The 54646-nt window shown below is 60.9% G+C and carries 57 protein-coding genes (1 of these 57 running past the window's edge); 39 read left to right on the forward strand and 18 right to left on the reverse strand.

The window, feature by feature from the left end; translation table 11 throughout:
* On the reverse strand, positions 1-988 hold the 5' portion of the coding sequence (gene rapA, locus ACLD1X_RS10185) for an RNA polymerase-associated protein RapA (protein WP_429367240.1). The gene continues 1859 nt to the left of window position 1, outside the view; only the first 988 of its 2847 coding nucleotides appear in the window; its start codon is at positions 986-988; its stop codon lies off the left edge, out of view.
* Positions 989-1205: 217 nt separating this feature from the next.
* Here rapA and ACLD1X_RS10190 point away from each other — a divergent pair, with 217 nt between their 5' ends.
* From ACLD1X_RS10190 to ccoM, 3 genes are all read left to right on the forward strand, one after another.
* Positions 1206-1547, forward strand: a complete 342-nt coding sequence (locus ACLD1X_RS10190) for an aspartate-semialdehyde dehydrogenase (RefSeq protein ID WP_429367242.1) — start codon at positions 1206-1208, stop codon at positions 1545-1547.
* A 99-nt stretch (positions 1548-1646) separates the two neighbouring features.
* On the forward strand, positions 1647-1808 hold the full coding sequence (locus ACLD1X_RS10195) for a hypothetical protein (protein WP_008016476.1): 162 nt from the start codon (positions 1647-1649) through the stop codon (positions 1806-1808).
* Between the two features lie 144 nt (positions 1809-1952).
* On the forward strand, positions 1953-2063 hold the full coding sequence (gene ccoM / locus ACLD1X_RS10200; protein WP_008016477.1) for a cytochrome c oxidase subunit CcoM: 111 nt from the start codon (positions 1953-1955) through the stop codon (positions 2061-2063).
* Between the two features lie 278 nt (positions 2064-2341).
* Here the strand turns inward: ccoM and ACLD1X_RS10205 are convergent, their stop codons facing one another.
* Together ACLD1X_RS10205 and ACLD1X_RS10210 are read right to left on the reverse strand one after the other, a co-directional pair.
* Positions 2342-3817 carry an inorganic phosphate transporter gene (locus ACLD1X_RS10205; protein ID WP_429367244.1) on the reverse strand — a complete coding sequence of 492 codons (1476 nt, stop codon included), beginning with the start codon at positions 3815-3817 and terminating at the stop codon, positions 2342-2344.
* A gap of 374 nt (positions 3818-4191) precedes the next feature.
* Positions 4192-4392 carry a hypothetical protein gene (locus tag ACLD1X_RS10210; protein WP_007986337.1) on the reverse strand — a complete coding sequence of 67 codons (201 nt, stop codon included), beginning with the start codon at positions 4390-4392 and terminating at the stop codon, positions 4192-4194.
* Positions 4393-5080: 688 nt separating this feature from the next.
* On the opposite strand from ACLD1X_RS10210, the gene pcaR reads away from it, so the two are divergent.
* The 11 genes from pcaR (at position 5081) to pcaC (ending at position 15934) form a co-directional block, all read left to right on the forward strand.
* Positions 5081-5923, forward strand: coding sequence for a pca regulon transcriptional regulator PcaR (gene pcaR / locus ACLD1X_RS10215; protein WP_008016479.1), 843 nt, complete (start codon positions 5081-5083; stop codon positions 5921-5923).
* Positions 5924-6047: 124 nt separating this feature from the next.
* The gene (locus ACLD1X_RS10220) at positions 6048-7394 is read left to right on the forward strand and encodes an MFS transporter (protein WP_429367247.1); all 1347 of its coding nucleotides are present in this window, start codon (positions 6048-6050) and stop codon (positions 7392-7394) included.
* 269 nt (positions 7395-7663) lie between these two features.
* Positions 7664-8521: a CoA transferase subunit A gene (locus tag ACLD1X_RS10225; RefSeq protein ID WP_008016482.1), complete on the forward strand. Its 858-nt coding sequence runs from the start codon at positions 7664-7666 to the stop codon at positions 8519-8521.
* Positions 8521-9300 carry a CoA-transferase subunit beta gene (locus ACLD1X_RS10230; RefSeq protein WP_429367249.1) on the forward strand — a complete coding sequence of 260 codons (780 nt, stop codon included), beginning with the start codon at positions 8521-8523 and terminating at the stop codon, positions 9298-9300. The genes ACLD1X_RS10225 and ACLD1X_RS10230 overlap by 1 nt, the downstream gene beginning before the upstream one ends.
* Positions 9297-10502, forward strand: a complete 1206-nt coding sequence (gene pcaF, locus ACLD1X_RS10235; RefSeq protein WP_429367251.1) for a 3-oxoadipyl-CoA thiolase — start codon at positions 9297-9299, stop codon at positions 10500-10502. Before ACLD1X_RS10230 ends, pcaF begins: the two co-directional genes overlap by 4 nt.
* A 37-nt stretch (positions 10503-10539) precedes the next feature.
* Positions 10540-11244, forward strand: coding sequence for a protocatechuate 3,4-dioxygenase subunit beta (pcaH, locus tag ACLD1X_RS10240; protein ID WP_429367253.1), 705 nt, complete (start codon positions 10540-10542; stop codon positions 11242-11244).
* A gap of 1 nt (position 11245) precedes the next feature.
* Complete coding sequence (pcaG, locus tag ACLD1X_RS10245) at positions 11246-11812, forward strand: protocatechuate 3,4-dioxygenase subunit alpha (protein WP_429367255.1); 567 nt, start codon at positions 11246-11248, stop codon at positions 11810-11812.
* A 201-nt stretch (positions 11813-12013) separates the two neighbouring features.
* Positions 12014-13318 carry an MFS family transporter gene (locus tag ACLD1X_RS10250; protein WP_429367257.1) on the forward strand — a complete coding sequence of 435 codons (1305 nt, stop codon included), beginning with the start codon at positions 12014-12016 and terminating at the stop codon, positions 13316-13318.
* Positions 13319-13363: 45 nt separating this feature from the next.
* A complete protein-coding gene (locus tag ACLD1X_RS10255) occupies positions 13364-14728 on the forward strand; it encodes a 3-carboxy-cis,cis-muconate cycloisomerase (RefSeq protein WP_429367259.1) in 1365 nt (454 codons plus the stop codon).
* A gap of 11 nt (positions 14729-14739) precedes the next feature.
* The gene (pcaD, locus tag ACLD1X_RS10260) at positions 14740-15531 is read left to right on the forward strand and encodes a 3-oxoadipate enol-lactonase (RefSeq protein WP_429367261.1); all 792 of its coding nucleotides are present in this window, start codon (positions 14740-14742) and stop codon (positions 15529-15531) included.
* 10 nt (positions 15532-15541) lie between these two features.
* Positions 15542-15934, forward strand: coding sequence for a 4-carboxymuconolactone decarboxylase (gene pcaC / locus ACLD1X_RS10265; protein WP_429367263.1), 393 nt, complete (start codon positions 15542-15544; stop codon positions 15932-15934).
* A gap of 137 nt (positions 15935-16071) precedes the next feature.
* Here the strand turns inward: pcaC and ACLD1X_RS10270 are convergent, their stop codons facing one another.
* From ACLD1X_RS10270 to ACLD1X_RS10285, 4 genes are all read right to left on the reverse strand, one after another.
* Positions 16072-17331: an OprD family porin gene (locus ACLD1X_RS10270; RefSeq protein ID WP_429367265.1), complete on the reverse strand. Its 1260-nt coding sequence runs from the start codon at positions 17329-17331 to the stop codon at positions 16072-16074.
* Between the two features lie 428 nt (positions 17332-17759).
* Positions 17760-19220, reverse strand: a complete 1461-nt coding sequence (gene emhC, locus ACLD1X_RS10275; RefSeq protein ID WP_429367267.1) for an efflux RND transporter outer membrane subunit EmhC — start codon at positions 19218-19220, stop codon at positions 17760-17762.
* A complete protein-coding gene (emhB, locus tag ACLD1X_RS10280; protein WP_429367269.1) occupies positions 19220-22381 on the reverse strand; it encodes an efflux RND transporter permease subunit EmhB in 3162 nt (1053 codons plus the stop codon). The genes emhC and emhB overlap by 1 nt, the downstream gene beginning before the upstream one ends.
* Before the next feature lie 3 nt (positions 22382-22384).
* Positions 22385-23542 carry an efflux RND transporter periplasmic adaptor subunit gene (locus ACLD1X_RS10285; protein ID WP_429367271.1) on the reverse strand — a complete coding sequence of 386 codons (1158 nt, stop codon included), beginning with the start codon at positions 23540-23542 and terminating at the stop codon, positions 22385-22387.
* Positions 23543-23807: 265 nt separating this feature from the next.
* Between ACLD1X_RS10285 and emhR the strand changes: the two genes are divergently transcribed.
* Positions 23808-24440 carry an efflux system transcriptional repressor EmhR gene (emhR, locus tag ACLD1X_RS10290; protein WP_429367273.1) on the forward strand — a complete coding sequence of 211 codons (633 nt, stop codon included), beginning with the start codon at positions 23808-23810 and terminating at the stop codon, positions 24438-24440.
* A 240-nt stretch (positions 24441-24680) separates the two neighbouring features.
* On the opposite strand, the gene ACLD1X_RS10295 is transcribed toward emhR, so the two are convergent.
* From ACLD1X_RS10295 to ACLD1X_RS10310, 4 genes are all read right to left on the reverse strand, one after another.
* Entirely contained in the window at positions 24681-25334 is a 654-nt protein-coding gene (locus tag ACLD1X_RS10295; protein ID WP_429367275.1) for a hypothetical protein, read from the reverse strand.
* A 246-nt stretch (positions 25335-25580) separates the two neighbouring features.
* Positions 25581-26630 (reverse strand): alkene reductase, encoded by a 1050-nt coding sequence (locus tag ACLD1X_RS10300; RefSeq protein WP_429367277.1) that lies wholly within the window; start codon positions 26628-26630, stop codon positions 25581-25583.
* 30 nt (positions 26631-26660) lie between these two features.
* Positions 26661-27827, reverse strand: coding sequence for an MFS transporter (locus tag ACLD1X_RS10305; protein WP_429367279.1), 1167 nt, complete (start codon positions 27825-27827; stop codon positions 26661-26663).
* Between the two features lie 95 nt (positions 27828-27922).
* Positions 27923-28225: an ArsR/SmtB family transcription factor gene (locus tag ACLD1X_RS10310; RefSeq protein WP_007983055.1), complete on the reverse strand. Its 303-nt coding sequence runs from the start codon at positions 28223-28225 to the stop codon at positions 27923-27925.
* Between the two features lie 170 nt (positions 28226-28395).
* Here ACLD1X_RS10310 and ACLD1X_RS10315 point away from each other — a divergent pair, with 170 nt between their 5' ends.
* Positions 28396-28974 (forward strand): ACP phosphodiesterase, encoded by a 579-nt coding sequence (locus ACLD1X_RS10315; protein ID WP_429367281.1) that lies wholly within the window; start codon positions 28396-28398, stop codon positions 28972-28974.
* A gap of 108 nt (positions 28975-29082) precedes the next feature.
* Here the strand turns inward: ACLD1X_RS10315 and ACLD1X_RS10320 are convergent, their stop codons facing one another.
* Positions 29083-29874, reverse strand: a complete 792-nt coding sequence (locus ACLD1X_RS10320; RefSeq protein WP_429367283.1) for a lysophospholipid acyltransferase family protein — start codon at positions 29872-29874, stop codon at positions 29083-29085.
* The gene (gene olsB / locus ACLD1X_RS10325; RefSeq protein ID WP_429367285.1) at positions 29874-30629 is read right to left on the reverse strand and encodes an L-ornithine N(alpha)-acyltransferase; all 756 of its coding nucleotides are present in this window, start codon (positions 30627-30629) and stop codon (positions 29874-29876) included. The genes ACLD1X_RS10320 and olsB overlap by 1 nt, the downstream gene beginning before the upstream one ends.
* A gap of 155 nt (positions 30630-30784) precedes the next feature.
* Between olsB and ACLD1X_RS10330 the strand changes: the two genes are divergently transcribed.
* The 5 genes from ACLD1X_RS10330 to ACLD1X_RS10350 all read left to right on the forward strand — a co-directional run bounded on the left by ACLD1X_RS10330 (position 30785) and on the right by ACLD1X_RS10350 (position 35121).
* Positions 30785-31672 carry an acyl-CoA dehydrogenase family protein gene (locus ACLD1X_RS10330; RefSeq protein WP_429367287.1) on the forward strand — a complete coding sequence of 296 codons (888 nt, stop codon included), beginning with the start codon at positions 30785-30787 and terminating at the stop codon, positions 31670-31672.
* A gap of 155 nt (positions 31673-31827) precedes the next feature.
* The gene (locus tag ACLD1X_RS10335) at positions 31828-32922 is read left to right on the forward strand and encodes a serine hydrolase domain-containing protein (protein ID WP_429367289.1); all 1095 of its coding nucleotides are present in this window, start codon (positions 31828-31830) and stop codon (positions 32920-32922) included.
* Positions 32919-33242, forward strand: coding sequence for an amidase (locus ACLD1X_RS10340; protein ID WP_429367291.1), 324 nt, complete (start codon positions 32919-32921; stop codon positions 33240-33242). The genes ACLD1X_RS10335 and ACLD1X_RS10340 overlap by 4 nt, the downstream gene beginning before the upstream one ends.
* 129 nt (positions 33243-33371) lie before the next feature.
* Positions 33372-33962 (forward strand): YceI family protein, encoded by a 591-nt coding sequence (locus ACLD1X_RS10345; protein ID WP_429367293.1) that lies wholly within the window; start codon positions 33372-33374, stop codon positions 33960-33962.
* Between the two features lies 1 nt (position 33963).
* Positions 33964-35121, forward strand: a complete 1158-nt coding sequence (locus ACLD1X_RS10350) for a phospholipase D-like domain-containing protein (protein WP_429367295.1) — start codon at positions 33964-33966, stop codon at positions 35119-35121.
* A 143-nt stretch (positions 35122-35264) separates the two neighbouring features.
* Here ACLD1X_RS10350 and bglX read toward each other — a convergent pair whose 3' ends face one another.
* On the reverse strand, positions 35265-37556 hold the full coding sequence (gene bglX, locus ACLD1X_RS10355; protein WP_429367297.1) for a beta-glucosidase BglX: 2292 nt from the start codon (positions 37554-37556) through the stop codon (positions 35265-35267).
* 262 nt (positions 37557-37818) lie between these two features.
* On the opposite strand from bglX, the gene ACLD1X_RS10360 reads away from it, so the two are divergent.
* The 6 genes from ACLD1X_RS10360 (at position 37819) to ACLD1X_RS10385 (ending at position 40916) form a co-directional block, all read left to right on the forward strand.
* Positions 37819-38424 carry a LemA family protein gene (locus ACLD1X_RS10360; RefSeq protein WP_429367299.1) on the forward strand — a complete coding sequence of 202 codons (606 nt, stop codon included), beginning with the start codon at positions 37819-37821 and terminating at the stop codon, positions 38422-38424.
* A 37-nt stretch (positions 38425-38461) separates the two neighbouring features.
* A complete protein-coding gene (locus tag ACLD1X_RS10365; protein ID WP_429367301.1) occupies positions 38462-39214 on the forward strand; it encodes a TPM domain-containing protein in 753 nt (250 codons plus the stop codon).
* 28 nt (positions 39215-39242) lie between these two features.
* Positions 39243-39860 (forward strand): TPM domain-containing protein, encoded by a 618-nt coding sequence (locus tag ACLD1X_RS10370; RefSeq protein WP_429367303.1) that lies wholly within the window; start codon positions 39243-39245, stop codon positions 39858-39860.
* Between the two features lie 132 nt (positions 39861-39992).
* Positions 39993-40295, forward strand: coding sequence for a helix-turn-helix transcriptional regulator (locus ACLD1X_RS10375; RefSeq protein WP_429367305.1), 303 nt, complete (start codon positions 39993-39995; stop codon positions 40293-40295).
* Positions 40282-40638, forward strand: coding sequence for a putative holin (locus ACLD1X_RS10380; RefSeq protein ID WP_429367307.1), 357 nt, complete (start codon positions 40282-40284; stop codon positions 40636-40638). The genes ACLD1X_RS10375 and ACLD1X_RS10380 overlap by 14 nt, the downstream gene beginning before the upstream one ends.
* Positions 40638-40916 carry a phage holin family protein gene (locus tag ACLD1X_RS10385; RefSeq protein WP_429367309.1) on the forward strand — a complete coding sequence of 93 codons (279 nt, stop codon included), beginning with the start codon at positions 40638-40640 and terminating at the stop codon, positions 40914-40916. The genes ACLD1X_RS10380 and ACLD1X_RS10385 overlap by 1 nt, the downstream gene beginning before the upstream one ends.
* Before the next feature lie 24 nt (positions 40917-40940).
* Here ACLD1X_RS10385 and ACLD1X_RS10390 read toward each other — a convergent pair whose 3' ends face one another.
* Positions 40941-41366, reverse strand: coding sequence for a helix-turn-helix domain-containing protein (locus ACLD1X_RS10390; protein ID WP_429367311.1), 426 nt, complete (start codon positions 41364-41366; stop codon positions 40941-40943).
* A gap of 300 nt (positions 41367-41666) precedes the next feature.
* Here ACLD1X_RS10390 and ACLD1X_RS10395 point away from each other — a divergent pair, with 300 nt between their 5' ends.
* From ACLD1X_RS10395 to ACLD1X_RS10405, 3 genes are all read left to right on the forward strand, one after another.
* Positions 41667-41945 (forward strand): ogr/Delta-like zinc finger family protein, encoded by a 279-nt coding sequence (locus ACLD1X_RS10395; RefSeq protein ID WP_429367313.1) that lies wholly within the window; start codon positions 41667-41669, stop codon positions 41943-41945.
* Between the two features lie 2 nt (positions 41946-41947).
* Positions 41948-42310, forward strand: coding sequence for a hypothetical protein (locus tag ACLD1X_RS10400; protein ID WP_429367315.1), 363 nt, complete (start codon positions 41948-41950; stop codon positions 42308-42310).
* A 132-nt stretch (positions 42311-42442) separates the two neighbouring features.
* Positions 42443-43669, forward strand: a complete 1227-nt coding sequence (locus ACLD1X_RS10405; protein WP_429367317.1) for a class I SAM-dependent methyltransferase — start codon at positions 42443-42445, stop codon at positions 43667-43669.
* Here ACLD1X_RS10405 and ACLD1X_RS10410 read toward each other — a convergent pair.
* Positions 43659-44573, reverse strand: coding sequence for a DMT family transporter (locus ACLD1X_RS10410; protein WP_429367319.1), 915 nt, complete (start codon positions 44571-44573; stop codon positions 43659-43661). The genes ACLD1X_RS10405 and ACLD1X_RS10410 overlap by 11 nt on opposite strands.
* 294 nt (positions 44574-44867) lie before the next feature.
* Here ACLD1X_RS10410 and ACLD1X_RS10415 point away from each other — a divergent pair, with 294 nt between their 5' ends.
* From ACLD1X_RS10415 to ACLD1X_RS10425, 3 genes are all read left to right on the forward strand, one after another.
* Positions 44868-45449 (forward strand): DJ-1/PfpI family protein, encoded by a 582-nt coding sequence (locus tag ACLD1X_RS10415; RefSeq protein WP_429367321.1) that lies wholly within the window; start codon positions 44868-44870, stop codon positions 45447-45449.
* Positions 45450-45463: 14 nt separating this feature from the next.
* A complete protein-coding gene (locus ACLD1X_RS10420) occupies positions 45464-45769 on the forward strand; it encodes a ribbon-helix-helix domain-containing protein (RefSeq protein WP_429367323.1) in 306 nt (101 codons plus the stop codon).
* Positions 45770-45948: 179 nt separating this feature from the next.
* The gene (locus ACLD1X_RS10425; protein WP_429367325.1) at positions 45949-46293 is read left to right on the forward strand and encodes a YegP family protein; all 345 of its coding nucleotides are present in this window, start codon (positions 45949-45951) and stop codon (positions 46291-46293) included.
* Between the two features lie 98 nt (positions 46294-46391).
* Here the strand turns inward: ACLD1X_RS10425 and ACLD1X_RS10430 are convergent, their stop codons facing one another.
* Complete coding sequence (locus ACLD1X_RS10430; RefSeq protein ID WP_429367327.1) at positions 46392-47411, reverse strand: DUF4917 family protein; 1020 nt, start codon at positions 47409-47411, stop codon at positions 46392-46394.
* Positions 47412-47543: 132 nt separating this feature from the next.
* On the opposite strand from ACLD1X_RS10430, the gene ACLD1X_RS10435 reads away from it, so the two are divergent.
* The 4 genes from ACLD1X_RS10435 (at position 47544) to ACLD1X_RS10450 (ending at position 52319) form a co-directional block, all read left to right on the forward strand.
* Positions 47544-48452, forward strand: coding sequence for a LysR family transcriptional regulator (locus ACLD1X_RS10435; RefSeq protein WP_429367329.1), 909 nt, complete (start codon positions 47544-47546; stop codon positions 48450-48452).
* Positions 48453-48688: 236 nt separating this feature from the next.
* The gene (locus tag ACLD1X_RS10440) at positions 48689-49882 is read left to right on the forward strand and encodes a CaiB/BaiF CoA transferase family protein (RefSeq protein ID WP_429367331.1); all 1194 of its coding nucleotides are present in this window, start codon (positions 48689-48691) and stop codon (positions 49880-49882) included.
* Complete coding sequence (locus ACLD1X_RS10445) at positions 49879-50805, forward strand: hydroxymethylglutaryl-CoA lyase (RefSeq protein ID WP_429367333.1); 927 nt, start codon at positions 49879-49881, stop codon at positions 50803-50805. The genes ACLD1X_RS10440 and ACLD1X_RS10445 overlap by 4 nt, the downstream gene beginning before the upstream one ends.
* A gap of 182 nt (positions 50806-50987) precedes the next feature.
* The gene (locus tag ACLD1X_RS10450) at positions 50988-52319 is read left to right on the forward strand and encodes an MFS transporter (RefSeq protein WP_429367335.1); all 1332 of its coding nucleotides are present in this window, start codon (positions 50988-50990) and stop codon (positions 52317-52319) included.
* Between the two features lie 118 nt (positions 52320-52437).
* Here ACLD1X_RS10450 and ACLD1X_RS10455 read toward each other — a convergent pair whose 3' ends face one another.
* Entirely contained in the window at positions 52438-52926 is a 489-nt protein-coding gene (locus ACLD1X_RS10455) for a DMT family transporter (RefSeq protein ID WP_429367337.1), read from the reverse strand.
* A gap of 86 nt (positions 52927-53012) precedes the next feature.
* On the opposite strand from ACLD1X_RS10455, the gene ACLD1X_RS10460 reads away from it, so the two are divergent.
* Together ACLD1X_RS10460 and ACLD1X_RS10465 are read left to right on the forward strand one after the other, a co-directional pair.
* Entirely contained in the window at positions 53013-53912 is a 900-nt protein-coding gene (locus ACLD1X_RS10460) for a LysR family transcriptional regulator (RefSeq protein WP_429367339.1), read from the forward strand.
* An 87-nt stretch (positions 53913-53999) separates the two neighbouring features.
* On the forward strand, positions 54000-54638 hold the full coding sequence (locus ACLD1X_RS10465; protein ID WP_429367341.1) for a LysE family translocator: 639 nt from the start codon (positions 54000-54002) through the stop codon (positions 54636-54638).
* Positions 54639-54646 lie beyond the last annotated feature (8 nt).

Consider the following 54646-nt stretch of genomic DNA (forward strand, 5'->3'; position numbering starts at 1 on the left):
CAAGCAGGCGCAGACGCGCGAAGTGGCTGTCCTGGCCCAGTTGTTCCGGGGTGGCGGTCAACAGCAGTACGCCGGGAATGGTTTCGGCGAGTTGCTCGACCAGCGAGTATTCAGGGCTGACCTGATCTTCATGCCACACCAGGTGGTGAGCCTCGTCGACCACCAGCAAGTCCCAGCCTGCCGCGAACAGCGCGTCCTGGGCTTTCTCGTCGTCCACCAGCCACTCAAGGGCGACCAGTGCGAGCTGGGTGTCTTCGAACGGGTTGCTGGCATCGCTTTCGATGAAGCGCTCTTCGTCGAACAGCGCCACCTGCAGATTGAAGCGGCGGCGCATCTCTACCAGCCACTGGTGTTGCAGGTTCTCCGGAACCAGGATCAGCACACGGCTGGCGCGGCCCGAGAGCAATTGGCGATGGATCACCAGGCCGGCTTCGATGGTCTTGCCCAGGCCCACTTCGTCGGCGAGCAGAACCCGTGGCGCGATACGGTCGGCGACTTCACGGGCAATGTGCAACTGATGCGCGATCGGTTGTGCACGCACGCCGCCCAGGCCCCAAAGGGAGGACTGCAACTGGCGGCTGGTATGTTCCAGGGTGTGATAACGCAGGGAGAACCAGGCCAGCGGGTCGATCTGGCCGGCGAACAGACGGTCGCTGGCCAGGCGGAACTGGATGAAGTTCGACAGCTGGGTTTCCGGCAGGGTGACCACGTCGTTCTGCCCGTTGAGGCCGTGGTAAACCAGCAGGCCATCAATGTCGTCGACTTCGCGGACGATCAGTTTCCAGCCTTCGAAGTGCGTGATGGTGTCACCCGGCGAAAACCGCACGCGGGTCAGAGGCGCATTCCGTAGCGCGTACTGGCGAGTGTCGCCAGTGGCCGGGTAGAGCACGGTCAACAAGCGGCCGTCCTGTGCCAGAACGGTGCCTAAACCCAGCTCGGCTTCGCTGTCACTGATCCAGCGTTGCCCCGGTTGATACTGCTGCGCCATGCTGCCTGACTCCCACCTGAAAAAGCGGGCTATCTTAACGGAATGAGGGCTTCAGGGCCAAAGGACTCTCAGAAAAACTCACAGTCATACGTTAGCCCACGTATGCATGACGCGCCGCCCGGTGCGCCAATGAGTGCCAATTGGGTCACAGTTTGCGACCGATGGCTCAAGTCGCCATCCCCGCAGCCGACAGCCTGCTGACAGGAGACCGAAAACCATGCTGCCACCGATGCTCCCCCTGAGTGCCGTGCCGATCACTTCACAGACCGACCCGATCCGCCAGCGCCCGGATATTCCGCCGGTGGTGCCGGTGCAGGAAAGCTCCAGTGAAAGCACGATTGACCTGCAAAAGCGCAATCCTGAAGAGGACGGCCTGGTGCTGCGCGAGGAGCAGCGCCGCAGGCAGGAGCAGGAACGGCGTCGTCGTGAAGCCGATCATGACCCCGAGGCTCACCTGGCGATTCCCGGCGATGAACTCAATGCCGACAACACCGTACCGGTGGCGCCGTTGATGGACGATCAGCCGCGGCAGGGACTGTGGGTCGATATCGAGATTTGAGCGCAAGCTGGTCAGCGCGGCTGTCAGGCCGCATTATTGGCGCAGGGTTGCCGAACGCTACGGCGGCTGACACTCATTTCAAGCGATGCACAGACCGCCATGAGCCAAGACGACAAGCTGATTGACCTCAATGCTGAACGCGCCAAGCGTGTTCATGACCTCAATGACAAACGCCTCAATGAAGTTCGCCAGGCGTTCGAACAAGCCATGCCATTGGGCAAGGCCAAGAAAAAGCCGAAAAACAAACCGAAAAAACGCTGACCTCCACCCTCATTCATTGATGCGGGTCAAGCTTTCCCCTCCCTCTTGCCCGGTCTCGGGCGACATTGATCCTGGTCAATATTCTGTCCTGCCCGTTTGGTTAACTTAGCCCTATCGCAACAGGGCAAGTGCAGGAGACGCGTCATGTTTTTCGACAACGTGGTGATCGCCGGGGTGCTGACTGTCAGCCTCATGCTGGTTTTCTTTGCCGGATTCGGATTTTTTATCTGGAAGGATTCGCACAAGCGCAAATAAGCGCAGGTCTTTCTGGATGCAATGAGCACGCAAGGCATTTTGGGCAACTTCGGTTGCCCTTTTTTTTGCCTGCAAAAAACTATCGGTAAACGCGTAACCCTGTAGGAGCGAGCTCTGCTCGCGATGACCGCAAGGACAACGCGTACATTCAGGCACCCCGCGTCATCGTTGGCGTCCATCGCGAGCAGAGCTCGCTCCTACAGTGAATTGTGGTGTTTGGAAGAGGCAATAAAAAAGGCGCGGTCCTTGCGGAGCGCGCCTTTTTCGATGCAGCTATATCAGCTACCCAGTGCCTTCGAAGCCAGCCAGAACAACCCGGCCGACAGGGCCACGGTGGCTGGCAGGGTCAATACCCAGGCCAGCAGGATGGTTTTGACGGTGCCGCCTTGCAGGCCGCTTTTGTTGGCGACCATGGTGCCTGCCACGCCGGAGGACAGCACGTGGGTGGTGGAAACCGGCAGGCTGAAGATGTTCGCCATGCCGATCAGGCTGGCGGTGGTGATCTGCGCCGACATGCCTTGGGAGTAAGTCATGCCTTGCTTGCCGATCTTCTCGCCAATGGTCAGTACCACGCGTTTCCAGCCGACCATGGTGCCCAGGCCCAGGGCCAGTGCTACCGCCAGAATCACCCAGAATGGGGCGTATTCGGTGGTGGTGGTCAGGTCTTTGCGCAGTTTGTCCAGGTCAGCCTTTTCACGCGCCCCGAGCGTTGGCAGCTTGCTGACTTTCTTCGCGGTGTCGTCCAGGCAGAGCAGGTAGCGACGCACTTCGATACGGCTTTCCGCCGACAGCGAGTGGTAGTCGGCTACACCCGTGAGGGTGCCGAGCAGGGCGGCAATGGTCGGTTCGGTCTGTTGCGGGTTGCAACGGAACTTCTCCGGCAGATCGCCTTCCACACTCTTGCCCAGGGCCAGGAACTCGCCCAGGGTTTCGGAGTTGCGCTGGTAGAACTGGCTCAGGTGCAGGGTCGCGTCGCGAGTCCGCTCGATCTGATAGGTCGTGCTGTTCAGGTCGAGGACGAACTGGGCCGGCACGATACCGATCAGCACCAGCATGATCAGGCCGATACCTTTCTGGCCATCGTTGGAACCGTGCACGAAACTCACGGCCATGGCCGAGATCACCAGTACCAGGCGATTCCAGAACGGCGGGTGTTTCTTGTCGTCGATCTTGCGGCGCTGTTCCGGGGTCTTGTGCATCTTCGACAGCGGACGCCACCATTTAAGACCGATCAGGATCAGCGCGGCGATCAGGAAGCCGGCCATTGGCGAGAACACCAGCGACATGCCGATATCGATCGCCTTTTGCCAGTTCACACCGTCGGCCAACGGAATTTCGTTGATCAGGGAGTTGGCCAGGCCCACGCCGAGGATCGAACCGATCAGCGTGTGGGAGCTGGAGGCGGGGATACCGAAGTACCAGGTGCCCAGGTTCCAGGTGATGGCTGCGGCGAGCAACGAGAACACCATCGCCAGGCCATGGCCGGTGTTCACATTGATCAGCAGTTCTACCGGCAGCAGGTGGACGATGGCATACGCCACGCCGACCCCGCCCAGCAGCACGCCGAGGAAGTTGAACACACCGGAGAAGAACACCGCCAGATGAGGCGGCATGGCTTTGGTGTAGATAACGGTGGCCACCGCGTTAGCGGTGTCATGAAAGCCGTTGATGAACTCGAAGGCGAGGACAAAGGCCAGGGCGAGCAAGAGGCTCACAAGCACCCAAGCATCCAGTCCGCTGAATAAATCGATCATGAAGGTTTTCTGACCCGGTCATAAGGGGGCGCGATTATGCCAGAAAAGACTGCTAATCAATGCACTAGCTGCTCATCGGTAACATTCTTCAACGAATTTTTTTGCCCCAGCCCCTAAAACCACAGGGTTTTACTGTGTTTTTTAAGTCATTGATTTTATTTGGAAAACTGCCGCAGCGGCGCGTTCGCAGCCCGGTAGGAGGGGCTGAAACGGTTGTGCGAAAAATCTGAGAAATAGGTCAGATATCAGAGATTCGCCTGATTCTACGACAGTGATGGCCGCTGCCCGCTCGTAGCGGGCACGCAAGGCAAGAACGATACATCCCGCTTATAACGGGTGCAGAGGCAGGCCTTTCAGGGATCAGGTCGAGGCCGTCAAGGCTCTTCGGCTTTGAGTTCCTTTTCCATTTTTTGAAGTTCTTGCTGGAAAACCTGATCCTGAACGGTGGCGCGTTTACGCCAGGGTTTGCGTTCCGGTTCGGGTTGAGCGGCGTAAGTGGTGACTTCTCCGCCGTAAACTTCCTTGTAACGTTGTTCCTGGCGCTCTAGTTCCGCGCGCAGTTCGTCTTTCGTCACAGTGCTACCTGATAGAGTTGGGATAAATTCTGGTGAAAACGCGCTGTATCAAATCGACTGATCACGTTCGTCGAATGGACAATGCCCGACAAGGCACCGTTTTGGCAACGGCGTGATCAATACTTCCATGTCACAGGCGGCTACGACACCAGAGATAAATAGCTGACGTAGCTTCAGTTTCCTGTTTCAGCAAACGCAGTGGCATGGCTGTGCAATGCGGATCTGGCGCTTGCTACGGGCAACGGCGATGGAACATCGCATTGCCGGGTAGCGGGTTCGGCAAGTAAAAAACCGAAGCGCTACTGAGTTGTATTATAGCGGCCGATTTGAAGAACACTATCTCCAAAGTGTTAAAAGTGAATCCTGGCATGTGAACGTTTTGTTGCTCGAAACTTTGCGATTAACCAGGGCGTCTACTGATGCGACATTGCAGCGATGCCTTTCTGACGTCATTAAGTCGAACAAGTTTCAATATTTGTATGCCCCATAAAGTCCTGTGCCGAGTCGATGTAAACAGTGGTCCGCAAGTCAGCGAAAAGCCGGACACCAGCGGATCGGTGATTGATACGGTGAATTGCGATTATCGGGCGAGCGTTCGATAATCGCCCGAAGATGGCAGGCCGGGCTTGAGCGTCAGGCAGTAGCCCTTTGTAATAGTCGCTGATCCGAGTGGGTAAAAGGACCTTGTATGAACGATCAAATGCGCAATTCCTTCGCTTCAGTGGCTCCCCCCATCGTTGCCTCGCCGGCCAAACGGATCCAGGCACTGACCGGCGACCCTGATTTCATGACGTCCCTGGCCCGTGGCCTGGCCGTGGTGCAGGCGTTTCAGGAGCGCAAGCGGCACCTGACCATCGCCCAGATCAGTCACCGCACGGAAATTCCCCGCGCTGCCGTGCGGCGTTGCCTGCACACCCTGATCAAGCTCGGTTACGCCACCACCGACGGCCGCACCTATTCGCTGCTGCCCAAAGTGCTGACCCTCGGCCATGCCTATGTGTCATCGACGCCGCTGGCGGTTTCCGCCCAGCCTTACCTGGACCGCATGAGCGAGCAACTGCACGAGGCCTGCAACATGGCCACGCTCGAAGGCGATGACATCCTCTACATCGCCCGCTCCGCGACCACCCAGCGCCTGATTTCGGTGGACCTGTCGGTGGGCGGGCGCCTGCCGGCCTATTGCACCTCGATGGGGCGGATTCTTCTGGCCGCGCTGGATGACACTTCGCTGGGCGAATACCTCGACCACGCCGAATTGCAGGCCAAGACCAGCCGTACGATTCACACCCCCGAGGCGCTGCTCGAATGCCTGCAAGAAGTGCGACAGCAAGGCTGGTGCATCGTCGACCAGGAACTCGAGCAAGGGCTGCGTTCGATTGCCGTCCCGGTGTATGACGCCTCCGGCCAGGTGGTCGCGGCCCTCAATGTCAGCACTCACGCCGGGCGAGTCAGCCGCAATGAACTGGAACAGCGTTTTCTGCCTGGCCTGCTGAGTGCCAGCCGCGACCTGAGTACCCAGTTGTTCTCCTAAGCTGTTCGATAAACGCACAGAGTCGCGTTCAGCGAATTGACGCTGTTTCCTGTGGATCATTACTGTCGCGACTGCGTCAGCCCCGGCTGGCCCCTTTTCGACTGTGATCCACGGAATAAAAATAATGAACCAGCCTCAGTCTGCTGTAGGAAACTGCCTCGATGTGCAGTCCTTCATCAACGCCCAACCCATTTCGCGCTACCAGTGGCGGGTGGTGATCCTGTGTTTCCTGATTGTCTTTCTCGACGGCCTCGATACCGCGGCCATGGGCTTCATTGCGCCGGCGCTGTCTCAGGATTGGGGGATCGATCGTGCCAGCCTTGGCCCGGTAATGAGCGCAGCCTTGATCGGCATGGTCTTCGGTGCACTGGGCTCCGGTCCTTTGGCCGACCGCTTCGGGCGCAAGGTCGTGCTGGTCGGGGCAGTGCTTTTGTTTGGCGCCTTCAGCCTGGCCTCGGCCTACAGCAGCAATGTCGATCAGTTGCTGGTGTTGCGCTTCCTGACCGGCCTGGGTTTGGGCGCCGGCATGCCGAATGCGACGACCCTGCTGTCGGAGTACACGCCGGAGCGCAAGAAGTCCCTGCTGGTGACCAGCATGTTCTGCGGTTTCAACCTCGGCATGGCTGGCGGTGGTTTCATTTCGGCCAAGCTCATTCCGGCCTTTGGCTGGCACAGCCTGCTGCTGATCGGCGGAATTCTGCCGCTGATCCTCACCGTCGTTTTGCTGCTCTGGCTACCGGAGTCGGCGCGTTACCTGGTGGTGCGTAACCGCGGTACGGACAAAGTGCGCAAGGCACTGGCGCCGATTGACCCGACGGTGGTGGCCCAGGCATCGAGTTTCAGCGTGCCGGAACAGAAAACCGTGAAGGCACGCAATGTGTTCGCGGTGATTTTCTCCGGCACCTACAGCGTCGGCACCTTGCTGTTGTGGCTGACGTACTTCATGGGCCTGGTGATCGTTTACCTGCTGACCAGTTGGCTGCCGACGCTGATGCGTGACAGTGGCGCGAGCATGGAGCAGGCCGCGTTCATCGGTGCGCTGTTCCAGTTCGGTGGCGTGTTGAGCGCGGTGGGCGTGGGTTGGGCGATGGACCGGTTCAATCCGCACAAGGTCATTGGCACTTTCTACCTGCTGGCCGGGGTGTTTGCCTACGCGGTAGGGCAGAGCCTGGGCAACATCGCACTGCTGGCAACGCTGGTGCTGGTGGCCGGGATGTGTGTCAACGGAGCGCAATCGGCAATGCCGTCGCTGGCGGCACGGTTTTATCCGACTCAAGGGCGGGCCACCGGAGTCTCGTGGATGCTCGGGATCGGCCGCTTCGGCGCCATCCTCGGGGCGTGGATGGGCGCGACGCTGCTGGGGCTGGGCTGGAACTTCGAGCAAGTGCTGACGGCGCTGGTGATTCCGGCGGCGCTGGCGACCACGGCGGTGGTGATCAAGGGCATGGTCAGTCATGCGGATGCGACCTGAGGCTGATTCCCGGATTTTGCAGTGACTTTTCGGGCCTCATCGCGGGCAAGCCCGCTCCCACAGGGATAAGTGTGATCCTTGTGGGAGTGGGCTTGCTCGCGATGCTTTTTGGGGATAGGTAGCCAGACAACAATGTGTTCGATAATCGAACGCTCAGTCGATTATCGGATTGTTTGGCCTTTTTCAGAAGCTTAACCTTCAGTCATTCCGGCGCTGCGCATCGGCGCCTTCTTCCACTGTCGGTTAATAACAAACGGGAGCCTGCCCCAATGGCTGAAATCCTTTCGCTGCACGACGCGGTGAAGCAATTCGTAAACGACGGCGATACGGTCGCGCTCGAAGGCTTTACCCACCTGATCCCGACGGCGGCGGGTCACGAAATCATTCGCCAGGGCAAGAAAGACCTGACCCTGGTGCGGATGACCCCTGACTTGATCTACGACCAGTTGATCGGTGCCGGTTGTGCCCGCAAGCTGATTTTCTCCTGGGGCGGCAACCCGGGTGTCGGCTCCCTGCATCGCCTGCGTGACGCCGTGGAGAAGCAGTGGCCGCATGCGCTGGAGATCGAAGAACACAGCCATGCCGACCTGGCCAATGCCTACGTCGCCGGCGCTTCCGGCCTGCCGTTCGCGGTCCTGCGTGCCTACGCCGGGTCCGACTTGCCGAAGGTCAACCCGCTGATCAAATCGGTGACCTGCCCGTTCACTGGCGAAGTGCTCGCCGCCGTGCCTTCGGTGCGCCCGGACATTACCGTGATTCACGCGCAGAAAGCCGACCGCAAGGGCAACGTGCTGCTCTGGGGCATCCTTGGCGTGCAGAAAGAAGCCGCACTGGCCGCCAAGCGCTGCATCGTCACCGTTGAAGAGATCGTCGACGACCTCAATGCGCCAATGAACGCCTGCGTGCTGCCGACCTGGGCCCTGAGCGCGGTTTGCCACGTACCTGGCGGCGCGCATCCGTCCTACGCCCATGGTTACACCGAACGCGACAACCGTTTCTACCAGGCTTGGGACCCGATTGCCCGCGACCGTGAAACCTTCACCGCGTGGATCAACGAATACATCCACGGCAGCGCTGACTTCAGCGAGTTCCAGGCCAAGCTGGCCGCCGCTTCGGAGGCGAAGTAATGACTTACACCACCAATGAAATGATGACCGTCGCCGCTGCCCGTCGCCTGAAGAACGGATCTGTGTGCTTCGTCGGTATCGGCCTGCCGTCGAAAGCGGCCAACCTGGCGCGCCTGACGTCCTCTCCGGATGTGGTGCTGATCTACGAATCGGGTCCGATCGGCGCCAAGCCGAGCGTACTGCCACTGTCGATCGGTGATGGTGAGTTGGCGGAAACCGCCGACACCGTGGTCCCGACCGGCGAGATTTTCCGTTACTGGCTGCAGGGCGGGCGCATCGACGTCGGCTTCCTCGGCGCGGCGCAGGTCGACTGCTTCGGCAACATCAACACCACCGTGGTCGGCGACTATCACGCGCCGAAGGTGCGCCTGCCAGGTGCCGGTGGCGCGCCGGAGATTGCCGGGTCCGCCAAGAGCGTGCTGATCATCCTCAAGCAGTCGGCGCGTTCGTTTGTCGACAAACTCGACTTCATTACCTCGGTCGGCCACGGCGAGGGTGGCGATTCGCGCAAGCGTCTCGGCCTGCCGGGCGCAGGGCCAGTCGGGATCATCACCGACCTGTGCATCATGGAACCGGAAGCCGGCACCCACGAATTCGTGGTCACCGCGCTGCACCCGGGCGTGACCCGCGAGCAAGTGGTCGCCGCCACCGGTTGGGCAATCCGTTTTGCCGACAACGTTGCGCAAACCGCCGAGCCGACCGAGGTCGAACTGACTGCGTTGCGTGATCTCGAAGCCCGTACCGCTGCCGCCCACGGCCAAGCCCCCGGAGAAGCGTGATGCGTGACGTTTATATCTGCGACGCGATTCGTACCCCCATCGGCCGTTTCGGCGGTGGTCTGTCGACGGTGCGTGCCGATGACCTGGCCGCCGTGCCGATCAAGGCCTTGATCGAGCGCAATCCATCGGTGGACTGGAGCGCGGTGGACGAGGTGTTCCTCGGCTGCGCCAACCAGGCCGGTGAAGACAACCGCAACGTCGCGCGCATGGCGCTGCTGCTGGCCGGGCTGCCGGAAACCATTCCCGGCGTGACCCTCAATCGCCTCTGCGCTTCGGGCATGGATGCCATCGGCACCGCGTTTCGTGCCATTGCCAGCGGCGAGATGGAGCTGGCCATTGCCGGCGGCGTCGAGTCGATGTCCCGTGCGCCGTTCGTGATGGGCAAGGCTGACGCGGCGTTTTCGCGCAACATGAAGCTCGAAGACACCACCATCGGCTGGCGCTTCATCAACCCGCTGATGAAAGCGCAATACGGCGTGGACGCGATGCCGCAGACCGCTGACAACGTCGCTGACGATTACAAAGTGTCCCGTGAGGATCAGGACGCCTTTGCCTTGCGCAGTCAGCAGCGCACCGCCGCTGCGCAAGCCGCCGGGTTCTTCGCCGAAGAAATTGTCGAAGTACGGATTGCCCACAAGAAGGGTGAAACCGTGGTCAGTCAGGACGAGCATCCTCGCGCCGACACGACCCTGGAAGCCCTGACCCGACTCAAGCCGGTCAACGGCCCCGACAAGACCGTCACCGCCGGCAACGCCTCCGGAGTGAACGATGGCGCAGCGGCACTGATCCTGGCCTCGGCCGAAGCCGTGAAGAAACACGGCCTGACCGCCCGCGCCAAAGTGCTGGGCATGGCCAGCGCCGGTGTTGCGCCGCGGGTGATGGGCATCGGCCCGGTGCCGGCAGTGCGCAAGCTGACCGAACGCCTCGGTGTGGCGGTCAGCGATTTCGACGTGATCGAACTCAACGAGGCATTCGCCAGCCAGGGCCTGGCGGTGCTGCGTGAGCTGGGGATCGCCGACGACGCGGCCCAGGTCAACCCGAACGGTGGCGCGATTGCCTTGGGTCACCCGTTGGGCATGAGTGGCGCGCGACTGGTGTTGACCGCATTGCATCAGCTGGAAAAAACCGGTGGCAAGAAAGGTCTGGCGACCATGTGCGTCGGTGTCGGCCAGGGTCTGGCCTTGGCGATCGAACGCGTCTGACGCGTTCTGACGACTTATAAGAACTGAGGAATGTTTCATGACTGACAAGCCTGGTTACCGTCGCCCGCAGGAAGGCACCCAGCCGGAGTACCTGCACTCGGCTTACCAATCCACCAACCTGCGTTCGCCGTCCAAACCGTTGGTGTTCTTGCCGCATTCACTGTCGGAAATCACTGGGCCGACCATCGGTGCCGAGCGTATCAACGAGAAGGATAACGACCTGACCGCCCAGCATGAGGGGCAGCCACAGGGTGAGCGCATCATCGTTCACGGCCGTGTCCTGGATGAAAACGGTCTGCCGGTGCCGGGGATTCTGGTAGAGATCTGGCAGGCCAACGCCGCCGGTCGCTACGCCCATGCCCGTGACCTGCACGACGCACCGCTGGACCCGAATTTCACGGGCACCGGCCGCACCGTGACCGATGCCGATGGTTGGTATCAGTTCCAGACCATCAAGCCCGGCGCTTACCCATGGGGTAACCACCACAACGCATGGCGCCCGGCGCACATCCACTTTTCGCTGTTCGGGCCGAGCATCCTGACGCGCCTGGTGACGCAGATGTATTTCCCGGGGGACCCGCTGCTGGCGTACGACCCGATCTACAACTGCGTGCCCGATACCCGCGCCAAAGAGCGTTTGATCGCCACGTTCGATCTGGAAAAAACCATCCCTTCCTATGCCCTCGGTTATCGCTGGGACATCGTATTGCGCGGCCGCGACGCCACGCCGATGGAGAAATAAGATGACGCTGACAGCGACCACGTCCCACACCGTCGGGCCGTACTACCACATCGGCCTGACCTGGCTGAACCGCGAGAACCTGACTGTCGAACAAACCCTGGGCGAGCGCGTGGCGATCACCGGGCAAGTGGTCGACGGCAATGGCGACATCGTCAACGACGCGATGCTGGAAGTCTGGCAGGCCAACGCCGCTGGCAAGTATGACCACCCCGAAGACGACCAGGACAAACCCCTGGACCCGAACTTCGAAGGCTTTGGCCGGGTGCCGGTGGATGCCGAAGGACGCTTTCGCTTCACCACCATCAAGCCGGGTACGGTCGAGGGGCTCAAAGGCACGACTCAGGCGCCGCACCTGGTGGTGCTGGTGTTTGCCCGTGGCCTGGTGAAGCACCTGCTGACACGGATTTATTTCGATGGCGAAGCGGCGAATGTCAACGATCCGCTGCTGGAGTGCGTGCCGGCCGAGCGTCGGGGCACTTTGCTGGCGAAGCAGGATGCGAGCGGTGTGTACCAGTGGAATGTGATTCTGCAGGGTACCGATGCCGAGACGGTGTTCTTCGATTATTAAGAACACCTAAACCTTTGTAGGAGCGAGCTTGCTCGCGAAGAAAGTCTGGACAACGCGGGCATTCAGACAGCCCGCGTTATCGTTGGCGACTTTCGCGAGCAAGCTCGCTCCTACAAGGGATCTGCGTTACCGATGTATCTGTGGAACGGGACTATTGCAAAGTGTGTCTAGACTCTCACTGTCCCCACTGAGTGAAAAACAATGACAACACCAACCGCTTCACCCGCGCTATATACCGGCGAAGAGCGCAGAAAACGGATCTTTGCCATTGTCGGCGCCTCGTCCGGCAACCTGGTCGAATGGTTCGACTTCTATGTCTACGCCTTCAGTGCGCTCTATTTCGCGCCGGCCTTTTTCCCTTCCGACAACCCCACGGTGCAGTTGGTCAATACCGCGGGCGTGTTTGCCGCCGGGTTCCTGATGCGACCGATCGGCGGCTGGATTTTCGGTCGGTTGGCGGACAAGCACGGGCGCAAGAATTCGATGTTGATCTCGATTCTGATGATGTGCTTCGGCTCGTTGTTGATCGCTTGCCTGCCGACCTACAGCAGCATCGGGATCTGGGCGCCAATCCTGTTGCTGTTTGCGCGCTTGCTCCAGGGCCTGTCGGTAGGGGGCGAGTACGGCACCACCGCGACCTACATGAGTGAGGTCGCCCTCAAGGGGCAGCGCGGTTTCTTCGCTTCGTTCCAGTACGTGACGCTGATTGGCGGGCAACTGCTGGCGGTATTGGTCGTGGTGATCCTGCAACAGTTCCTCAGTGAAGACGAGTTGCGTGCCTACGGTTGGCGGATCCCTTTCGTGGTGGGGGCCATGGCGGCGCTGGTTTCGCTCTATCTGCGTCGTTCGCTGAAAGAAACCTCCAGCAAGGAAATGCGCGAGAACAAGGACGCCGGCAGTATCGGCGCGCTGTTCCGCGACCATAAGGCCGCGTTCATCACCGTACTGGGCTACACCGCCGGTGGTTCGCTGATTTTCTATACCTTCACCACCTACATGCAGAAGTACCTGGTGAACACCGCCGGCATGCCGGCCAAGACCGCCAGCTACATCATGACCGGCGCGCTGTTCCTCTATATGTGCATGCAACCGGTTTTCGGCATGCTCGCCGACAGGATCGGCCGGCGTAATTCGATGCTCTGGTTCGGCGCCCTCGGCACGCTGTGCACCGTACCGATCCTGTTGAGCCTGAAAAGCGTCAGCAGCCCGTTCCTGGCCTTTGTGCTGATTACCCTGGCGCTGGCCATCGTCAGTTTCTACACCTCGATCAGCGGCCTGGTGAAAGCTGAAATGTTCCCGCCAGAGGTGCGTGCACTGGGTGTCGGCCTGGCGTATGCGGTGGCGAATGCGATCTTCGGCGGTTCGGCGGAATACGTGGCCTTGAGCCTCAAGGCCGTGGGCATGGAAAACTCCTTCTACTGGTACGTCACGGTGATGATGGCGGTGGCGTTCCTGTTCAGCCTGCGTCTGCCGAAACAGGCCGCCTACCTGCATCACGACCTTTGATCTTCTTGCGCGGGCCTTGGCGGCCCGCGCCTCCAGGAAATGTTTATGAACCAGCGACCGGGCAATCAATTGTTCGATGCCTATTTCACTGCCCGCGATATGCGCGACGTGTTCTGCGATCAGGGCCGGGTCCAGGCCATGCTCGATTTTGAAGCAGCATTGACCCGGGCCGAAGCGCGGGTCGGGGTGATTCCGTCGAGTGCGGTCGCGTCGATTGCAGCGGCTTGCAGCGCCGGCCTCTACGACTTTGCGGCGTTGGCCGAGGCAATTGCCACGGCGGGTAATTCGGCGATTCCGCTGGTCAAGGCATTGGGTAAACAGATCGCGGCCACCAATGCCGAAGCCGAACGCTACGTGCATCTGGGCGCGACCAGCCAGGATGTGATGGACAGCGGCCTGGTGTTGCAACTGCGCCGGGCACTGGCACTGATTGAAAGCGATCTGGCGCAACTGGGCCAGACCCTGGCGACGCAGGCCCAACGTCATGCGGCCACGCCGCTGGCCGGGCGCACCTGGTTGCAACACGCAACACCCGTCACCCTCGGCATGAAAATCGCCGGTTGGCTGGGGGCGGTGACGCGCAGTCGCCAACGCCTGGCCGAACTCAAGCCACGCCTGCTGGTACTACAGTTCGGCGGTGCGTCCGGGACCCTGGCGGCCCTTGGCGAACAGGCCATGCCGATTGCCCGGGCGCTGGCCGAAGAACTGCAACTGACCTTGCCCGATCAGCCATGGCATACCCAGCGCGACCGCGTGGTGGAGTTTGGGGCTGTACTCGGCCTGATCGCCGGCAGTCTCGGCAAGCTCGGTCGCGACATCAGCCTGCTGATGCAAACCGAAGCCGCCGAAGTGTTTGAACCTTCGGCACCGGGCAAGGGCGGTTCCTCGACCATGCCGCACAAGCGCAACCCGGTGGGCGCGGCGGTGCTGATCGGCGCGGCGACCCGCGTGCCCGGTCTGCTTTCGACGCTGTTCAGCGCCATGCCCCAGGAACACGAGCGCAGCCTCGGCCTGTGGCATGCCGAATGGGAAACCCTGCCGGAGATTTGCTGCCTGGTGTCGGGCAGCCTGCAACAGGCGTTGTTGATCGCCCGGGGCCTTGAAGTGGATGCCGGGCGCATGGCTCGCAACCTCGATCTGACCCAGGGCCTGGTGCTCGCCGAAGCGGTGAGCATCGTCCTCGCCCAACGGGTCGGCCGCGATACCGCACACCATCTGCTCGAACAGTGCTGCAAACGTGCCGTGGCCGAACAACGTCACCTGCGTGCGGTACTCGGCGACGAGCCGCAAGTGACCGCCGAACTGTCGGCTGAAGAACTCGATCATCTGCTGGACCCCGCCCATTACCTCGGTCAGGCCAAAACCTGGGTCGAGCGGGCGGTGGCTGAACATTCTGCATTGACTGCCTGAAGGAGACTGCTGTGGCTTTTGTACAACTCGCCGAGGGCGAACTGCATTACCAACTCGATGGACCGGTCGATGCGCCGGTACTGGTGCTGTCCAACTCCCTGGGCACGGACCTGCACATGTGGGATGCACAAATTGCAGCGTTCACCGAGCATTTTCGCGTGCTGCGTTTCGACACCCGTGGTCACGGCAAGTCCTTGGTGACACCTGGGCCGTACAGCATCGAGCAACTGGGCCGTGACGTGCTGGCGCTGCTGGATGCCTTGCACATTGAGCGCGCGCATTTCTGTGGACTGTCCATGGGCGGACTGATCGGCCAGTGGCTGGGCATCAACGCCGGCGAGCGCTTGAACAAACTGATCGTGTGCAACACCGCAGCGAAAATCGGCGATCCATCGGTATGGAACCCGCGTATCGAAATGGTGCTGCGTGATGGTCAGGCGGCCATGGTTGCCCTGCGCGATGCGTCGATTGCGCGCTGGTTCACCCCGGATTTCTCCGAGGCCAACCCGGCGGCAGCCAAGCAGATTACCGACATGCTGGCGGCGACTTCGCCTGAAGGTTATGCGGCCAACTGTGCAGCCGTGCGCGATGCCGATTTCCGCGATCAGTTGTCCTCGATCAAGGCGCCGCTGCTGGTGATCGCCGGCACTGAGGATGCGGTCACGCCACCGTCGGGTGGGTATTTCATTCAGGAACATGTGCCGGGCGCCGAGTACGCCGAGTTCCATGCTGCGCACTTGTCCAACGTACAGGCCGGCGCTGATTTCAGCGAGCGCGTACTGGCGTTCTTGCTGGCTCGTTGAGGAAAATTTCGTGGACGAGAAACAACGTTACGACGAAGGCATGAAGGTCCGTCGCGCGGTACTGGGCGATGCTCACGTGGACCGCAGCCTGACCACCCTGACCGAGTTCAACGCGGAATTCCAGGAGATGATCACCCGCCACGCCTGGGGCGATATCTGGACCCGCGAGGGGCTGCCGCGCCACACCCGCAGCCTGATCACCATCGCCATGCTGATCGGCATGAACCGCGAGGGTGAGCTCAAACTGCACCTGCGCGCCGCCGCCAACAACGGTGTCAGCCGTGGCGAGATCAAGGAAGTGATCATGCAGAGCGCGATTTATTGCGGGATTCCGGCAGCCAATGCGACGTTCCACCTGGCCGAGTCGGTGTGGGATGAGTTGGGGGTTGAGTCGCGGGAGTGATTCGCGCGCAGATTTCAAATACACCGAAGAACCAGTGTGGGAGCGGGCTTGCTCGCGAAGGCGGTCTGTCAGTCGAAGTTTTTGTTGGCTGACAGACCGCCTTCGCGAGCAAGCCCGCTCCCACATTTGTTCAGTGTTTACAACAGGCTGATCGGGTAGCTGATGATGACGCGGTTCTCATCGAACTCGTTGTTGCTGTAGTCGCGACGCATGGTCGAGTTGCGCCATTTCAGGTTCAGGTCTTTCAGCGCACCGCTTTGCACGGTGTAGCCCAGTTCCGATTCACGTCCCCATTCCTTGCCATCGGTAATGCTGCCGGTGTGCACGTTATCGCCACTGATGTAGCGGTTCATCAGGGTCAGGCCCGGTACACCGAGGGCGACGAAGTTGTAGTCGTGGCGTACCTGCCATGAGCGTTCCTGGGCATTGTCGTAGCTGGAGTTGTAGCTGTCGTTGGCCAAGGTCCCGCCGCTGGTGCCGTTGACCCGCATCCACGCGCTGTCGCCGGTGAGTTTTTGCAGGCCGACGTAGAAGGTGTTGCCACCGTACTTGGCCGAGAACAAACCGTACATGGTCTTGTTGTCCAGTTCGCCGGCCCGTGCGCTGCCATCATCCTTGCCGTAGAAAAAGCCGAGGTTGGCGCCCAGGGTCCAGTCGCCAAGCGGCTGGCTGTGGATCAGGTTGATGAATTGCTGGCTGTAGATGTCCTTGAGTTCGGCGTTCCACAGTCCGATCTGGGTACGCTTGTCGTTGAACAGATATTCACCGCCCTGGAAGTTGAAACGGTCGGAGGTGAACGCAGCTTTGCCGGTCATCGACATGTCGCTCATGCTGCTGTCGTCGCGCGGGCTGTTCTGGCGGAACTGGCCGCCGTAGAGCGTCAGGCCATTGATTTCCTTTGAGGTGATCTGGCCGCCGCGGAACGTTTGCGGCAACGAGCGACCGTCGTCCGAGCGCAGGATCGGCAACACGGGCATCCACTCGCCAACCTTGACTTCGGTCTGCGACAGCTTTGCCTTGAACGCCACGTTGGTGCGGCCGAAGGTGTCCGCCGGGCGGCCGTCGTGGTCCAGCGGCAGCAATTGCGTACCGCCGGTGCCTTTGCCGCCGTCGAGCTTCACCGAATACAGACCGAGCACATCCATGCCGAACCCGACGGTGCCTTGGGTGAACCCGGACTTGGCGTCGAGGATGAAACTTTGCGTCCACTCTTCAGCCTTGCCCTGGGCCTTGGTCGGGTTGGTGAAGTTGCGGTTGATGTAGAAGTTGCGCAGGTTCAGGTTGACCTTGGCGCCGTCGACAAAACCCGGCTCTTCGGCGCAGGCGGGCAGGGCGGCACTGGCCAGGGCGGCGGCGATCAGGCCGGGAACGAAATATTGCGCGGTGGAAGGCGTCATGGGCTCGGGTCTCTCTAATTCTTGGGGATGAGGCGGGGTGATGCCGCAACCCGGGGTTGCAGACGAACATTGCAAATCAGCACAAACGAAGCGGGTCAGCCGGAGAGGGCGGGGCGCGGGGGCATGGTGTCGAACCTGTTGTTATTGGTTTTGTGGGTCGGATGGTGAATTGAATGTACTAGATGGTTCAATCGGTGAGAGCGGGTTTTGGGCGATTATCGAACGCAAGATTGGCTGGGGTTTTGTGTTGTTGGTAATGGCCCTTTTGCGAGCAGGCTCGCTCCCACAGTGAACCCGGTTCCTTCAGAAAGTATGCGGTCCATTGTGGGAGCGAGCCTGCTCGCGAAGAGGCCGACAAAGGCACCACCATTTTCCTTTAGCCAACAAAAAGCCCACCAAAAGGTGGGCTCCTTGTATTCACAGCGCTATCAGAAATACTTCATCTTCGGCGCTTCTTCTTTCAACGGCTCGATCTGCGCCGTCTGTTCGTTCCAGCCACCGCCCAGGGCCTTGTACAGGTTGACCTGGCTGACCAGTTGCGCCAGACGGTCGGTGATCAACACCTGTTGCGCACTGAACAGCTGACGCTGGGCATCGAGGAAGGTCAGGTTGCTGTCGACACCGATGCGGTAACGCCGCTCGGCCAGGCCGTAGTACGCCTGGTTGGCACTGACGAAATCTTTCTGTGCCTGCAACTGCTGGACGTAGGTCTGGCGGGCGGCCAGGCCGTCGGCGACTTCCTGGAAGGCCGTTTGAATGGACTTCTCGTAATTCGCCACGCTGATGTCTTTCTGGATTTTCGAGTAATCCAGGCTGGCGCTCAGGGCGCCAGCGTTGAAGATCGGCAGGTTGATCTGCGGCTGGAACAGCCAGGTGCCCGAACCGCCCTTGAACAGGCCGGACAGGTCCGGGCTCAGGGTGCCGGCATTGGCCGTGAGGCTGATGCTCGGGAAGAACGCAGCCCGCGCCGCGCCGATGTTGGCGTTGGCGGCCTTCAGGTTGTACTCGGCTTGAAGGATGTCCGGACGACGGTGCAGCAGGTCCGACGGCAGGCCGGGCGGAACGTCGCTCAGCAGGTCGTCGTCAAGCGGTTTGGCCGCTTGCAGGTTGGCCGGGACGCCAGTGCCGAGCAGCAGCACCAGGCTGTTCTCGTCCTGGGCGACCTGACGGGTGTACTTGGCCAGTTGCGCACGGGCGTTTTCCACCGAGGTGCGCGACTGCGCGAGGTCCAGGGCCGAGGCGACGCCGACTTCGTTGCTGCGGGCGGTGAGCTTGTAGCTCTCCTCGAAAGTGGCCAGGGTGTCCTGGGTCAGCTTGTACAGTTCCTTGTCGGCCTGCCAGGTCAGGTAGGCATTGGCCACGCTGGCCACCAGGCTGATCTGCGTGCTGCGACGGCCTTCTTCGGTGGCGAAGTACTTCTGCAACGCTTCTTCGTTCAGGCTGCGAACCCGACCGAACAGGTCGAGTTCATAGGCGCTGACCCCGACCGTGGCCGAGTAGGAACTGACGACGCCCGACTGACCGGTTTGCGAGGAGTTTTGCGGAACGTGCTGACGGCTGCCGGTGCCATTGGCCGAGACGGCCGGGAACAGATCGGCACGGGAAATGCGGTATTGAGCCGCAAACGCGTCGATGTTCAGGGCCGCGACACGCAGGTCCCGGTTGTTCTCCAGGGCAACCTGGATCAGCTGTTGCAGCGCCGGGTCATGGAAAAACTGCTTCCAGCCCTGCTCGGCAGCGGCTTGCGCCGGTGCCTGGGCCGGCGAGTACGCCAGGCCCTGCGGGTACTGCCCCGCCACCGGTGCTTCGGGCTGCTGATAATCAGGTATCAGCGAGCAGCCACCGAGCACGAAGGCGGCGACTGCCAGAGAGAGTAGCGACTTGCTCATTAGCCAGCCTCTTTAGAAGTTTCAATAGCGTCATTTTGGTCGGCGATTTTACGCTGGCCAATGGACGACACGGTGACGAAGAACAGCGGGACCCAGAAGATCGCCAGCACGGTGGCCGTGATCATACCGCCGATCACGCCGGTACCGATTGCATGCTGGCTACCGGAACCTGCGCCCGTGGAGATCGCCAGTGGTACCACACCCAGCACGAAGGCGAGCGAAGTCATGATGATCGGTCGCAGACGCATGCGGCAGGCTTCGATTGCCGCATCGCGCAGGCTACGCCCCTGTTCGTGCAGCTCCTTTGCAAATTCGACAATCAGAATGGCGTTTTTCGCCGCCAGACCGATAGTCGTCAACAGGCCTACCTGGAAGTACACGTCGTTGGACAAACCGCGCAGGCTGGTGGCCATCAGTGCACCGATGATCCCCAGCGGTACCACCAACATCACCGCGATCGGAATCGACCAGCTTTCATACAACGCCGCCAGGCACAGGAACACCATCAGCAGCGACAGGGCGTACAGCGCCGGCGCTTGCGAACCGGACAGGCGTTCTTCGTACGACAGGCCGGTCCAGGAAATACCGACACCCGCCGGCAGTTTCTTGGCAATGGCTTCGACCTCGAGCATGGCTTCACCGGTGGAGTAACCCGGTGCCGGGGCGCCGAGGATTTCCATCGCTTCCACGCCGTTGTAGCGAGCCAGTTTCGGCGAACCGTAGATCCACTCGCCCTTGGCGAACGCCGAGAACGGAACCATGGTGCCGCTGGCGTTGCGCACGTACCACTTCTGCAGGTCTTCGGGGCCCATTCGAGCGCCTGGCTTGCCTTGCACGTAAACCTTCTTCACCCGACCACGGTCGATGAAGTCGTTGACGTAGCTACTGCCCAGGGCAATCGACAGGGTGTTGTTGATGTCGGCGATGGTAATGCCCAGGGCACTGGCCTTCTCGTCATCGATTTCCAGCTGGTATTGCGGTTCGTCGTTCAGGCCGTTCGGACGCACCTGGGTCAGGATCTTGCTTTGTGCGGCCATGCCGAGGAACTGGTTGCGCGCTTGCATCAGTTTTTCGTGGCCGATGCCGGCGCGGTCCTGCAGGAACACGTCGAAACCGGTGGCGTTACCCAACTCCAGTACCGCCGGTGGCGCGAAGGCGAACACCATGGCATCGCGGAAGGTGAAGAAGTGCTGTTGGGCACGGGCCGCCACCTTGAACACGTTGTTCTCGGCGTTACGTTCGTCCCACGGTCTGAGCATGATGAACGCCATACCCGAACTCTGGCCACGGCCGGCGAAGTTGAAGCCGGTCACGGTAAACACCGAGTTCACCGCATCGCCTTCACCGCCATCCTTGCCCGGACGCAGCAGGAATTCACGCATTTCATCGACGACCACTTGCGTACGCTGGGACGTGGAACCGGCCGGGGTTTGCACCTGGGCGAACAGTACGCCCTGGTCTTCCTCGGGCAGGAACGCCGTTGGAATGCGGGTGAACAGCCAGATCATGCCAACCACGATCAGCAGATACGCCAGCAGGTACGGGATCTTGCGCTGCAGGATATTGCCGACACCGCGTTCGTAGCCGCGAACGCCGCGGTCGAAATTGCGGTTGAACCAGCCAAAGAAGCCGCGTTTCGGTACGCCGTGCTCGCCTTTGGGAATCGCCTTGAGCATGGTCGCGCAGAGCGCCGGGGTGAAGATCAGTGCAACCAGTACCGACAGGGCCATGGCCGAGACGATGGTGATCGAGAACTGTTTGTAGATCACACCGGTGGAACCGCTGAAGAACGCCATTGGCAGCAGAACCGCCGACAGCACCAGGGCGATACCGACCAGTGCGCCCTGGATCTGGCCCATGGACTTCTTGGTGGCTTCCTTGGGTGACAGGCCTTCTTCGCTCATCACCCGTTCGACGTTTTCCACCACGACGATGGCGTCGTCCACCAGCAAGCCGATGGCCAGCACCATGCCGAACATGGTCAGGGTGTTGATGCTGAAACCGGCGGCCGCGAGGATGCCGAACGTACCGAGCAATACCACCGGCACGGTCATCGTGGTGATGATGGTGGCACGGAAGTTCTGCAGGAACAGGAACATCACCAGGAACACCAGGGCGACCGCTTCGACCAGGGTGTGAACCACGCCCTTGATCGATTCGGTTACGACCGGCGTGGTGTCATACGGGAACACCACTTCCATCCCTTGCGGGAAGAACGGCTTGAGGCTGTCGATGGTCGCGCGCAGGGCCTTGGCGGTATCGAGCGCGTTGGCACCGGTGGCCAGTTTCACGGCCAGGCCGGACGCCGGGGCACCGTTGAACTGGGCGTTGATGCTGTAGTTCTCACCGCCCAGGCCGACTTCGGCAACATCCCTCAGGCGAACCTGGGAACCGTCCTTGTTGACCTTGAGCAGGATCTTGTCGAATTGCTCGGCGGTCTGCAGGCGGGTCTTGCCGATGATCGTCGCGTTCAGCTGGGTGCCGGGCAGGGCAGGCAGGCCGCCGAGCTGGCCGGACGACACCTGGACGTTCTGCGCGGCGATGGCGGTTTTGACGTCGATCGGCGTCAGGTTGAAGTTGTTCAACTTGGCCGGATCGAGCCAGATACGCATGGCGTACTGCGAACCGAACACCTGGAAGTCACCGACACCGGCGGTCCGCGAGATCGGGTCCTGCATGTTCGACACGATGTAGTTGGACAGGTCGTCCTTGGTCATGCTGCCGTCGCGCGACACCACGCCGATCACCAGCAGGAAGTTCTTCACGGCCTTGGTGACGCGGATACCTTGCTGTTGCACTTCCTGCGGCAGCAGCGGGGTGGCCAGGTTCAGCTTGTTCTGGACCTGGACCTGCGCGGTGTCGGAGTTGGTGCCTTGCTCGAAGGTCGCGGTAATGGTCATGGTGCCGTCGGAGTTACTTTCCGACGAGACATAACGCAGGTTGTCGATACCGTTGAGCTGTTGCTCGATCACCTGAACCACGGTGTCCTGTACCGTTTGCGCCGAAGCACCCGGGTAGGTCACGGAGATGGCGATCGCTGGAGGCGCAATGCTCGGGTACTGGTTGATCGGCAACCGCAGGATCGATAGTGCCCCGACCAGCATGATCACCAGGGCAATTACCCAGGCGAAAATCGGACGGTCGATAAAAAATTTCGACATGGTTTACTCCCCTTTGCCGCCGGAGGCTTTGTCAGCTGTCTGGGCGGGGGCCGGGTTCTTTACGGCTACGTTGGTCGCTTCACTGGCCTTGACTTCGATGCCAGGTTTGACGAATTGCAGACCTTCGGTGATCAGGCGATCGCCGGCCTTCAGGCCGTCTTCGATCAGCCATTGGTTACCGACGGTGCGGTTGGCCTTGAGTTGACGCAGTTCGACCTTGTTGTCCGGGCCGACGACCAGAGCGGTTGGCGTACCTTTGAGGTCGCGGGTCACGCCTTGCTGCGGGGCCAGGATCGCCGCGCTGTTCACACCTGCGAGCAACTTGGCGTGCACGAACATGCCCGGCAGAAGGGTGTGATCAGGGTTCGGGAAAATGGCGCGCAGGGTGACGGAACCGGTGGTCTGGTCAACCGAGATTTCGGAGAACTCCAGCTTGCCGTCCAGCTTGTAGTCGCTGCCGTCTTCGAGGGTCAGCTTGACCGAGGCCGCGTTGTCGCCGGCTTTCTGCAGGCGACCGCTTTCCAGCTCACGGCGCAGTTGCAGCAACTCGACCGAGGACTGCGTCACGTCGACGTAGATCGGGTCGATTTGCTGAATCACCGCCATCGCATCGACCTGGGCGTTGCTGACCAGCGCGCCTTCGGTCACCGAGGAACGGCCGATGCGGCCGCTCAGCGGGGCGTAGACCTTGGTGTAGCGCACATTGATCTGCGCAGTTTGCAGCGCGGCTTCCGATTGCAGGCGGTTGGCTACTGCGGTGTCGTATTCCTGACGGCTTACGGCTTGCTCGTCGACCAATTGCTTGTAGCGGTCGGAAATCGACTTGGTCGAACGCAGGTTCGCTTCCGCGCTGGCGAGCGTTGCTTCATAGACCGATGGATCGATCTGATAGAGCTGCTGGCCGGCCTTGACGTCGCTGCCTTCCTTGAACAGGCGCTTGAGAATGATGCCGTTGACCTGAGGACGGACTTCGGCAATGCGGAACGCACTGGTACGGCCTGGCAGATCGGACGTCAGGGTGAATGTTTGAGGTTGCAGAGTCACGACGCCGACCTGAGGTGGTGGGGCGACCGGTGCTGCCTCTTCCTTTTTGCATCCGCTGAGCAGCGATGCCAGGGCGACGGCGGCGACCAGAGCGGTAACAGCTGGCTTGAATTGCATGAAAATCCTCGGGTCAGGCGCGCAAGGAGCGCACTAGAAAGGTGGAAGGTTGAAAAATGTATGCCGAGTGGATAAGTAGCTTGCTAAGGAATATACTTACGTACATGGCTGTTTGTAAATACCCAGGCTGCGTATCAGCGCCGTTACACAAGCCGTTGAAAGGTTGAAATTGTAGGCCGGGGACGAACCCCCAGAACGTTCGCCCCACTTTTATTCAGCTGATATTCAGACATCGCTGAAGCACCCTGATTGAGGTTGTACTGCCATGGTCCGTCGTACCAAAGAGGAAGCTCAGGAAACCCGCGCGCAAATTCTCGTGGCGGCCGAAAAGGCCTTTTTCGAGCGAGGCGTGGCACGCACGACCCTGGCGGACATCGCGACCCTGGCCGGCGTCACTCGCGGGGCCATTTACTGGCATTTCAGCAACAAGGCGGATCTGGTACAGGCCATGCTCGACACCTTGCATGAGCCGCTGGAAGAAATGGCCAAGGCCAGCGAAAGCGAAGACGAACTCGATCCCCTGGGCTGCATGCGCAAACTGTTGATTCATTTGTTTCATCAAGTTGCGCTGGACCCGAAAACCCGACGCATCAATGAGATTCTTTTTCATAAGTGTGAATTCACCGATGAAATGTGTGACCTGCGCCAACAGCGCGTGTCGGCCAGCCTGGACTGCAATGTGCGGATCGGCCTGGCCCTGAGTAACGCAGTGAATCGCGGACAATTGCCGGAAAACCTCGACACCGCCCGAGCGGCCATCAGCCTGCACGCTTTTATCGATGGCATCCTGTATCAGTGGCTGTTAGCCCCCGACAGCTTTCAACTGCACACCGAGGCCGAGCGTTGGGTCGATACCGGACTGGATCTGTTGCGCTTTAGCCCCAGCCTGCTCAAGTGAAGCAAAATGCGTAATCGGCGACTTGTGTGTCAACCGTCGAAGCCGTAGATGAACAGTTCTTCACGCGTCCTACGGCAATGGGGTGCTTTTATATACGCAGGCTCGGCCGGTTGACAGGTAGCAAACTCAGTATTTTGTAGGAATTTTGTGTTTTGAGCGTGGGGCGGTGGGGCTGACTCAGGTCCATAAAGCCAGTTTGGGCCTGAAAAGCTTAGGACCCGAGTCAGTTTTGAGAGGGCATCAGCCTAACGTGACACACACCTCGAAGTTGAAGGGGGCCTCGTCGCTCCTGCTGGTGATTTTTGTCGAACAGTTGATCCTGGATTTTCCGATTGATTTGATAGTGTTTTTTATCGTCGACTTAACTGTCGGTGAGAAAACACCAAATGAGGTATTCATAAACATACCAAGATCAAGACGGGCGCAGATATCTTGATCGGCGAAGTCTATAAAATGATTGAACATGACTTTGTTTTTACCCCAAGGGAATGCATATCGGTAGGCGAACTCGGATCTAAACGCTACTGTTCCCTCCTCGACAACTTCAAATGTCTCAAAGTCGGAGGGAGTCAATGGCAAACTGGTCTGCACAATTTTAAATGCATGAGGCGTGTTATTAATGATTTTTACTATCGCGCGCGTGTATTTGGGGTCGGCTTCTTGACTTCGCCAATTTTCGATCTGCTCATTGAGGATGCGCTCTTCCGCTATTCGATCGAGATACGCAATAAATTCAACCTTGGCCTTGCCGACCATGTCTTCGAGGATTGCCTGGTTTTCTTTGCTCAACAGGTGTGGTGAAAGCTGGTAAAGAGCTCCGAGAGGGGTCGTGCTAAAAAGCGCAAACAGGAGGTCGTAGGCGCTGCTGTTTTCGTTGTCTGAGTCGTTGGTCATATCGATTCCTTTCGATGGGTTATATTTAACGGTGCATTGATAGTCGCGATATTATCGCTGTGGAGTATTGACTATATTTTGTTGGTTGAGATTTTGTGGGGGTGATTTGTTAGTAGCTGTTTTTAGTTTGATTCGAGACAGGTTTCTTCGAGTGGCGCGTGGTGAGTGTTTCTTTAATATAGAGTTAGCCAATTAAAAAGCCCCGGCTCTTTCAAGTCGGGGCTTTTGCATTTCCACGGTAGATGATTACAGCGTCGGGTAGTCGATGTAGCCGACCGGCCCCTTGGCGTAGAACAGTTCCGGACGCGCTTCGTTCAGCGGCGCGTCAGCCTGCAAGCGTGCCGGCAGGTCCGGGTTGGCGATGAAGGGTACGCCGAAGGCGACTGCATCGGCCTTGCCGCTGGCGAGCAATGCGTTGGCGCTGTCCTTGGTGAAACGCTCGTTGGCAATGTATGGGCCGCCGAAGGCTTCCTTGAGTTGTGCGCCGAGGCTGTCGGCACCTTCTTTCTCGCGCGAGCAGATGAAGGCAATGCCACGCTTGCCCAGTTCGCTTGCGACGTAGGTGAAGGTTTCGGCCAGGTTGTCGTCGCCCATGTCATGCAAGTCGGCGCGTGGTGACAGGTGCACCCCCACACGGCCGGCGCCCCAGATCTCGATGGCGGCGTCAGTCACTTCCAGCAGCAGGCGCGCACGGTTTTCCAGGGAGCCGCCGTAGTTGTCGGTGCGCTGGTTGGTGCTGCTTTGCAGGAACTGGTCGAGCAGGTATCCGTTGGCGGCATGGATTTCCACGCCGTCGAAGCCGGCGGCCTTGGCGTTCTCGGCACCGACGCGGTAAGCGTCGACGATGTCGGCGATTTCAGCGGTTTCCAGGGCGCGCGGGACTGGAAAGTCGGCCAACGGACGAACCAGGCTGACGTGGCCCTTTGGCTGGATCGCGCTCGGGGCGACCGGGGCTTCACCGTTCAAGTACAAACCGTGGGAAATGCGCCCCACATGCCACAACTGCAGGAAGATCTTGCCGCCCGCGCCATGGATAGCCTTGGTCACGTTGGACCAGCCACGCACCTGGTCGTTGGACCAGATGCCCGGGGTGTCCGGGTAGCCGACGCCCATCGGGGTGACCGACGTGGCTTCGCTGAGGATCAGGCCGGCGGAGGCACGTTGCACGTAGTACTCGGCCATCAACGCGTTGGGCACGCGACCTTCGTCGGCGCGGCAGCGGGTCAGTGGCGCCATGATGATGCGGTTGGCCAACTCGAGGTCGCCCAGTTTGATCGGATCGAAAATAGTCGTCATTTAATGCAACCCTCGTGAGGTAATGGTCTGTCAGTTGGTAGCAGGGGCCAGATCGGGATTGCCGCTCTGACGGAAAGTAATCAGGGTGACCAGCAGGGCGAGTACCGCCAGGGCCGCTGCGGCGAGAGGTACGCTGGTCAGGCCGAAGCCGTGGGCGATCACACTGCCGCCGACCCAGGCACCGAGTGCGTTGCCGATGTTGAAAGCGCCGATGTTCAGGGTCGACACCAGGTTCGGGGCGTCTTTGCCGAAGGTCACCACGTTCACTTGCAAGGCCGGTACGGCGGCAAAGCACGCGGTGGCCCAGAGGAACAGGGTGATTTCGGTCGGGATCAGCGCGACGCTGGTCCAGGTCAGCACGGTGGACACCACGGCCATGGTGATGAACACGCCGATCAGCGTGGCGGCCAGGCCTTTGTCGGCCATCTTGCCGCCGATGATGTTGCCGACCGTCAGGCCCAGGCCGATGAGCATCAGGGTCCAGGTCACGCCACGGGGCGAGACGCCGGTGACTTCGCCCAGCAGCGGCGCGACGTAGGTGAACAGGGTGAACACCGAGGCGGCGAACAGTGCCGTCATGCTCAGGGACAGCCAGATGCCAGCGCCCTTGAGTGCGGCCAGTTCGGCGCGCATGTCGAGTTTTTCTTCATCACGCTTGGCCGGCAGGAAGCGGATCAGGCCGATCAGCGCGATCACACCGATCACGGTCACAGCCCAGAAGGTCGAACGCCAGCCGGCTTCCTGACCGAGTGCGGTGCCCAGCGGTACGCCGAGGACGTTGGCCAGGGTCAGGCCGGTGAACATCAGGGCCACGGCCGAAGCGCGTTTGTTCGCAGGTACCAGGCCGGCAGCCACGACAGAACCGATACCGAAGAAGGCGCCATGGCAAAGGGCGGTCACCACACGGGCAAACATCAGCACGTTGTAGTCACTGGCCACTGCACAGAGCAGGTTGCCGACAATGAAAATGCCCATCAACGCCACCAGCGCAGCCTTGCGTGGCAGTCTGGCGGTGGCCAGCGCCATGAACGGCGCGCCGATGGCCACGCCCAGGGCGTAACCGGTCACCAGCCAGCCGGCACCGGGAATCGACACACCGAGGTCAGCCGCCACGTTGGGCAACAGGCCCATGATGACGAACTCGGTGGTGCCGATGGCGAAGGCGCTCAAGGCCAGGATGAGTAGCGAGAGGGGCATGGGGTAATTCCTTTTTTAGCTGGCTGACGTGGGGGGCGTTCTCAATTGGTTTTCCCAGCGTTGCGTGAAAATCAATTGAGAACACCCCCACAGGGTCAGAGCTCTTTACTGAAGGTTTTGAGGAATTCCTGAATGGTTTCCTCGTTACGTTTGAAGAAATGCCACTGGCCGACTTTGCGGCTGCTGATCAGGCCGGCGCGTTGCAGGGTCGCCAGGTGTGCGGACACCGTGGACTGCGACAGGCCGCAACGCTGATCGATCTGCCCGGCGCAAACGCCGTGCTCGTTGCTGTGGGACTGGTCGGGAAATTCGACGGTCGGGTCCTTGAGCCAGTGCAGGATTTCTCGCCGGACTGGGTGTGCCAGGGCTTTTATTATTTCGTCGAGATTGATGGTCATGATGTGGGCTCGTGATGTTTAAAACGCTATATCGCGATGAAGCGAACTTTAAATCGGTATTTCGCGATATACAAATATGATTTGGCTCTGACCAGCTCGCATTTCGGTATATCGAGTTATAACGATATGGTGAGTGTAACAAGACAAGGGGGCAGTGCTAAGCTGCGCCCATGAACTATCTCGCACATCTTCACCTCGGTGGCCAGCGTCCTGGCCAATTGCTTGGCAGCCTGTATGGCGATTTCGTCAAGGGACGGCTGCAAGGGCAGTTCGCTGCGGAAATCGAAGGGGCTATCCAGTTGCACCGCAGCATCGACGTGTTCACCGATCGCCATCCGTTGGTGGATGTGGCGTTGTCGCGTTTTTCCCTGACCCGCCGTCGCTACGCGGGGATCGTGCTCGACGTGTTTTTCGACCATTGCCTGGCCCGGGACTGGGCGCTGTATGCCGACCGGCCACTGGCGTTGTTCACCTCGGACGTTTACCGGGTGCTGTCCAGCGAACGGCAATTGCCGGAGCGGCTGGCGCAGATTGCGCCGCACATGGTGGCCAATGACTGGTTGGGGTCTTATCGGGAGTTCGAAGTGCTGGAGCAGGTATTGCGCGGGATCTCGCGACGCCTGACCCGGCCGGAGGAGCTGGCGGCGGCGATGCAGGAGTTGCGGCAGTTGTATGAACCGTTGAGCGAGGATTTTCGGTTGTTCTATCCGCAGCTGCAGGATTTCGCCCGGAACTATCCAACAACATAAACCCCCTGTGGGAGCGGGCTTGCTCGCGAAGAGGCCGTCACATTCAACATCATCGCTGAATGTCACACCGCTTTCGCGAGCAAGCCCGCTCCCACAGGGGAGATTCGTTCAGGCTGCGATAGCTGGGCGCATCGGGGCTTGCTGTTTTTCCGGGATCGCCCCGAACAACGCCTTCTGCACCGCCTGCTGCGCTTCGAACGCCAGCGCCGCGCGTTCCCGGCCCTGGCAGTCGATTGGCTTGAGCAAGTGAATCTCTACGCCGCCTCGGTCATTGGCGAACAGGCGCATCAGGTGCGAGAGCAGGTCATCGTCACCAATGAACGGCGCCAGCGCGCAAGGCTTGCCGTCACGCACATAACGAATCGCCACCGGTTGCATCGCCACTTCGGAATCGATGGCGGCGGACAGCAGGCGACCGTGGAAAGTACGCAGCGAACGGCCATCAGTGGTGGTGCCTTCCGGGAACATCAGCAGCGGATAGGCTTGCTCCAGGTGGCGAGTCATCTGCTTGCGGATCAACTGGGAATCACCCGCGCCACGGCGGATGAACAGGCTGCCGGCCTTGGCCGCCAACCAGCCGGCCACTGGCCAGGTGCGCACTTCGGCCTTGGACAGGAACGACAGCGGCGTGAGCATGCCCAGCAGCGGGATGTCGGTCCAGGACACGTGGTTGCTGACCCAGAGCATCGGCGCCTTCGGCAGCTCGCCGTGGACGGTGACGTCAAAGGGCAGGGCGTTGCTCAGGCGCGCCATGAAAAACCGCGACCAGCGCTGGCGACGCGCCATCGAATGGGCCATGCCCAGGCGCTCGAACAGCCCGAACACGCTGGCCATGCCCAGGCCCAGCGTCACCACCATCAGCACTCGCGCGATTCGCGCGTACACGCGCAACCGGCTCATTACACAGCCGCCTTGAAGTGTTTGGCGTAGCGCGGGCAGAGTTCGTCGCGCTTGAGCAGGATGAACACATCGGCGACCTGGAAGTCTTCGTCCCAGCATGGCTCGCCGCAGATCTTCGCGCCCAGGCGCATGTAGGCCTTGAGCAGCGGTGGCATTTCGGCAATCACGTTCGACGGGATGTCCAGGCTTGGCAGCGGGTTCTTCGGTTCGGCGCGCAGGTGTTCGGTGCACAGGTAGCGTTCGCGCAGACGCTGCATGATCGCATGGGCCTGCACGCCGCCATCCTGCATCGGAATGCTCGCGCAACCCATCAGGTAGCTGTAGCCGCCCTGGTTCAGGACTTCGGCCAGTTCGCCCCAGAGTACGGCGATGGTGCCGCCGTTGCGGTAGGCCGGGTCGACGCAGGTGCGACCGATTTCCAGGATCGGGCCTTGCAGGTGCACCAGGCCGTGGAGGCTGAATTCTTCTTCGCTGTAGAATTTGCCCAGGCTGCTGGCAGCCGTGTGGTCGAGCAAGCGGGTGGTCGCCACCAGACGCCCGGTGTTCAAGTCGCGCACGCCGATGTGGGCGCAGTGAACGTCGTAGTCATCCATGTCCAGACCCAGTTCAGCGCCCTTGAGCCTGGCGTTGAATTCGCCGCTGAACACGTTGAAGCGCAAGGCCTGGGCTTCCTGCAAGGCCTCGGCGCCCATCAGGCGTTCGGCTTGCAGGCGGCGTTCGTTGCCGGTGTCGCTGATGCGGGCGATCTGAGTCATGGCGAATCTCCGTGCGGGCTGCTCACCCGTCTTTGGGCTACAGCGAATCGACTTTCTTTGTCTAGCCGTGTTGTGCAAAGTCAGGCTATGTAGCCCCGGTGTCATCGCCATTAAGCTTTGGTGATGCTTATATGACAGCCCTCGAGGAGCCTCCTATGCCCTGGCAAACCCTGTTGAACCGCCGTGATCGCTTGCCCGCCAACCCGGACCTGGCCGAAGGTTTCGCGACCTTGTTGCAGCAGTTGGGAGGGGTCACGCCGTTTGAGCTGGCCGTGCTCGGCGGGCGGTTGATGGCGACGCCGGGCCTGGCATTCCTGGTGGGCTACCAAGCGGCCTTGCGCATGCTCTGGCCGAGCGCGCCACTGAGCCTCGGCGCGTTGTGCGCCACCGAACAGCGCAGCCTGCGCCCGGCCGACATGCAAACCCGGCTGAGCGGTTTGCGCCTGAGCGGCCGCAAGGATTTCGTCACCGCCGGGGATGCCGCCGACTGGTTGCTGGTGGCGGCGCGCAGCGAGGCGCCCGGCGCCGATCCGCGCTTGAGCCTGGCGGTGATCTATCGCGATGAACCGGGTGTGCGCGTGGAAAAACTGGCACCGATCCCGTTGATGCCGGACATCAGCCATGGCCGGTTGTATCTGGATAACGCGCAGTGCGAGTTGCTCGCGGGGGATGGCTGGGATGCCTACGTCAAACCGTTCCGCACGCTGGAAGACATCTATGTACTGAGCGCCATGACGGCCTGGTTGTATGGCATCGGTCAGGACTGTGCCTGGCCGCAATCCTTGCAATTGCGTCTGCTGGGATTGTTGGCCGGGTGCGCGGAAAGCAGCCGCCAGCCACCGACCAGCCTGGCCGGGCACGTGGTGCTTGGCGGGCTGTTTGCACAGTTCGAAGGGCTCAAGGTTGAAGTGGACGAGGCACTGGCTGCAGGGCCTGCGCAGTGGGCGGCGATGTGGCAGCGCGACCGGGCGGTGATGGAGTTGGCGGCGGGCGCGCGGGGCAAACGGTTGGCCAAGGCACTTTCCGGATCTTCGCTGGATTGACCGACCTCTTCGCGAGCAGGCTCGCTCCCACATTTGAAATGCATTCCCTTGTGGGAGCGAGCCTGCTCGCGAAGACGGCCTCAACAGCAACACAAATCCAGGAACTGTCATCAACCTCGACTAGGCTCAGCCAGTTCAATCTCCGAGCCCTCGCCATGCCAAAAGGCTTGTCCCTCATTTTCCTGCTGTTGCTCAGCGTCACGGCCCGGGCCGAATACTGGCCCTCCGAGCAATGGCCGACCGCCCCGACGCCCACTGGCCCGGCGCTTCAAGCCCTGGAGGCCTACGTCTTCCCAGCTCGCGATGACAGCACTCGCCAAGGCGTTCGCACCGATGCCTTGCTGGTGATCCGCGACGGCCAGTTGCTCTACGAGCGCTACGCCGGTCCGACAACGGCCGAGACGCCGCACCTGACCTGGTCGATCAGCAAGAGCCTGATGGCCACGGTCCTCGGCATGGCCTATGGCGAAGGCTTGTTCAAACTCGGCGACCCGGTGGCGAAGTTCTATCCGCCCCTGCAAAAACACCCCGACATGACCATGGCCGACCTGCTGCACTGGGCCTCGGGCCTGGATTGGCAGGAGGACTATGAATACGCACCGCTGAAGTCTTCGGTGGTGGCCATGCTCTACACCCGCGGTCACCGTGACATGGCCGCGTTCACCGCAGCCCATGCTGCGTACGCGGCGCCGGGCCGGGCATTTCGCTACTCCAGCGGAGACAGCAATCTGCTGTCCGCCGCGTTGAAAACCATCGTCGGTCCCAGCCGCTATCCCGACTATCCATGGGCTGCATTGTTCGAACCGCTGGGCATTCGCCACGCCACCTGGGAAACCGATGCCACGGGCACCTTCGTGGCTTCGTCCTATGCCTACCTTACTGCACGGGATCTGGCCCGGGTCGGTCTGTTGATGGACCGCGAGGGTCGCTGGGGAGACAGACAACTGCTGCCCAAGGACTGGGTGGCGTTCAACCGCGAGCCGTTCGCCCACTATCACGCCCATCAGGATGATGCCGTTCCGGGCGGGCAATGGTGGCTCAATCGAGCTGTTGAGGGGGCGGAAAAACCCTGGCCCGATGCCCCCGCCGACACCTTCGCCGCGCTCGGTCATTGGGGGCAGGCGATGTATGTGATCCCCGGTGAACACCTGGTGATCGTTCGCTACGGCGATGATCGCGACGGCAGTTACCGACACAACGAATTGCTCAAGCTCGCGCTCAATGCCTTTGCCGGGAAGGTGCAGCCATGACCGCTTTCATTCGCCGTCGACCGATCGCATCCCTGTTGCTGATCCTGCTGATCGCCTTGTTCGGCTGGATCTGGCACGAACGGGTGGCGTTGTGGGCGTTCCCCGACATCATCAGTGCCTACACCGCCAAGGAATACTGTTCATGCCGCTACGTGATGAACAACGACGCGGAGTACTGCCACCGTTATGTAAAACAGTGGTTGCCCGCCAGCAGCTTTAGCGATGACCCGACCGGCAAGCGTGTCACGGTCAGCGGCATGGGCCGCAGCAACAGCGCCCTGTGGGTCGGCGAACGACAGGGCTGCCGTTTGCAGCCTTGAGGGGGAAGTAATCTTCATGTTGGGCGATAGCGCTCTCGCCACAAAAGCGCGATTGAGGCAGTAGATGGCTTGCAATGCGCTGAAGGCCGGTTAAGGTTCAGCACAGGTTTATCTGCCCCACGAGTCTTTATGTTGATGCGCTCCACCCTGCAATCCCTCGCTTTCCTGCTGCTGGCTGGCGCCGCTTTGTCGGCCCGTGCCGATTGGTACCTCGATGGCGAGTCTTCGCGCCTGTCGTTTGTCAGCACCAAGAATGCCAATGTCTCCGAAGTGCAACGCTTTCTGGTGCTGCACGGCAAGGTCGATCCCGAGGGGCTGGCACAGGTAGAGGTCGAGCTGGAGTCGATCAACAGCGGCATACCGCTGCGCGATGAGCGCATGCGCAAGGAGCTGTTCCAGATCGACCGCTTTCCCGACGCCTTGATCACCACGAAAATCGATCCGCGCCCGATCAACGACCTCGCTCCCGGTGCGCAGCTGGAGTTGCGCCTGCCGCTGACGGTCGACCTGCACGGCAAACAACACCAGTACCAGGCCCAACTGCTGGCGACCCGTCTGGATGACCGGCGCTTTCAGGTGGTGACCCTCGAACCGCTGGTGATCAATGCCGAGGATTTCGATTTGGCTCCAGGGTTGGAGGCGTTGCGCAAAATGGCCGGTCTGTCGGCGATCAGTCTGTCGGTACCGGTGGGCGCGGTACTGATTTTCTCGGCGCGCTGACATGGCCGGTCCGGTTTTTCCCTGGCGTGAAGGCAACCATTTCGAACTGCTGGTCGACGGCCCACAGTTTTTTCCGCGCATGCTGGTGGCGATTGCCCGGGCTGAAGAACAGGTCGAACTGGAGCTGTACCTGGTGGAGGCGGGCGCCTGCGCCGAAGCCATGGTCCAGGCCTTGGTGCAGGCCGCCGAGCGCGGTGTGCGGGTGCGCTGCCTGTTCGATGATTACGGCAGCCTCGCCTTTACCCTGGCCTTGCGTCAGCGCCTGATGTCCGCCGGTGTGGAGCTGCGTTTCTACAATCGTCTGAGCTGGCGACGCTGGGTCGGCAATTTTTACCGCGATCACCGCAAGCTGCTGCTGGTGGACCAGAGCCTGGCCGTGGTCGGCGGCACGGGTGTCACCGATGAGTTCTGGACGCCGGGCGAAGACGTCAGCGAATGGCACGAAGTGATGGTGGAAATCACGGGGCCGCTGGTGCTCGACTGGCAGCTGCTGTTCGACCGGCAGTGGATTGCCAACCGCCATCGACGTGCCTGGCGACCGGCCTCGCATTTCGGCTTGCCGCGGTTACCCCGTGTGCCGTCCCAGGGCGAGGGCATGGGCCGGGTGGCATATGCCGACGCCCGCCAACACCGGGACATTCTGCAATCGCTGGTGCGCGCGCTGAACAGCGGCCATCGACGGATCTGGCTGGCCACGCCGTACTTTTTGCCGACCTGGAAAGTCCGCCGTTCCCTGCGCCGGGCGGCTGCCCGGGGCGTCGATGTGCGCTTGCTGCTGACCGGCCCGCGTACCGATCACCCCTCCGTGCGTTATGCCGGCCATCGCTATTACCCGCGACTGCTCAGGGCCGGGGTGACGATCTACGAATACCAGCCGTGTTTCCTGCACCTGAAAATGGTCCTGATCGATGACTGGGTGAGCATCGGCTCGTGCAACTTCGATCACTGGAACCTGCGCTTCAACCTGGAAGCCAACCTGGAAGCACTGGACCCCGGATTGACCCGGGCGGTAGCCGCGAGTTTCGAGAACGACTTCGCCCTGAGCCAGCAAGTCAGCCTGGAAGAATGGAAGCGGCGGCCACTATGGCGGCGGGTCAAGCAGCGGGTGTGGGGATGGGTGGATCGAGTGGTGGTGAATCTGCTGGATCGGCGGGGCTAGTACCCGATTTCCGAAAACACTGAGATCCAATGTGGGAGCGGGCTTGCTCGCGAAAGCGGTCTGTCAGTCGACATCATCGTTGTCTGACACTCCGTCTTCGCGAGCAAGCCCGCTCCCACATTTGTTTTGCGTTGCTTCAGGGATTACAGCAACTCAAAACTCTGCTGTGTCACGTCCGCTGAATCCAGGCCGATCTGTACGTTGAATTTGCCCGGCTCTGCCGCGTACTTGAGCTGGGTGTTGTAGAACTTCAGGTCGTCCTCGGTGATGGTGAAGTGCACGACTTTCTGTTCGCCGGCCTTGAGCATCAATTTCTGGAAGTTCTTCAGTTCCTTGATCGGACGAATCATCGAACCGGCCACGTCCTGGATGTACAGCTGCACCACGGTTTCGCCATCACGCTTGCCGGTGTTTTTCACCGTGACACTGGCGTCGAGCTTGCCGGTCTTGTTCAGCGTGGTCGACGACAGCGCCATGTCGCTCAGGCTGAAGTCGGTGTAGCTCAGGCCGTAACCGAACGGGTACAGGGGGCCCGTGGTGTCATCGAAATACTGCGAGGTGTAGTTGCCCGGTTTGCCCGGGGTGAACGGCCGGCCAATGGTCAGGTGGTTGTAGTAGGTCGGAATCTGGCCTACCGAACGCGGGATGGTGATCGGCAGCTTGCCCGACGGGTTGTAGTCGCCGAACAGCACATCGGCGATGGCGTTGCCGCCTTCGGTGCCGGTGAACCAGGTTTCCAGGATTGCGTCGGCCTGTTCCTTCTCTTCGAGGATCGTCAGCGGACGGCCGTTCATCAGCACCAGCACCAGCGGCTTGCCAGTGGCTTTCAGGGCCCGGATCAGCTCGCGCTGGTTTTCCGGGATGTTCAGGTCGGTGCGGCTCGACGATTCGTGGGACATGCCACGGGATTCGCCGACGGCGGCAATGACGACGTCAGCCTCCTTGGCCGCTTTCACCGCCTCATCGATCAGCACATTCGCCGGGCGCGGGTCATCCACCACTTCCGGGGCGTCGAAGTTGAGGAAGTTCAGGTAACCGAGGATTTTCGGGTCGCTGGTGATGTTGGCGCCACGGGCGTAGATCAGCGTCGATTTATCACCCAGCGCGTTGGTCATACCGTCGAACAGGGTCACCGATTGCGCCGGCTTCCCGGCAGCGGCCCAGCTGCCCATCATGTCGATGGGGGCCTTGGCCAGCGGGCCGACCAGGGCGATTTTCGCAGTCTTCTTCAGCGGCAGGGTTTCGTTGCTGTTCTTGAGCAACACCATGCTGCGGCGCGCTACGTCACGGGCCTCGGCACGGTGCAGGCGGCTGTCGGCGTAGGTATCGACCGGATCATCCTCGGCCTTGCCGATACGCAGGTACGGGTCCTTGAACAGGCCCATGTCGTACTTGGCTTCCAGTACCGCGCGCACGGCGTTGTCGATGTCGCTCTGCTGGATCTCGCCGGACTTCAGCAGCCCTGGCAGTTCTTTGCCGTACAGGGTGTCGTTCATGCTCATGTGGATGCCGGCCTTGATCGCCAGCTTCGCCGCTTCGCGACCGTCGGCGGCGACGCCGTGCTTGATCAGCTCGAAGATCGCCCCGTGGTCGCTGACTGCCAGGCCCTTGAAGCCCCACTCCTTGCGCAGCAGGTCATTCATCAGCCAGGTGTTGGCCGTGGCCGGCACGCCGTTGATCGAGTTCAGCGCGACCATCACCCCGCCAGCGCCGGCATCGATGGCGGCGCGGTACGGCGGCAGGTAGTCCTGGTACATCTTGACCGGGCTCATGTCGACCACGTTGTAGTCGCGACCACCCTCGACCGCGCCGTACAGGGCGAAGTGCTTGACGCTGGCCATGATGCTGTCGGCCGCGTTCGCGCCAGTCCCCTGGAAGGCCTTGACCATCACGCCGGCAATACGCGACACCAGGTAGGTGTCTTCGCCGAAACCTTCGGAAGTGCGGCCCCAGCGCGGGTCGCGGGAGATGTCGACCATCGGCGCGAAGGTGATGTCGAGGCTGTCGGCCGCGGCTTCCTTGGCGGCGATGCGCCCGGACAGGCCGATGGCATCCATGTCCCAGCTCGAGGCCAGGGCCAGCGGGATCGGGAAAATGGTGCGGTGGCCGTGGATCACGTCGTAGGCGAAAAACATCGGGATCTTCAGGCGGCTGCGCATGGCCGCGTCCTGCATCGGCCGGTTTTCCGGGCGGGTGATCGAGTTGAACGTACCGCCGATGTTGCCCGCCGCGATTTCCTTGCGGATCATCTCGCGCGGCATTTCCGGGCCGATGCTGATCAGGCGCAACTGGCCGATTTTTTCATCGAGGGTCATTTGCTTCATCAGGTTGCTGACGAAGGCTTCCTTGTTCTCCAGGGGTGCGGGTGTCGTGGCGGCCAATACGTTATGACTGGCCAGGCTGACGAACAGGCCCAGCAAACACAGCTTCTTCATGAATAGTTTTCTCAAGGGCCCAAACGGCGATGCACACGCCGACCAGCCAAAAATTAGGGAACGTCTATTGTTGTTCGGGTGCCGGCTCAAAAAACCAGAGCCAAAAACGACAGCCAGCGGGCGGATGCGTTTTTGCGCAGGGCCTCTTTTTAGCCCATCGGCCCGTTGCAATCCAGAGGCGCGGGCGATTATGCCCCAAGAGCCGGCTCAGAAGGATTCACGGTCGGCTTTTTCATGAAGTGTACAAGGGAGCATCATCCTGATGAATGCAAGTCCAACCTACCGTTCGCGTTTGCAGGTCGCCACATTGCTGATACTGGCTACGTTGCTGACCGCCTGCGGCATCAACAACATCCCGACCCTCGACGAGCAGGCCAAGGCTGCCTGGGGCCAGGTGCAGAACCAGTACCAGCGGCGCGCCGACCTGATTCCCAACCTGGTGGAAACCGTCAAGGGCTACGCCAGGCATGAAGAACAGACACTGACGGCGGTCATTGAGGCCCGGGCCAAGGCCACGTCGATCCAGGTGGACGCCTCGACCCTCGACAACCCGGAAAAACTCAAGCAGTACCAGCAGGCCCAGGATCAGCTCAGTGGCGCCTTGAGCCGGTTGATGGTGGTTTCCGAGCGTTATCCGGACCTGAAGGCCAACCAGAACTTCCTCGCGTTGCAATCGCAGCTTGAAGGCACCGAGAACCGGATCAGCGTGGCCCGGCGTGATTTCATCCTCGCGGTGCAGAAATACAACACCGAGATCCGTACGTTCCCCGGACGCCTGTGGCACAGCGTGATGTATAGCAATCTGCCGGTTCGCGAGACCTTCGAAGCCACACCAGGGGCGGAAAAGGCCCCCGAGGTCAAATTCTGAAAAGCGCTGATCGGCGTCACCACGCAAGAGGTTGCCAATGCGCGTCCTGAAAACAGGCCTGTTGCTGTTGTTGTGGGTAGTGACGATCACGGCCCGGGCCGAGCTGAGCTTCCCGGCGCTGACCGGCCGGGTGGTCGACAACGCGCAGATGATCGAGCCATCGGTGCGCGAGCAACTCACCCGGCAACTCCAGGCCCATGAGCAAGCCACCGGCGAACAGCTTGTGGTCGTGACGTTGGCGGATTTGCAAGGCGCCGACATCGCCGACTTCGGTTACCAATTGGGTCGCCACTGGGGCATCGGGCAGAAGGACAAGAACAACGGCGCCTTGCTGATCGTTGCCCGCAACGAGCGCAAACTTCGCATCGAAGTCGGCTACGGCCTGGAGGACCGACTGACGGACGCCCAGAGTTCGGTGATCATCAACCGGGTCATCACCCCGGCGTTCAAGGCCGGCAACTTCAGCAAAGGCATCAGTGATGGCGTGGCGGCAATGCTGGTGGTGCTGGGCGGCAACCCCTTGGACGAACCCTCCACGGCATATGAGTCCAGGGGCGATCCGGGGGACGATTTTGTCTCGCAGCATCCCGGGTTGTTGGTGTTTTTGGTGATGTTGTTCATCCTGACTGTTTTTGTGTGCCAGATGCTCGGTATCCTTCCTGCCGGCCGGGGCGGCTCCGGTGGAACCGGGGGCGGCTTTGGCGGTGGCGGATTTGGCGGCGGTGGAGGAGGAGGCTTCAGCGGCGGCGGGGGCAGTTTCGGCGGGGGCGGTTCGTCCGGCGGCTGGTGATAATAAAAACGAGCAGGCAATTCACGACATGGCATTACTGACTGAACACGAACAACGCAAAGTCGCCGAGGCCATTGCCCGGGTCGAGCGCGATACCGATGCCGAACTGGTGACCGTGCTCGCGGCCCGCGCCGACGACTATGCGTACATCCCGTTGCTGTGGGCCAGCCTGCTGGCGCTGCTGGTGCCGGGCGTCGTGCACTACCTCACCGGTTGGCTGACCATGCACAGCCTGCTGATCGTGCAATGGGCCATCTTCATCATCCTGTGCCTGGTGTTTCGCCTGCCGAAAGTCACCACCCATCTGATCCCGCGCTCGGTGCGCCACTGGCGCGCCTCGAACCTGGCGCGCCGGCAGTTTCTGGAGCAGAACCTGCACCACACCGAAGGCAGCACCGGCGTGCTGATTTTCGTGTCCGAGGCCGAGCGTTATGTGGAGATCCTGGTGGATGAAGGGATATCCAGTCGCCTGGACAACAAGAACTGGGACGCCATCGTCGCCACGTTCACCCAGCAGGTGAAGCAGGGGCAGACGCTGCAAGGGTTTGTCAGTTGCATCGAGGCCTGTGGCGAGCTGCTCAAGGTGCATGTGCCCGTGACCCATGTGCGCAATGAGTTGCCCAATCGCCTGGTGGTGCTCGGCTAACCTTTGAATTAGAGCGGTTTGTCGCACGCCAGGGTACAAAGGCTGCGTGTTGTCCGTAGCCGGTCTTCTCTTCAGTATCTCTCTCCAAGAGCTAGTGCCCTGTGACGGGCGTTCTGACGTAGAGAGAATTTTATGCCTGCGCATCAAACGCGTGACTCTTTTCCCGGTGCAATACCCGATGGCGGGGAAAACCCGCCGCCGGCGCAACTGACCGCGAAGGAGACGCAAACCTTAATGTGGTTGTTCAAAGGTAAAACATCCTGGGAGATTGCCCGGATTCAGAATTGCTCGGAATCCACGGTCAATTTCCACTTCTCCAATATCCGCCGCAAGTTCGCCGTCAACTCCCGCAGTGCCGCGTTGCTCAAAGCCATCGAGTCGGGAGCCATCAGTATTGGCCAGCCGGTTGTACGAGGTATTCATGGATCTGAGTGATTCGACCTACAACAGTATCAGTGGGCTTTTGTTGGGGCTGGGTATCGCGACATTGCCGTCGATTGATGGCGAGGCACTGTTCGGCGCGGCGCTGGGGGCGTGGCTGGTGACCACCACTCGTGGCAACTTCAAGGCGTGGCAGCGAATGGGTTCCTGGTTGTTGTCGGCAGGCGTTGGCTATCTCTTTACGCCAGTCGCGCTGCAGGTGACCCCCTTTCTGACTACAGGCGTGACGGCGTTTTTCTGTGCGCTGATCGTGATTCCGGTCAGTATCAAAATCATGCAGTGGATCGATGGTGCAGGTCTCGGCGAAATCATTCGTCACTTCAGGGGGCGAGGGTAATGGGCAATGAAATGGTTGCGCTGATTCTGGTAACCGGCGTTGCTCATCTGCTGAGTGCTTTCAGGCTGGCATGTTATCAGCGCGACGAAGAGCGTCACTGTTGGCGCGATGGACTATTGACCAGTTTGCTCGGTGGGGCGTCGTGCATTGCCGGCATGGATGTATTGCTGGCATTTGTACCGGTGAGCCCGTGGCATACCGTCATTAGTGTTTTGTCATGTGCGGTCATTATTCGCAGTGGCGGAAACATCATGGTGCTGTGGCACGCATTGAAGTAATGAACTTGAGGTTGTTCTTTGGTTTCACGTTTCGTTTGCATGTTGAAGTGATGAAAGTATTGAGGCCATTTCCGAAAGTTTGAGTTCCAGATCACGCAGGCGACGCTTTTCCTCCAGTGCGTTTTGTATGGCGCAACGGTCATCTTCATCGAGCAATCGCCACAGCGCGAGAATGGTGTTTTCCCGCGTCGTGGTTTCCTGCGAGCTTTCGAGCGGCCCGGTCGTTGCGGGTCGCTGGATCGGGCCTTCACCCAACAGCAACCAGTCAAGAGAAATGCCGCGAGTTTGAGCGATTTCTACGCATACTGAGTATGGTGTGCTGTCGCGGCCTTTCCAACTACTGAGGGTTTGTGGGCTGATCTTTAGTGCTGAAGATAAGGATGCGTCGGTTTTTGTTCCGGTAATCTGCTTCAGTCGCGCCAGAACATCTTGTGATTTTTTGCTACGCAATTTGAGCCTCTTCCTTTTGACATATGCTTTTCGAGTGCCTAACGTATGCGTAATGAGTACTTTTTTTCTTGTGAGTAATCAATCATCAACTATGAATCAGAAGAATACGATGTCGAAACTTCCTAATGGTATCAGGGTGATTTCCTACGAGCATGTATCACACCCAATACGCATCCACCCGTTGCACTTCCTTTTGACGGGCAGATGTTTTTCGCCAGACCGAACAGCACAGACCAATGTTTCAAGCAGTATTGCGTTTGATTCAGTCGATTACCACCGGATGACCGTCAGGAATCAGGCATGAGCACTTATAAAATGGTATGTCCGCACTGCTTGAACCGCATGCGTATCCGGACCAGCGAGGGGCGGCATATTTTCCTGCGGGTGGCCTACCTGCAATGCACATCGGAGGCCTGTGGCTGGTCGGTGCGGGCCGAGTTTGAAATGACCCATGAACTGTCGCCCAGTGGAATGCCCAACCCCTCTGTACGTCTGCCCTGCGCCGGACCGGACTTGCGTCGCGCCGCCCGGCCTGTAGCACAGAGTGTACTGTCGGCTGACACCGCACAGGAGTCGTGAGCATGGATGCAGTCGAAGAAAACACGGAGTTGAATGAGGAACTGTTGGCCATCGCCCAGGCGTTTCTGGTTCGGCATGAAAGAGATGGATTGATCGATGACCAGGTACTGTTCTGTCGTGCAGTGAAGCACCTGGAGGGCATTGATGTGCCTATGCATCTGGCGGAAAAGCTGGTCAGCCATGCCTATGGAATACTTAAATCCAGTAACGACCGCCGACGCCTGGACATCGACGCAAGCTCCGAAACCGTCGCCGTGGTGACTGACCCGGCCAATGGCCTGACCTGGGCGGTGCCGGTGGGATTGATCGTCAAATTCATCATCAACTCGCCGAGCAGTCGCAAGCTTCGGTTAGTGGAACCCTGAAAATTCAGGGAGGCAATCCAGGTCCCGGGCTACGCGTCGGGACCTGGCACGAAATAACCCCGTGCCCAAAACCCTCATCCCCCCTAAAATAGCCGGCATTCCCTGATCCGCACCGCCTGAGGCCGTTTTTCCATGTCCGTCACCGCCACTCCCGCCAGCCTCGCGCCGGATCATCACGCCCAGTTCATCGATCTGCTGCGAACCAGCCTCGAACACAATGCGTTCATCAAACTGGTGCTGGCCAAGTACGCGGGCGATGAAACGGACTTGCAGCGGGTCATCATCAAGCCGGTGACGGTCAAGGCGCAGCCTTGCCTGTCTTTTGTCTACCGCTACAAGACTCGCGATATCACCAAGAACCTGCCGCTGGCCGAAGGCGTGGCGAGCATTGCCGGGCTGCTGCCGGCGTCGTTCAAGAATGCGCATTTGTTGTCGTTGACCGACGAAGCCCAGCTCGAATACAGCAAAAAGGGCAAGTCATCGCTGTTCAAGAGCAAACCCCAGCAATTGCGTGAAGCGCCATCGGCCGAGCACAACCGTGAGAAAAACCGTTTTCTTGACCTGAGCCGGCCGTTTCTCACCGACCTGGGGGTGACCAACAAGCAGCATGAGCTGATCCCGGCGATGTCGCGCAAGTGGAAACAGATCAACAAGTTCATCGAAGTGTTCAGCCATGCGCTGACCTCGTCACCTCTGGCGCTGGACAAACCGGTGCGTGTGGCGGACTTCGGTTCGGGCAAGGGTTACCTGACTTTCGCCATCCACGATTACCTGCGCAACACCTTGAAGGCCGAAGGCGAAGTGACCGGCGTCGAGCTGCGTGAAGACATGGTCACCCTGTGCAACGCGGCGGCGGCAAGGCTTGAGCATCCGGGGCTGGTGTTCAAGTGCGGTGACGTGCGCAGCGTGGCACCGAGCGAGCTGGACGTGATGATCGCCCTGCATGCCTGCGATATCGCCACCGACTATGCGATCCACACCGGCATCCGCTCCGGTGCGTCGATCATCATGTGTTCGCCGTGCTGCCACAAACAGATCCGCCTGCAGATCCAGAGCCCGGCGCTGCTCAAGCCGATGCTGCAATACGGCTTGCACTTGGGCCAGCAGGCGGAAATGGTCACCGACAGTCTGCGAGCGTTGTTCCTTGAAGCCTGCGGCTACGAGACCAAGGTGTTCGAGTTCATCTCACTGGAGCACACCAACAAGAACAAGATGATCCTGGCGGTCAAGCGCGCCGAGCCGTTCGATCCGGCTCAACTGTTGGCGAAAATCCAGGAGCTCAAGGATTTCTATCACATCAGTGAGCATTGCCTGGAAACGCTGCTGCGCGCTGACGGTTACCTCGCGGCTAAGGTTTGACCTGAACCCCGGCCGGCAATGTGCCCGGTTGCGCCGGGCGCACTGCGGTCTTGCGCCCCAGCATCACCGTCACAATGACCCCGGCGGCAAACAGCCAGGTAATGGGCTCGATATGCTCGCCGAAGAACAGCGCCGAGAAGGCGATGGTGAAGAAGATCTGCAGCAACTGGATCTGACTGACCCGGGCAATGCCGCCCATGGCCAGCCCGGCGTACCAGGCGAAGAAACCGATGAACTGCGAAAACAGCGAGACGTAGCCGAAGGCCCACCAGGTCTTGGCGGAGATCTCGCCCTGATGTTGCAGTGCCAGGTACACCACCGGGCCGATCAGCAGCGGCGTCGACAGCACCAGTGCCCAGCAGATCACCTGCCAGCCGCCCATCTCCCTGGCCAGTCGGCCGCCCTCGGCGTACCCCAGCCCACCCACTGCAATGGCGCCAAGCATCAGCAAGTCACCGGCCTGAATACTGCCGGCACCGCTGATCAGGGCATAACCGAGCACCAACGCGCTGCCCAATGCGGCGCAGCCCCAGAAGGCTTTCGAAGGTCGCTCATGGGACAACCACGCGGCGTACAGCGCCACGCACAGCGGCTGCAATCCGTTGACCAGCGCACCGTGGGACGCCGGCAGGGTTTGCATGGCCCAGGCTGACAATACCGGGAAACCCAGGATCACCCCGGCCATCACCAGCATCAGGCCTTTGACCTGTTTCCAGGTCGGCCATTTTTCCCGGCGCCACAGCAACAGCAACGCCGCCGGAACCGCCGCAAACAGTGCCCGGCCCAGGCCGTTGAGCAACGGGTGGAGTTCCTGCACGACAATCCGCGTGAAGGGCAGGGTGAGGCTGAAGATCACAACGCCGAGCAGGCCCAGGGCCATGCCGGTGTTTTCGCGGGAGGACATGATGGCAACCAGAATCTTGGAGGGTGGGAGATGTCGTTATATAGCCATAAACCTGGGGAAAGCCGCTGTTACAGCTAGGTGCAGAGTTATCCGTACAGTTTGCAGGCCTCTTCGCGAGCAAGTCGGATCGCCGCACCGCCGCTCCCACAGGGGAATGCATTCCAATGTGGGAGCGGGCTTGCTCGCGAAGAACGATAACGCGGTCCATCAGGTAGTAGCCGGTTGTTACCCGACCCGCCGGATAATGACTACCTTGAATACTCCTGCACGCCCACTTCCAGAGGAGTCCTCCCCATGGCTGCGAAAAAAATTCTGATGCTGGTCGGTGATTACGTCGAAGACTATGAGGTGATGGTGCCGTTCCAGGCGCTGCTGATGGTCGGCCATACGGTGCACGCCGTTTGCCCGGACAAAACCGCCGGCCAGACCGTACGCACGGCGATCCATGACTTTGAAGGCGACCAGACCTACAGCGAAAAACCCGGCCACCTGTTTGCCCTCAACTTCGATTTCACCAAGGTCAACGCCGCCGATTATGACGCCGTGCTGATTCCGGGCGGCCGTGCGCCGGAGTACCTGCGCCTGAACGAAAAGGTCCTGGAACTGGTGCGCGCTTTCGACAAGGCCGGCAAACCGATCGCCGCCGTGTGCCATGGCGCGCAGTTGCTGGCGGCAGCGGGTGTGCTCGAAGGTCGCGAATGCAGCGCTTACCCGGCCTGCGCTCCGGAAGTGCGACTGGCTGGCGGCACCTATATCGATATCCCGGTGACGGACGGCCATGTTCAGGGCAACCTGGCCACGGCTCCGGCCTGGCCCGCGCACCCGAGCTGGCTGGCCGGGTTCCTGGGGTTGCTGGGTACCAAGATCACGTTGTAACGAGGGACCTGTCCATGTGCGAGCTGTACGTCAAAGCCGACCCGATTCTTTACGAATCGCGCTCCCGCTCGCTGCGCATCTGCGGGGTGGTCACCACCCTGCGCCTGGAAAATCAGTTCTGGGACATCCTCAGCGAAATCGCCGAGGTCGACGGCATGACCACCAATCAGTTGATCGCCAAGCTGTATGAAGAGGTGATGGACTATCGCGGCGAGGTGGTCAATTTCGCCTCGTTCCTGCGGGTGAGTTGTACGCGGTATCTGAGTCAGCGCCGGGCTCAGGCGCCGGAGTTGTCGGTGGTGCGCGCGGTGGTGAAATAACCGGCATTGCGTCGACCCCTTCGCGAGCAAGCCCGCTCCCACACGGATCGCGCTGAACCTGTGGGAGCGGCGGTGCGACGATTCGACTTGCCCGCGAAGGGGGCCGTACAGGCGACAGAAATCCCGGCTTGGTCTTTACTCTGAAGCGCGCAACCTCTCAATCGCCAAGGAGAACAAGCATGTCCGGATGGTATGAAGTGAGCAAAAGCAGCAGTGGCCAGTTCAGGTTTGTCCTCAAGGCAGCCAACGCCGAGACCATCCTGACCAGCGAGCTGTACACCACCCACGCCGCCGCCGACAAAGGCATCGCCTCGGTCCAGGCCAACAGCCCGCTGGATGAGCGTTACGAAAAGAAAACCACCAAGGATGGCCATCCGTATTTCAACCTCAAGGCGGGCAACCACGAGATCATTGGCAGCAGCGAGGCCTATTCCTCCGATGCCGCCATGGAGAAAGGCATCGCCAGCGTGAAGGCCAACGGCTCGACCAAGGTGATCAAGGACAAGACCTTGCCAGTGCTTTGAGATCTACACACGCTCCCACAGGTGACCGAGTTCCTTCAGGAAAAACGCGGTCACCTGTGGGAGCGGGCTTGCTCGCGAAGGCGTCAGATCGGCCAGTACTAAACCTCGACCGGAACCGCCAGCTTCGGGCCACCCAGCGCATGGCTCTTGGAATCAAAAAACCGCAACTCAACCCCCGTCCCCTCGAACACTTTCGCGTAATGCCGCTTCTGGTGCTGGATGAACGCCTTGCTGCGCGGGTAAATCGAGATCGCCAGCACCTGCGGTTTCGCCAGGCGCAAGGCGTGGATGATGTGGCTGTCCTGCTCCCCCAGCGCATGGCCGAAGATGCACAGCGCCTGGCCGTGACCGAGCAGTTGCTCGTAGCAGAACGACAGATAGTCCGAACTGCGAATGGTCTTGAGCTTGTCCGCACTCGGGCCTTCATTGACGAACAGCGGCACGTCGTCGAGGGTCTTGATCGTGTTGTTGATGGCGAAATTGCCCAGCAACGTGCCCTCGGTCGACATCAGCTTGCGCGCCGTACCGTCCTGGTTGCGCACCAGGTGCAGACCGCCGTGCAGGTATAGCAAACGGGTTTTTTCGGTGGTCGTGTCGCTCAGGTCGAAAGCGGGTTCGGCACCCTGGAACAGATCGGTGATCGCCTCGGGCTGGTGTTGCACCGCCCAGTAGTTGAGCAGGTCGTAATTGGTGGTGAACACCGTGCGGTAGCTGGCCAGTTCCTGATTGAGGGTAACCAGCGTCGAAGGCACCACCAGCCGCCACGGGATATGCACCGCATGCACGGTGTTGATCAGCGCTTCCTTGATCGCGTAGTAGCGATTGCGCGGGGCCGCGGAGCTGACGGCCAGGGCCTTGTTGACCCGGCTGGTGGTCTTCAACGCACTCAGTACCTGCTCGAAACTGCGCGTCTGCATTGCATCGAACACGCTGAGTTCGGACGGGCTCAGGGGTTTTTCTTCAACGGTGCGCGCGTTTTCGAACAGCGACTCGTAGCCGAAATCGTCCCACACCGCACGACTGGCACCGTTGCCCACCAGCAAGCCACTGAACGAGGTGCTGCTGCGCAAGGCGTTCCAGTCTTCAAGTTGGGCATCGACATCCTGGAAATCGGTCATTGCGGTCTTCGTCTCACGGCAAAAGGTCTATGGCTGGCGACTTTATCACGAGCGGGTGCCTGGACCACGGCACGACCGGGGTGAAGAACGTTATGCTGCGACTTCGCCCGAGCCGACTTCGCCGAGTACCCGATGCTGCAAAAAAGCCTGATCCGCCGTCTCGACCTGATCACTCTGCAACTGTTCGTCGCCGTCCATGAAGAGGGCACGCTGACCCGTGCGGCGTCGCGCGAGGCGATTGCTGTCTCGGCGGCGAGCAAGCGGCTGATGGAACTGGAGGAGGCGCTGGGCATCAGCCTGTTCGTGCGCCAGGCCAAGGGCATGTCCCTGACGCCGGCCGGTGAAACGCTGCTGCACCATGCCCGGCAGATGTTGTTCAACGTCGAGAAAATGGGCCTTGAACTGGGCGAGCACAGCCACGGCGTGCGCGGCTATGTGCGGATGCTCGCCAACCTGTCGGCGATCATTCAGTTTTTGCCCGAGGACCTGCGGGATTTTTCCGAGCGTCACCCACAGGTCAAGACCGACCTCGAAGAACGCCCCAGCGCCGGGGTGATCCAGGGCGTGCTCGACGGGGTGGCCGACCTCGGCATCTGTTCCATCGACAGCGACATCAAGGGCTTGCACAGCGTGCTGTATCGCCAGGACAAACTGGTGGTGCTGATGCCGCCGCACCATCCCTTGGCAAACCGCTCGAGCGTGGCTTTCGCCGATACGCTGGACAGCGATTACGTCGGCTTGCATGCCGCCAGTTCGATCAACATGCGCACCCACGCCGCCGCCCGTGAGGCTGGCAAGGTGCTGCGGGTACGCATTCATGTGCCAGGGTTCGACGCCATGTGCCGCATGATCCAGGCCAACATGGGGATCGGCATCCTTCCGCTGCGGGCCTATGAATTGTTTGGCCGGGCGCTGGGTTTGCACGCGGTGCCATTGACGGACGAATGGTCGGACCGGGCGTTGATTCTGGTGGTGCGCGATGAGGCGCTGCTGTCGCCGGTGAGCCGGATGTTGTTTGAGCATTTGCGGGGTACAGCCTGATAGTTCTCGGCTGAATTGGCTGGCCTCTTCGCGAGCAAGCCCGCTCCCACAGGGGATTAATAAGCGACACAGATCCAGTGTGGGAGCGGGCTTGCTCGCGAAGGCGGCCCTGAGGTCGCGACAATCTTCCAGAGCGTTCGCATTTCGCGAACGCCCGTTGCCAACTGAAGGTTGGATTCCCGAGTCCCCTGTCCTCTAGCCTTGGCTCATATTCCAAGAACAAGAGGTACCCCGCGATGACTGCCCCCTTGAGTGCGATCAAAGTGATCGAGATCGGTACGCTGATCGCCGCGCCGTTTGCCGCGCGCATGCTGGCCGAGTTCGGCGCCGAAGTGATCAAGATCGAAGCCATGGGCCAGGGCGATCCCCTGCGCAAATGGCGCAAGCTGCACGAAGGCACCTCGTTGTGGTGGTACCTGCAATCACGCAACAAGAAGTCCCTGGCGCTGAACCTCAAATCCCCGGAAGGCATCGAACTGGTCAAGCAACTGGCGACCAGCGCCGATGTGCTGATCGAGAACCTGCGCCCCGGCGCACTGGAGAAGCTCGGCCTCGGTTGGGACGTGCTGCACGCGCTCAACCCCAACCTGACACTGGTGCGGATTTCCGGGTACGGCCAGACCGGCCCGTACCGCGATCGTCCGGGTTTCGGTGCCATAGGCGAAGCCATGGGCGGGATCCGCTACACCACCGGCACGCCCGGTTCGCCGCCGGCGCGGGTCGGCGTGAGCCTTGGCGATTCCCTGGCTTCGCTGCACGCGGTGATCGGTGCGCTGATGTCGCTGCTGAGGGTCAAGACCGGGCAGGGCGGCGGGCAAATCGTTGATGTGTCGCTGGCCGAAAGCGTGTTCAACGTGATGGAAAGCCTGGTGCCGGAATACGACATGCTGGGCCATGTGCGTGAACGCAGTGGTGGCGCCTTGCCGGGGATCGCACCGTCCAACACCTATCTGACCGCCGACGGCGCCTACGTGGTGATTGCCGGCAACAGCGACCCGATCTACCGGCGCCTGATGCAGACCATCGGCCGCGCCGATCTGGCCGAAGCGCCTGAGTTCGCCCACAACGACGGGCGTGCCGCCAAAAGCAATCTGCTCGATGCCGCCATCACCCACTGGACCAGCAGCTTGCCCATAGACGAAGTGCTGGCCGCGCTGGAAGCCGCCGAAGTCCCGGCCGGGCGCATCTACTCGGTGGCCGACATCGTCGCCGACCCGCACTATCAGGCGCGGGACATGCTGCTCAATGCCGAGCTGCCCGGTGGCGCCACTGTGAAGATGCCGGGCATCGTGCCGAAACTCTCCGAGACCCCCGGTGGCGTGAACTGGTCCGGCCCCGGGCTGGGCCAGCACACCGACGGCATCCTCGCGCAACTGGGTCTGACGGCAACAGACATCGAACGCCTGAAAGTCGAAGGAGTGGTGCAATGATCACTGACTATTCCGACCAGCTGATCGTGCAGGAAGTGTCCCCGCGCGACGGTTTGCAAATCGAGCCGACCTGGGTTGAAACCCACGACAAGATTGACTTGATCGACCAACTGTCACAGGCCGGATTCAGCCGTATCGAAGCCGGTTCGTTCGTGTCGCCCAAAGCCATACCGGCACTGCGCGATGGCGAGCTGGTGTTCAAGGGCATCACCCGGCAACCGGGGGTGATCTACGTCGCGTTGATCCCCAACCTCAAGGGCGCGCAGCGGGCATTGGCGTGCAGGGCCGATGAGCTGAACCTGGTGATGTCCGCCAGCCAGACCCACAACCTGGCGAACATGCGCATGCGTTGTGAGGATTCCTTGGCGGCGTTCGGTGAGATTGTGCACTTCGTTGGCGGCAGCCCTGTGCGACTCAACGCCAGCATCGCCACCAGCTTCGGCTGTCCGTTTGAAGGCAAGATCGATGAGGACCGCGTATTGCAGATCGTCGAGGCCTATCAGGAACTCGGCATCCGGGGCATTACCCTGGCCGATACGACGGGCATGGCCAACCCGCGTCAGGTCGACCGGCTGGTGCGCCGGGTGCTGCAAAGGGTTTCCCCATCGGACCTGACCCTGCATTTTCACAACACTCGCGGTCTTGGCTTGTGCAACGTGCTGGCCGCTTACGAAGCCGGTGCCCGGCGCTTCGACGCGGCCCTCGGCGGCCTCGGCGGCTGCCCGTTCGCACCGGGGGCATCTGGAAACATCTGCACCGAGGACCTGGTGAACCTGTGCGATGAAGTCGGCATTCACACCGGCATCGATTTGCCGATGCTGCTGAAACTGTCCCGCGGGTTGCCGGCGCTGCTCGGTCACGAAGTGCCCGGTCAACTGGCCAAGGCCGGGCGCAATTGCGACCTGCACCCGATCCCTACCTGACCACCAATCCCCTGTAGGAGCGAGCATGCTCGCGATGGACGTCAACGATAACGCAGGATGCCAGATACCGCGCGGCGATCTCGGGTTCATCGCGAGCGAGCTCGCTCCTACAGTGAAATCGAACATTGACCAGACAACAAAAACAATCGGACACCCACGGGAAGTCCGCCTGGAGAACCACAATGAGCCTCAATGCACTGGAGGCGGGCGTGAGCCCGTCCGTTAGCCACGACACCGAAAAAGCCCTGGTCAGCAAAGTCGCCTGGCGCCTGATGCCGCTGATCATGGTCTGCTACCTGTTCGCGTTTTTCGACCGCATCAACATCAGCTTCGCCAAGTTCCAGTTGCAGACCGATTTGAGCCTGAGCGACACCGCGTATGGCCTCGGTGCCGGGTTGTTCGTGGTCGGCTATGTGATCTTCGAAGTGCCGAGCAACATGATGCTGTACAAGGTCGGTGCCCGGCGCTGGATCGCCCGGATCATGATGTCCTGGGGGCTGGCCACGGCAGCCATGGTGTTCGTCAACAGCGAATGGCAGTTCTACGTGCTGCGCTTCGTAATCGGCGCGATGGAGGCGGGGTTCGCCCCGGGCGTGCTGTATTACCTGACCCTGTGGTTCCCGCAGCACTATCGCGGGCGCATCACCTCTATGCTGTTCCTGTCGTCGGCGTTCGCCGGCCTGGTGGGCGCGCCGTTCTCGGGCCTGGTGCTGCAACACCTCGACGGCGTGCTGCAAATGCGTGGCTGGCACTGGCTGTTCCTGCTCGGCGGCGTGCCGTGCATCGGCCTCGGTCTGCTGGTGTTGACCCTGCTCAAGGACCGCATCGAAGACGCCCATTGGCTGACGCCTTCGGAGAAGACCCTGCTGGCCAGCCGCATCGCCCAGCATGAGCCGCACAAGAGCGGCGGTTCGCTGCTCGCCGCCCTGCGGATCCCGGGCTTCCTGACCTTGGGGCTGATCTATTTCCTGATTCAGGTGGCGTCCTACGGCTTGAATTTCTGGGCGCCGCAACTGATCCGCAGCGCCGGCACTGAAAGTCCGGTGATGATCGGCTTGCTGACGGCCATCCCGTACATCTGTGGCGCCATCAGCATGGTGGTGATCGGACGCCTGTCCGATGCTTCCGGCGAGCGGCGCAAGTATGTCGCCGGTCTGGTGGCGGTCGGCGCGGTCGGGTTCTTCTGTGCGGGGATCTTCGCCAGTCACACGACCTTCCTGATTGTCGCATTGGGCCTGCTTGGTGCCGGGATCATCGCCTCCATCCCGAGCTTCTGGACCCTGCCGCCGAAACTGCTGGCCGGGGCCGGTGCGGGGGCCGCCGGGGGGATCGCGGTGATCAACACCCTGGGCCAGTTCGGCGGCATCGTCAGCCCGGTGATGGTCGGCCGGATCAAGGACCTGACCGGCAGCACCACGCCGGCGCTGTATGTCATTGGTGTTTGTGCGCTGATTGCCGTAGCGCTGTTGCTGTGGGGGTTGCCGCAGAAGTTGCGGACACTCGACAAGGCCTGATGCCATAGACCGCCTTCGCGAGCAAGCCCGCTCCCACAGGAACCGCGTACCTCCCTGTGGGAGCGGGCTTGCTCGCGAAGGCGGCCAGGAGAACACCCTGGCATCGTCGGTTGCCCCATCAACCCGCCGTCACCAATCCTTTGGCCGGTGCATCAAAAAATTGAATCAACACCACCCCGGCCATCAACAGCACCACCCCGAACACCCTGGGCAAGCTGATCGGCCGCTCCATCAACCCGAACCAGCCGAAGTGATCCAGCAACAACGACGCCACCACTTGGCCCGCCAGCGCCAACGCCATGAACCCTGCGGCACCGAGTTTGGGTAGCAGCACCAATGCCAGGGAAATAAAACACACCCCAAAGGCGCCACCGGCCCACATCCAGAGTGGCGCCTGGCTGATGAATGCCAGCGACGGCAACGGTAAACGCATCGCAACGATGATCGGCAACAACACCACGACGCTCACCAGCAACGAGGCGAGCGTCGCCCACAACGGATGACCCAGGCCGCGTCCAAGGTTGACGTTGATTGCGCTCTGAAACGGCACCACCGCCCCGGCGAAGGCGGCCAGCAGCAACCAACCGGCCCAATGCAACGTACTCATGATCAATCTCCAACAGGTTTTGCTGGACTCTAGGGTATTCGTCGCGCAGATTTAAATTCCGTTTTGTTATCCAGAACATGCAGCAAATGAATGATCTGCGACGTATCGACCTCAATTTGCTGGTGATCCTCGACGCCTTGCTCAGCGAGCAACACGTGACCCGGGCGGCCGAGCGTCTGCACTTGAGCCAGCCGGCGGTCAGTCATGCGCTGGCGCGGTTGCGCGACCTGCTGGGCGATCCGCTGCTGGTGCGCGCCGGGGCCGGCCTTGTCGCGACGCCGCGAGCGCTGGAACTGGTGGCACCGCTGGCCGAAGCCCTGGCCCAGGTGCAAGCCCTGCTGGCGCCCAATGCCTTCGATCCCGCGACCGCCCAGCGTACATTCCGCCTGGCGATGTCCGACTATGGCGCCGCCATTGTCCTGCCGGGACTAATCCGTACGTTGCGTCACGAAGCGCCGGGCATCGACCTGCAAATCAGCCACGGCAGCCGCGAAGGCATGCTCGACGGGGTGCTCAACGGTGACCTTGATGTCGCCGTCGGTGTGTTCCCGGAAATGCCCAATGACTTGCGCAGCACCCCTCTGTTCGAAGAGCACTACGCCTGCCTGGTGGATCGCAAAAGCTTGCCCGCAGGCGGCGTGCTCGACCTGTCCACCTATCTGGCACGGCCTCACGTCCTGCTGGAGATGCGCGGCAGCGGCACCCCGGAAATCGAGCGCGCCCTGACCGCCCTGCGCGAACGCCGCCGCGTCGCCATCAGCCTGCCGCACTGGAGCGTGGCCCCGGAACTCATCAGCGGCACCGACCTGATCCTCACCGTCGCGTCCCGGGGCTTGCGCGATATCGATGAGCAATCACTGATGGTCGTGCCACCACCGTTTCACATCCCGTCGTTCACCTTCGTACAGGTCTGGCACAAGCGGCGGGGCGGGGATCAGGCGTTGCACTGGTTGAATGAGCGGATCATGCAGGGGACCCACCGTTGACTGATTTCTGTCGCGATCAGGCAGTCGGCGGCCGAGGACCTGATATAGACTGACGACCATTCACCAGACGGTTCAAAAGGACTCCCCATGACCCCATCGTTGCTAATGGCCGTGCTGGCCTCGGGTTTTATCTACGGCATCACCCCGGGGCCGGGTGTGCTGGCGGTGTTCGGCATTGGCGCGGCCCACGGGCGTCGGGCCGGGGCGGGGTTTCTGTGCGGGCATTTGCTCGGCGATGTGGTCTGGTGCAGCACGGCGCTGATCGCGATTGTCGGTGCGCGGGAGATCGGCAGTACCGCGTTCGACGTGCTCGGTGTGCTCAGCGGCCTGTACCTGTTCTGGCTCGGCTGGCGTGCGGTGCGCGCGCGGCGCAGTAGCGCTGATGCGCCGCAAGGCCCGGCGCGGCAGCCGTTCTGGCACGGCATCCTGTTTGGCCTGACCAATCCCAAGGCCTATCCGGTAGCAGTGGCGACGTTCACGGCGCTGTTGTCGAGCCGTGCGGAACTGCTCCACTGGTCAATGCTGCCGACACTGATTGGCCTGAGTTTCGTTGGCGGATTGCTCGCCTACGCTATTCTCATCGGCATTGTCGGTGCACGGCGAGTGCGCACCTTGTACCAGCGTCATGAACTGGCAATCACCCGGTTGTGCGGGGTAATGTTCATCGGATTTGCCATCAATGCGCTGGTCCATGCGTTGCCGGGGCTGATGCCGAACAAGGCTTGAATGTGATC

It is taken from the genome of Pseudomonas sp. 18173 (assembly GCF_050432945.1).
Lineage (GTDB): Bacteria > Pseudomonadota > Gammaproteobacteria > Pseudomonadales > Pseudomonadaceae > Aquipseudomonas.

Excerpts from the sequence above, each read along its gene's own strand:
- ACLD1X_RS10380 (WP_429367307.1), top strand. The coding sequence starts at position 40,282 with ATGGATCTGAGTGATTCGACCTACAACAGTATCAGTGGGCTTTTGTTG.
- ACLD1X_RS10385 (WP_429367309.1), top strand. The coding sequence starts at position 40,638 with ATGGGCAATGAAATGGTTGCGCTGATTCTGGTAACCGGCGTTGCTCAT.
- ACLD1X_RS10450 (WP_429367335.1), top strand. The coding sequence starts at position 50,988 with ATGAGCCTCAATGCACTGGAGGCGGGCGTGAGCCCGTCCGTTAGCCAC.
- ACLD1X_RS10315 (WP_429367281.1), top strand. The coding sequence starts at position 28,396 with ATGAACTATCTCGCACATCTTCACCTCGGTGGCCAGCGTCCTGGCCAA.
- ACLD1X_RS10195 (WP_008016476.1), top strand. The coding sequence starts at position 1,647 with ATGAGCCAAGACGACAAGCTGATTGACCTCAATGCTGAACGCGCCAAG.
- ACLD1X_RS10375 (WP_429367305.1), top strand. The coding sequence starts at position 39,993 with ATGCCTGCGCATCAAACGCGTGACTCTTTTCCCGGTGCAATACCCGAT.
- ACLD1X_RS10225 (WP_008016482.1), top strand. The coding sequence starts at position 7,664 with ATGGCTGAAATCCTTTCGCTGCACGACGCGGTGAAGCAATTCGTAAAC.
- ACLD1X_RS10310 (WP_007983055.1), bottom strand. The coding sequence starts at position 28,225 with ATGACCATCAATCTCGACGAAATAATAAAAGCCCTGGCACACCCAGTC.
- ACLD1X_RS10455 (WP_429367337.1), bottom strand. The coding sequence starts at position 52,926 with ATGAGTACGTTGCATTGGGCCGGTTGGTTGCTGCTGGCCGCCTTCGCC.
- olsB (WP_429367285.1), bottom strand. The coding sequence starts at position 30,629 with ATGACTCAGATCGCCCGCATCAGCGACACCGGCAACGAACGCCGCCTG.
- ACLD1X_RS10430 (WP_429367327.1), bottom strand. The coding sequence starts at position 47,411 with ATGACCGATTTCCAGGATGTCGATGCCCAACTTGAAGACTGGAACGCC.
- ACLD1X_RS10410 (WP_429367319.1), bottom strand. The coding sequence starts at position 44,573 with ATGTCCTCCCGCGAAAACACCGGCATGGCCCTGGGCCTGCTCGGCGTT.
- pcaG (WP_429367255.1), top strand. The coding sequence starts at position 11,246 with ATGACGCTGACAGCGACCACGTCCCACACCGTCGGGCCGTACTACCAC.
- emhR (WP_429367273.1), top strand. The coding sequence starts at position 23,808 with ATGGTCCGTCGTACCAAAGAGGAAGCTCAGGAAACCCGCGCGCAAATT.
- ACLD1X_RS10190 (WP_429367242.1), top strand. The coding sequence starts at position 1,206 with ATGCTGCCACCGATGCTCCCCCTGAGTGCCGTGCCGATCACTTCACAG.
- ACLD1X_RS10405 (WP_429367317.1), top strand. The coding sequence starts at position 42,443 with ATGTCCGTCACCGCCACTCCCGCCAGCCTCGCGCCGGATCATCACGCC.
- ACLD1X_RS10445 (WP_429367333.1), top strand. The coding sequence starts at position 49,879 with ATGATCACTGACTATTCCGACCAGCTGATCGTGCAGGAAGTGTCCCCG.
- ACLD1X_RS10395 (WP_429367313.1), top strand. The coding sequence starts at position 41,667 with ATGAGCACTTATAAAATGGTATGTCCGCACTGCTTGAACCGCATGCGT.
- ACLD1X_RS10330 (WP_429367287.1), top strand. The coding sequence starts at position 30,785 with ATGCCCTGGCAAACCCTGTTGAACCGCCGTGATCGCTTGCCCGCCAAC.
- ACLD1X_RS10400 (WP_429367315.1), top strand. The coding sequence starts at position 41,948 with ATGGATGCAGTCGAAGAAAACACGGAGTTGAATGAGGAACTGTTGGCC.
- ACLD1X_RS10295 (WP_429367275.1), bottom strand. The coding sequence starts at position 25,334 with ATGACCAACGACTCAGACAACGAAAACAGCAGCGCCTACGACCTCCTG.
- ACLD1X_RS10285 (WP_429367271.1), bottom strand. The coding sequence starts at position 23,542 with ATGCAATTCAAGCCAGCTGTTACCGCTCTGGTCGCCGCCGTCGCCCTG.
- ACLD1X_RS10320 (WP_429367283.1), bottom strand. The coding sequence starts at position 29,874 with ATGAGCCGGTTGCGCGTGTACGCGCGAATCGCGCGAGTGCTGATGGTG.
- ACLD1X_RS10340 (WP_429367291.1), top strand. The coding sequence starts at position 32,919 with ATGACCGCTTTCATTCGCCGTCGACCGATCGCATCCCTGTTGCTGATC.
- emhB (WP_429367269.1), bottom strand. The coding sequence starts at position 22,381 with ATGTCGAAATTTTTTATCGACCGTCCGATTTTCGCCTGGGTAATTGCC.
- ACLD1X_RS10250 (WP_429367257.1), top strand. The coding sequence starts at position 12,014 with ATGACAACACCAACCGCTTCACCCGCGCTATATACCGGCGAAGAGCGC.
- ACLD1X_RS10370 (WP_429367303.1), top strand. The coding sequence starts at position 39,243 with ATGGCATTACTGACTGAACACGAACAACGCAAAGTCGCCGAGGCCATT.
- bglX (WP_429367297.1), bottom strand. The coding sequence starts at position 37,556 with ATGAAGAAGCTGTGTTTGCTGGGCCTGTTCGTCAGCCTGGCCAGTCAT.
- ACLD1X_RS10365 (WP_429367301.1), top strand. The coding sequence starts at position 38,462 with ATGCGCGTCCTGAAAACAGGCCTGTTGCTGTTGTTGTGGGTAGTGACG.
- ACLD1X_RS10300 (WP_429367277.1), bottom strand. The coding sequence starts at position 26,630 with ATGACGACTATTTTCGATCCGATCAAACTGGGCGACCTCGAGTTGGCC.
- ACLD1X_RS10230 (WP_429367249.1), top strand. The coding sequence starts at position 8,521 with ATGACTTACACCACCAATGAAATGATGACCGTCGCCGCTGCCCGTCGC.
- ccoM (WP_008016477.1), top strand. The coding sequence starts at position 1,953 with ATGTTTTTCGACAACGTGGTGATCGCCGGGGTGCTGACTGTCAGCCTC.
- ACLD1X_RS10360 (WP_429367299.1), top strand. The coding sequence starts at position 37,819 with ATGAATGCAAGTCCAACCTACCGTTCGCGTTTGCAGGTCGCCACATTG.
- ACLD1X_RS10440 (WP_429367331.1), top strand. The coding sequence starts at position 48,689 with ATGACTGCCCCCTTGAGTGCGATCAAAGTGATCGAGATCGGTACGCTG.
- ACLD1X_RS10420 (WP_429367323.1), top strand. The coding sequence starts at position 45,464 with ATGTGCGAGCTGTACGTCAAAGCCGACCCGATTCTTTACGAATCGCGC.
- pcaR (WP_008016479.1), top strand. The coding sequence starts at position 5,081 with ATGAACGATCAAATGCGCAATTCCTTCGCTTCAGTGGCTCCCCCCATC.
- ACLD1X_RS10415 (WP_429367321.1), top strand. The coding sequence starts at position 44,868 with ATGGCTGCGAAAAAAATTCTGATGCTGGTCGGTGATTACGTCGAAGAC.
- ACLD1X_RS10435 (WP_429367329.1), top strand. The coding sequence starts at position 47,544 with ATGCTGCAAAAAAGCCTGATCCGCCGTCTCGACCTGATCACTCTGCAA.
- ACLD1X_RS10335 (WP_429367289.1), top strand. The coding sequence starts at position 31,828 with ATGCCAAAAGGCTTGTCCCTCATTTTCCTGCTGTTGCTCAGCGTCACG.
- ACLD1X_RS10465 (WP_429367341.1), top strand. The coding sequence starts at position 54,000 with ATGACCCCATCGTTGCTAATGGCCGTGCTGGCCTCGGGTTTTATCTAC.
- ACLD1X_RS10270 (WP_429367265.1), bottom strand. The coding sequence starts at position 17,331 with ATGACGCCTTCCACCGCGCAATATTTCGTTCCCGGCCTGATCGCCGCC.
- ACLD1X_RS10345 (WP_429367293.1), top strand. The coding sequence starts at position 33,372 with ATGTTGATGCGCTCCACCCTGCAATCCCTCGCTTTCCTGCTGCTGGCT.
- ACLD1X_RS10205 (WP_429367244.1), bottom strand. The coding sequence starts at position 3,817 with ATGATCGATTTATTCAGCGGACTGGATGCTTGGGTGCTTGTGAGCCTC.
- pcaH (WP_429367253.1), top strand. The coding sequence starts at position 10,540 with ATGACTGACAAGCCTGGTTACCGTCGCCCGCAGGAAGGCACCCAGCCG.
- ACLD1X_RS10460 (WP_429367339.1), top strand. The coding sequence starts at position 53,013 with ATGAATGATCTGCGACGTATCGACCTCAATTTGCTGGTGATCCTCGAC.
- ACLD1X_RS10220 (WP_429367247.1), top strand. The coding sequence starts at position 6,048 with ATGAACCAGCCTCAGTCTGCTGTAGGAAACTGCCTCGATGTGCAGTCC.
- ACLD1X_RS10425 (WP_429367325.1), top strand. The coding sequence starts at position 45,949 with ATGTCCGGATGGTATGAAGTGAGCAAAAGCAGCAGTGGCCAGTTCAGG.
- ACLD1X_RS10255 (WP_429367259.1), top strand. The coding sequence starts at position 13,364 with ATGAACCAGCGACCGGGCAATCAATTGTTCGATGCCTATTTCACTGCC.
- ACLD1X_RS10305 (WP_429367279.1), bottom strand. The coding sequence starts at position 27,827 with ATGCCCCTCTCGCTACTCATCCTGGCCTTGAGCGCCTTCGCCATCGGC.
- emhC (WP_429367267.1), bottom strand. The coding sequence starts at position 19,220 with ATGAGCAAGTCGCTACTCTCTCTGGCAGTCGCCGCCTTCGTGCTCGGT.
- ACLD1X_RS10350 (WP_429367295.1), top strand. The coding sequence starts at position 33,964 with ATGGCCGGTCCGGTTTTTCCCTGGCGTGAAGGCAACCATTTCGAACTG.